55 protein-coding genes (2 of these 55 only partly in view) are annotated in these 56,665 nt (G+C 65.3%); 35 read left to right on the plus strand and 20 right to left on the minus strand.

Features of this window, described 5'->3' with window-relative positions:
- The 5 genes from C5O79_RS13790 to C5O79_RS13810 form a co-directional block, all read right to left on the minus strand.
- Nucleotides 1–632 carry the 5' end (the start) of an MFS transporter gene (locus C5O79_RS13790; RefSeq protein WP_122478488.1) on the minus strand. The gene continues 919 nt to the left of window position 1, outside the view, so the window shows 632 of its 1,551 coding nt (coding positions 1–632); its start codon is at nt 630–632; its stop codon lies beyond the left edge, outside the window.
- A 2-nt stretch (nt 633–634) separates the two neighbouring features.
- Nucleotides 635–1,144 (minus strand): MerR family transcriptional regulator, encoded by a 510-nt coding sequence (locus C5O79_RS13795; protein ID WP_046546405.1) that lies wholly within the window; start codon nt 1,142–1,144, stop codon nt 635–637.
- Between the two features lie 254 nt (nt 1,145–1,398).
- Nucleotides 1,399–2,859 carry an aldehyde dehydrogenase gene (locus C5O79_RS13800; protein ID WP_046546406.1) on the minus strand — a complete coding sequence of 487 codons (1,461 nt, stop codon included), beginning with the start codon at nt 2,857–2,859 and terminating at the stop codon, nt 1,399–1,401.
- Between the two features lie 65 nt (nt 2,860–2,924).
- Nucleotides 2,925–3,980: a zinc-binding dehydrogenase gene (locus C5O79_RS13805; RefSeq protein WP_131931406.1), complete on the minus strand. Its 1,056-nt coding sequence runs from the start codon at nt 3,978–3,980 to the stop codon at nt 2,925–2,927.
- A gap of 111 nt (nt 3,981–4,091) precedes the next feature.
- Complete coding sequence (locus C5O79_RS13810) at nt 4,092–4,892, minus strand: SDR family oxidoreductase (protein WP_174242177.1); 801 nt, start codon at nt 4,890–4,892, stop codon at nt 4,092–4,094.
- Nucleotides 4,893–5,429: 537 nt separating this feature from the next.
- On the opposite strand from C5O79_RS13810, the gene C5O79_RS13815 reads away from it, so the two are divergent.
- From C5O79_RS13815 to C5O79_RS13865, 11 genes are all read left to right on the plus strand, one after another.
- The gene (locus C5O79_RS13815; protein ID WP_046546408.1) at nt 5,430–6,590 is read left to right on the plus strand and encodes a CaiB/BaiF CoA-transferase family protein; all 1,161 of its coding nucleotides are present in this window, start codon (nt 5,430–5,432) and stop codon (nt 6,588–6,590) included.
- A 42-nt stretch (nt 6,591–6,632) separates the two neighbouring features.
- Nucleotides 6,633–7,886 (plus strand): CoA transferase, encoded by a 1,254-nt coding sequence (locus tag C5O79_RS13820; protein ID WP_122478492.1) that lies wholly within the window; start codon nt 6,633–6,635, stop codon nt 7,884–7,886.
- 225 nt (nt 7,887–8,111) lie between these two features.
- Entirely contained in the window at nt 8,112–9,026 is a 915-nt protein-coding gene (locus C5O79_RS13825) for a LysR family transcriptional regulator (RefSeq protein WP_122478494.1), read from the plus strand.
- Nucleotides 9,027–9,430: 404 nt separating this feature from the next.
- The gene (locus C5O79_RS13830) at nt 9,431–10,744 is read left to right on the plus strand and encodes an aromatic acid/H+ symport family MFS transporter (RefSeq protein ID WP_131931408.1); all 1,314 of its coding nucleotides are present in this window, start codon (nt 9,431–9,433) and stop codon (nt 10,742–10,744) included.
- Between the two features lie 370 nt (nt 10,745–11,114).
- Nucleotides 11,115–12,257, plus strand: a complete 1,143-nt coding sequence (locus C5O79_RS13835; RefSeq protein ID WP_039341340.1) for an acyl-CoA dehydrogenase family protein — start codon at nt 11,115–11,117, stop codon at nt 12,255–12,257.
- A 78-nt stretch (nt 12,258–12,335) separates the two neighbouring features.
- Nucleotides 12,336–12,833, plus strand: a complete 498-nt coding sequence (locus C5O79_RS13840) for a MaoC/PaaZ C-terminal domain-containing protein (RefSeq protein WP_039341337.1) — start codon at nt 12,336–12,338, stop codon at nt 12,831–12,833.
- A gap of 11 nt (nt 12,834–12,844) precedes the next feature.
- Entirely contained in the window at nt 12,845–14,056 is a 1,212-nt protein-coding gene (locus C5O79_RS13845) for a thiolase family protein (RefSeq protein WP_163009081.1), read from the plus strand.
- A 20-nt stretch (nt 14,057–14,076) separates the two neighbouring features.
- Nucleotides 14,077–14,496 carry an OB-fold domain-containing protein gene (locus C5O79_RS13850; RefSeq protein ID WP_046546414.1) on the plus strand — a complete coding sequence of 140 codons (420 nt, stop codon included), beginning with the start codon at nt 14,077–14,079 and terminating at the stop codon, nt 14,494–14,496.
- A gap of 111 nt (nt 14,497–14,607) precedes the next feature.
- Nucleotides 14,608–15,756, plus strand: coding sequence for a CoA transferase (locus C5O79_RS13855; protein WP_046546415.1), 1,149 nt, complete (start codon nt 14,608–14,610; stop codon nt 15,754–15,756).
- Nucleotides 15,757–16,045: 289 nt separating this feature from the next.
- Nucleotides 16,046–16,963: a LysR substrate-binding domain-containing protein gene (locus tag C5O79_RS13860; RefSeq protein WP_039341326.1), complete on the plus strand. Its 918-nt coding sequence runs from the start codon at nt 16,046–16,048 to the stop codon at nt 16,961–16,963.
- Nucleotides 16,964–17,041: 78 nt separating this feature from the next.
- Nucleotides 17,042–17,926, plus strand: coding sequence for an MBL fold metallo-hydrolase (locus C5O79_RS13865; protein ID WP_122478500.1), 885 nt, complete (start codon nt 17,042–17,044; stop codon nt 17,924–17,926).
- Between the two features lie 69 nt (nt 17,927–17,995).
- On the opposite strand, the gene C5O79_RS13870 is transcribed toward C5O79_RS13865, so the two are convergent.
- On the minus strand, nt 17,996–18,631 hold the full coding sequence (locus C5O79_RS13870; protein ID WP_039341318.1) for an SDR family oxidoreductase: 636 nt from the start codon (nt 18,629–18,631) through the stop codon (nt 17,996–17,998).
- A 191-nt stretch (nt 18,632–18,822) separates the two neighbouring features.
- Nucleotides 18,823–19,743, minus strand: a complete 921-nt coding sequence (locus C5O79_RS13875) for an alpha/beta hydrolase (protein ID WP_039341316.1) — start codon at nt 19,741–19,743, stop codon at nt 18,823–18,825.
- 149 nt (nt 19,744–19,892) lie between these two features.
- Between C5O79_RS13875 and C5O79_RS13880 the strand changes: the two genes are divergently transcribed.
- Both C5O79_RS13880 and C5O79_RS13885 read left to right on the plus strand, forming a co-directional pair.
- Nucleotides 19,893–20,819 (plus strand): LysR family transcriptional regulator, encoded by a 927-nt coding sequence (locus tag C5O79_RS13880; protein ID WP_039341312.1) that lies wholly within the window; start codon nt 19,893–19,895, stop codon nt 20,817–20,819.
- Nucleotides 20,820–21,243: 424 nt separating this feature from the next.
- Nucleotides 21,244–22,536, plus strand: coding sequence for a divalent metal cation transporter (locus C5O79_RS13885; protein ID WP_122479063.1), 1,293 nt, complete (start codon nt 21,244–21,246; stop codon nt 22,534–22,536).
- Nucleotides 22,537–22,741: 205 nt separating this feature from the next.
- Here C5O79_RS13885 and C5O79_RS13890 read toward each other — a convergent pair whose 3' ends face one another.
- From C5O79_RS13890 to C5O79_RS13910, 5 genes are all read right to left on the minus strand, one after another.
- Nucleotides 22,742–23,548: an NAD(P)-binding domain-containing protein gene (locus C5O79_RS13890; protein ID WP_226148664.1), complete on the minus strand. Its 807-nt coding sequence runs from the start codon at nt 23,546–23,548 to the stop codon at nt 22,742–22,744.
- Entirely contained in the window at nt 23,545–24,351 is an 807-nt protein-coding gene (locus tag C5O79_RS13895; RefSeq protein ID WP_122478504.1) for an oxidoreductase, read from the minus strand. Before C5O79_RS13895 ends, C5O79_RS13890 begins: the two co-directional genes overlap by 4 nt.
- 32 nt (nt 24,352–24,383) lie before the next feature.
- Nucleotides 24,384–27,524 carry an efflux RND transporter permease subunit gene (locus C5O79_RS13900; RefSeq protein WP_122478506.1) on the minus strand — a complete coding sequence of 1,047 codons (3,141 nt, stop codon included), beginning with the start codon at nt 27,522–27,524 and terminating at the stop codon, nt 24,384–24,386.
- Complete coding sequence (locus C5O79_RS13905; RefSeq protein ID WP_122478507.1) at nt 27,521–28,639, minus strand: efflux RND transporter periplasmic adaptor subunit; 1,119 nt, start codon at nt 28,637–28,639, stop codon at nt 27,521–27,523. The genes C5O79_RS13900 and C5O79_RS13905 overlap by 4 nt, the downstream gene beginning before the upstream one ends.
- Before the next feature lie 82 nt (nt 28,640–28,721).
- Nucleotides 28,722–29,339 carry a TetR/AcrR family transcriptional regulator gene (locus C5O79_RS13910; protein ID WP_047852996.1) on the minus strand — a complete coding sequence of 206 codons (618 nt, stop codon included), beginning with the start codon at nt 29,337–29,339 and terminating at the stop codon, nt 28,722–28,724.
- Nucleotides 29,340–29,416: 77 nt separating this feature from the next.
- On the opposite strand from C5O79_RS13910, the gene C5O79_RS13915 reads away from it, so the two are divergent.
- Nucleotides 29,417–30,877: an efflux transporter outer membrane subunit gene (locus tag C5O79_RS13915; RefSeq protein ID WP_047852995.1), complete on the plus strand. Its 1,461-nt coding sequence runs from the start codon at nt 29,417–29,419 to the stop codon at nt 30,875–30,877.
- Between the two features lie 110 nt (nt 30,878–30,987).
- Here C5O79_RS13915 and C5O79_RS13920 read toward each other — a convergent pair whose 3' ends face one another.
- The gene (locus C5O79_RS13920; protein ID WP_124472640.1) at nt 30,988–31,173 is read right to left on the minus strand and encodes a hypothetical protein; all 186 of its coding nucleotides are present in this window, start codon (nt 31,171–31,173) and stop codon (nt 30,988–30,990) included.
- 15 nt (nt 31,174–31,188) lie between these two features.
- On the opposite strand from C5O79_RS13920, the gene C5O79_RS38110 reads away from it, so the two are divergent.
- Nucleotides 31,189–31,566 (plus strand): hypothetical protein, encoded by a 378-nt coding sequence (locus tag C5O79_RS38110; RefSeq protein ID WP_160313571.1) that lies wholly within the window; start codon nt 31,189–31,191, stop codon nt 31,564–31,566.
- 82 nt (nt 31,567–31,648) lie between these two features.
- Here C5O79_RS38110 and C5O79_RS38550 read toward each other — a convergent pair whose 3' ends face one another.
- Entirely contained in the window at nt 31,649–32,038 is a 390-nt protein-coding gene (locus C5O79_RS38550; protein ID WP_162489654.1) for a hypothetical protein, read from the minus strand.
- Here C5O79_RS38550 and C5O79_RS38115 point away from each other — a divergent pair.
- From C5O79_RS38115 to C5O79_RS13945, 5 genes are all read left to right on the plus strand, one after another.
- On the plus strand, nt 31,923–32,453 hold the full coding sequence (locus tag C5O79_RS38115; protein ID WP_240687911.1) for a chorismate mutase: 531 nt from the start codon (nt 31,923–31,925) through the stop codon (nt 32,451–32,453). The two genes, C5O79_RS38550 and C5O79_RS38115, sit on opposite strands and share 116 nt — an antisense overlap.
- 265 nt (nt 32,454–32,718) lie before the next feature.
- A complete protein-coding gene (locus C5O79_RS13930; RefSeq protein ID WP_122478512.1) occupies nt 32,719–33,264 on the plus strand; it encodes a thioesterase family protein in 546 nt (181 codons plus the stop codon).
- Between the two features lie 374 nt (nt 33,265–33,638).
- Nucleotides 33,639–34,232: a cytochrome b/b6 domain-containing protein gene (locus tag C5O79_RS13935; protein WP_236862398.1), complete on the plus strand. Its 594-nt coding sequence runs from the start codon at nt 33,639–33,641 to the stop codon at nt 34,230–34,232.
- 2 nt (nt 34,233–34,234) lie between these two features.
- Nucleotides 34,235–35,026 (plus strand): molybdopterin-dependent oxidoreductase, encoded by a 792-nt coding sequence (locus C5O79_RS13940; RefSeq protein ID WP_046546428.1) that lies wholly within the window; start codon nt 34,235–34,237, stop codon nt 35,024–35,026.
- A 63-nt stretch (nt 35,027–35,089) separates the two neighbouring features.
- A complete protein-coding gene (locus C5O79_RS13945) occupies nt 35,090–35,704 on the plus strand; it encodes a hypothetical protein (RefSeq protein ID WP_122478516.1) in 615 nt (204 codons plus the stop codon).
- A gap of 134 nt (nt 35,705–35,838) precedes the next feature.
- On the opposite strand, the gene C5O79_RS13950 is transcribed toward C5O79_RS13945, so the two are convergent.
- Nucleotides 35,839–36,669: an oxidoreductase gene (locus tag C5O79_RS13950; protein WP_046546430.1), complete on the minus strand. Its 831-nt coding sequence runs from the start codon at nt 36,667–36,669 to the stop codon at nt 35,839–35,841.
- 103 nt (nt 36,670–36,772) lie between these two features.
- Nucleotides 36,773–37,507 carry an SDR family oxidoreductase gene (locus tag C5O79_RS13955; protein WP_122478518.1) on the minus strand — a complete coding sequence of 245 codons (735 nt, stop codon included), beginning with the start codon at nt 37,505–37,507 and terminating at the stop codon, nt 36,773–36,775.
- Between the two features lie 138 nt (nt 37,508–37,645).
- Here C5O79_RS13955 and C5O79_RS13960 point away from each other — a divergent pair, with 138 nt between their 5' ends.
- From C5O79_RS13960 to C5O79_RS13980, 4 genes are all read left to right on the plus strand, one after another.
- Nucleotides 37,646–38,515 carry a LysR family transcriptional regulator gene (locus tag C5O79_RS13960; RefSeq protein ID WP_046546432.1) on the plus strand — a complete coding sequence of 290 codons (870 nt, stop codon included), beginning with the start codon at nt 37,646–37,648 and terminating at the stop codon, nt 38,513–38,515.
- A gap of 120 nt (nt 38,516–38,635) precedes the next feature.
- On the plus strand, nt 38,636–39,028 hold the full coding sequence (locus C5O79_RS13965; RefSeq protein ID WP_226148372.1) for a RidA family protein: 393 nt from the start codon (nt 38,636–38,638) through the stop codon (nt 39,026–39,028).
- Between the two features lie 208 nt (nt 39,029–39,236).
- The gene (locus C5O79_RS13975; protein ID WP_047852989.1) at nt 39,237–40,442 is read left to right on the plus strand and encodes a zinc-dependent alcohol dehydrogenase; all 1,206 of its coding nucleotides are present in this window, start codon (nt 39,237–39,239) and stop codon (nt 40,440–40,442) included.
- Between the two features lie 29 nt (nt 40,443–40,471).
- Nucleotides 40,472–40,795, plus strand: coding sequence for a four-helix bundle copper-binding protein (locus C5O79_RS13980; protein WP_122478520.1), 324 nt, complete (start codon nt 40,472–40,474; stop codon nt 40,793–40,795).
- A gap of 9 nt (nt 40,796–40,804) precedes the next feature.
- Here C5O79_RS13980 and C5O79_RS13985 read toward each other — a convergent pair whose 3' ends face one another.
- Nucleotides 40,805–42,397: an ATP-binding protein gene (locus tag C5O79_RS13985; protein ID WP_122478522.1), complete on the minus strand. Its 1,593-nt coding sequence runs from the start codon at nt 42,395–42,397 to the stop codon at nt 40,805–40,807.
- A 285-nt stretch (nt 42,398–42,682) separates the two neighbouring features.
- Between C5O79_RS13985 and C5O79_RS13990 the strand changes: the two genes are divergently transcribed.
- The 10 genes from C5O79_RS13990 to C5O79_RS14035 all read left to right on the plus strand — a co-directional run bounded on the left by C5O79_RS13990 (nt 42,683) and on the right by C5O79_RS14035 (nt 52,473).
- Nucleotides 42,683–43,051: a hypothetical protein gene (locus C5O79_RS13990; RefSeq protein WP_046546435.1), complete on the plus strand. Its 369-nt coding sequence runs from the start codon at nt 42,683–42,685 to the stop codon at nt 43,049–43,051.
- Nucleotides 43,052–43,238: 187 nt separating this feature from the next.
- Complete coding sequence (locus tag C5O79_RS13995; protein ID WP_122478524.1) at nt 43,239–44,129, plus strand: BON domain-containing protein; 891 nt, start codon at nt 43,239–43,241, stop codon at nt 44,127–44,129.
- A gap of 320 nt (nt 44,130–44,449) precedes the next feature.
- Nucleotides 44,450–44,965, plus strand: a complete 516-nt coding sequence (locus C5O79_RS14000) for a hypothetical protein (RefSeq protein ID WP_122479066.1) — start codon at nt 44,450–44,452, stop codon at nt 44,963–44,965.
- Nucleotides 44,966–45,120: 155 nt separating this feature from the next.
- Nucleotides 45,121–45,903, plus strand: a complete 783-nt coding sequence (locus C5O79_RS14005) for an SDR family oxidoreductase (RefSeq protein ID WP_046546438.1) — start codon at nt 45,121–45,123, stop codon at nt 45,901–45,903.
- A complete protein-coding gene (locus C5O79_RS14010) occupies nt 45,894–46,505 on the plus strand; it encodes an HAD-IIIA family hydrolase (RefSeq protein ID WP_122478526.1) in 612 nt (203 codons plus the stop codon). Before C5O79_RS14005 ends, C5O79_RS14010 begins: the two co-directional genes overlap by 10 nt.
- Nucleotides 46,502–47,704 (plus strand): glycosyltransferase family 9 protein, encoded by a 1,203-nt coding sequence (locus C5O79_RS14015; RefSeq protein WP_122479068.1) that lies wholly within the window; start codon nt 46,502–46,504, stop codon nt 47,702–47,704. Before C5O79_RS14010 ends, C5O79_RS14015 begins: the two co-directional genes overlap by 4 nt.
- Nucleotides 47,705–47,707: 3 nt before the next feature.
- The gene (locus C5O79_RS14020; RefSeq protein ID WP_122478528.1) at nt 47,708–49,453 is read left to right on the plus strand and encodes a carbamoyltransferase C-terminal domain-containing protein; all 1,746 of its coding nucleotides are present in this window, start codon (nt 47,708–47,710) and stop codon (nt 49,451–49,453) included.
- Nucleotides 49,450–50,451, plus strand: a complete 1,002-nt coding sequence (locus tag C5O79_RS14025; protein ID WP_122478530.1) for a glycosyltransferase — start codon at nt 49,450–49,452, stop codon at nt 50,449–50,451. The genes C5O79_RS14020 and C5O79_RS14025 overlap by 4 nt, the downstream gene beginning before the upstream one ends.
- Nucleotides 50,448–51,533, plus strand: coding sequence for a glycosyltransferase family 9 protein (locus C5O79_RS14030; protein WP_047852983.1), 1,086 nt, complete (start codon nt 50,448–50,450; stop codon nt 51,531–51,533). Before C5O79_RS14025 ends, C5O79_RS14030 begins: the two co-directional genes overlap by 4 nt.
- A complete protein-coding gene (locus C5O79_RS14035) occupies nt 51,523–52,473 on the plus strand; it encodes a glycosyltransferase (protein ID WP_047852982.1) in 951 nt (316 codons plus the stop codon). Before C5O79_RS14030 ends, C5O79_RS14035 begins: the two co-directional genes overlap by 11 nt.
- 22 nt (nt 52,474–52,495) lie before the next feature.
- Here C5O79_RS14035 and C5O79_RS14040 read toward each other — a convergent pair whose 3' ends face one another.
- Nucleotides 52,496–53,518: a sigma-54 dependent transcriptional regulator gene (locus tag C5O79_RS14040; RefSeq protein WP_046546444.1), complete on the minus strand. Its 1,023-nt coding sequence runs from the start codon at nt 53,516–53,518 to the stop codon at nt 52,496–52,498.
- 345 nt (nt 53,519–53,863) lie between these two features.
- Here C5O79_RS14040 and C5O79_RS14045 point away from each other — a divergent pair, with 345 nt between their 5' ends.
- On the plus strand, nt 53,864–55,231 hold the full coding sequence (locus tag C5O79_RS14045; protein ID WP_047852980.1) for a sigma-54 dependent transcriptional regulator: 1,368 nt from the start codon (nt 53,864–53,866) through the stop codon (nt 55,229–55,231).
- A 14-nt stretch (nt 55,232–55,245) separates the two neighbouring features.
- Here C5O79_RS14045 and C5O79_RS14050 read toward each other — a convergent pair whose 3' ends face one another.
- Both C5O79_RS14050 and C5O79_RS14055 read right to left on the minus strand, forming a co-directional pair.
- A complete protein-coding gene (locus tag C5O79_RS14050) occupies nt 55,246–56,169 on the minus strand; it encodes a glycosyltransferase family 2 protein (protein ID WP_122478534.1) in 924 nt (307 codons plus the stop codon).
- Nucleotides 56,148–56,665, minus strand: partial view of a PIG-L family deacetylase gene (locus tag C5O79_RS14055; RefSeq protein ID WP_122478536.1) — the 3' portion only. 193 nt of this gene lie beyond the right edge of the window; 518 of the gene's 711 nt are visible here — the last part of the coding sequence; the start codon falls outside the window, past its right edge — the gene reads right to left on this strand; it ends in the stop codon at nt 56,148–56,150. The genes C5O79_RS14050 and C5O79_RS14055 overlap by 22 nt, the downstream gene beginning before the upstream one ends.

The following is a 56,665-nucleotide window of genomic DNA, read 5'->3' on the forward strand; positions in this document are numbered from 1 at the left end:
GGCCAGAGATGCGTGTCGCTGCGCAGTGCCGGCTGGCGCTTGCCGATATGCGGAACGACCAGGAACGCGAATACGGCCAGTGCGAGCCCGGCGACCGTCGTGCAGAGAAAGAGCGCATGCCAGCCAAAGTTTGCAATGAGCACGCCACCGACTAGCGGAGCAAGGGCGCTCGCCAACAGGATGATCGTCAGGAACAGGCGCGTCGCTGGCGGGCGATTCTTGGGCGAGAAACCGGTCTGCAGGAGAATCCGGCATGTACCCAGCATCGGCCCGATGAAATAGGCCTGAAAACCGCGTGCCATCGCCAGTTGAAATGATGTAACGCTGAGCGATGCCGCCAGTGAGCCGATCGCGAACATCAGCAGGCAGCCGCTGAGGTATCGGCGGAACCCGATTCGCTCGATCAACCATTGCTGTTGGAGAATGCCCAGTACCGACGCGACGGCATACGCAGACGACGACCACACCAGTTCGTCCGGCGGTACGTTTATCCCGCCGGCCACGTAGCTGCTGAAAAACGAGAAGGCGGTATTGTCGAAGTAGTCGAGTCCGACCGACAACGCGATGGCCCAGGGAAAAAGGTCATGACGAAGATGACGGTACGTCAGCGACCGTGCGCGGGAGAACGCCATGATCACGATTCTCCGTTGCCAGACCCGGACGCGGCGGAACGACGCTCGCGAGCGGCGAGACGTTCACCTTCGAGCACTTCCGCAGGGGTACCGGCGAGTCGTCGCCGCAAGTACTGGAGGTCATCGTTCAGCTCGTTGCGCAGTGTCTCCGCGTCTTTCAATTCACGTCGGACCTGCACGATCCGGGCGTTCAGGCGGGTGATCTGCTCGGCAAGACCTGACGAGATCTCGTGCAACGACTCGACGGAATACTGCCTGCGGCCGTCGGCCTCGATCGCCAGTGGCTGCTTGAGCATTTCGGTGATGCCGTGCAGCGAGAACCCGAGGGAGCGCAGTCGCAGGATCCGACCGAGCTTGTCCAGATCGGCGACGCTGTAGAGCCGGTACCTTCCGTTGCTCCTGGCTGGAATCACCAGGCCGAGTTCCTCGTAATACTTCAGGGTGCGGGGCGTCACGGCCAGCTGCCGGGCGGCCTCGCGTATCGCGACGAGTGGTGAATTCCTGGCTTGCATCGAATGAAAGAGGGGGAGGGCGGTTGCCCGCGCATGCGGATTCACGCGGCGCGTGTGGGCGCTGCATGGAACGTCAACGTATGCGTACAGGTTTGGCGAAAATGAAGCGCCGACATTCCGTCGGCGCTTCGCTGAGTCGAACTGGCGTGTCGAGAGGAGCGCGGTCGATCCGCCACGCGGAATCCGGGAGCCGCGCTACCAATCGAATCTGTTACCCGTGTCGATGTGCGATCCGAGCGGGAACAGCCGGTCCGTCAAGCCATGACGATGGTCTTCGATTCCATGAACGCGGTCAGCCCTTCGACACCGCCTTCACGCCCGATGCCGGACTGCTTGAATCCGCCGAAGCCGATCGAAAAATCGGTGCGCGGGCCATTGTGGCCGACCGTCCCCGAGCGGATCTGGCGTGCCACGTGCAGCGCACGGGCGCTATCGTTCGTGAACACCGCGGCATTCAGGCCAAATGGGGTGTCGTTCGCCATCCGGATCGCGCTGGCTTCGTCGTCGGCCGGAATGACGCTCAATACCGGGCCGAAGATCTCGTCCTGAGCGATCGTCGAACGGTTGTCCACGTTGCCGAATACCGTCGGCTCGAAGAAGAACCCGCGCTGCAATCCGGCCGGACGTTTGCCGCCGGCTGCCAACGTTGCGCCTTCCTCGATGCCCTTCGCGACGAACCGCTCGACGGTCTCTCGCTGCCGTGCGCTCGCGAGCGGGCCGGAGGTCGTCTCCGGCGCGAACGGATCGCCGACCACGATCTGTCGGGCGATGTTCGATAACGCTTCGACCATCGCGTCGTGTTTCGCACGCGGAACGATCACACGAGTCAGGCTGTGGCAGATCTGCCCGGTGTTGTAGCCGAAATAGGACGGCCCGAGGATGTTTGCCGCAGCTTCGACATCGAAATCATCGAGGATGACGGCGGGCGATTTGCCGCCGAGTTCGAGCGTGACGCGCGCGACGCGATCGCCGGCAATGGAAGCGATCCGGCGGCCGGCGCCTGTCGATCCCGTGAACGTGATCTTGTCGACGCCGGGATGGCGAACCAGCTCCTCGGATACGTCCCGATCGGCCGTCACGACATTGATCACACCGGGCGGCAAACCGATTTCTTCGCAGATCTCGGCGAACAGGTAGGCCGAGCAGGGCGCTTCGGGCGACGACTTGATCACCAGTGTGCAACCTGCGAGCAGCGCCGGCGCGGTCTTGTACGCCATCAACCCGGCAGGACCGTTCCACGGAATGATTTCCCCGACGACGCCGACCGGCTCGTAGACGCGATAGCCGAGATTGCCGGTAACCGACCGGTGCTCCTCGACGAACGGGAAGGTCGACGCCATTGCCGCGTACTGGCGAAATGCGCCGCTGATGAACAGCCCGATACGCGGCTGGGCAATCTTGTACACGATCCCGGTCTCGATCGACCAGATGCGCGCGAAATCGTCGTTCAGCGCTTCCAGCCGCTCCGCGAACTTCTCGAGATAGACCGCGCGTTCCTGCGGCGTCATCCGGGGCCACGGGCCGTTGTCGAATGCGTCACGCGCCGCGGTGATTGCACGCTGCATGTCGGCCGACGCGGCTTTTGCCACGGTCGCCACGACTTCTTCCGTCGCGCAGTCGAGCACATCGAACGTTTCGGCGGTGGACGGTGCCACCCATTGCCCGCCGATGTAGAACTCTCGGGGATGCTTGAGGTCGATCGTTCTCTTGGTCATCTAATTCTCCATGGCCGTCTTCGACGGCGCTTTCCAAATTCCGGACGGCACGGGTGTGCGTGCCGTCAAAATACGATGACGCCCTTGCCACTCGTTTGTTGGTTGAAGTGTGCGTAGGCTTCACCGGCTTGCTCGAGACGCCACTCTTCGGTAAAGAGCTTGTCTACCTCGACACCGTGATCGGCGATGAAGTGGGCACAGTCCTTCATGCCGACTTCGGAGAAGGTGAAGGAGCCGATCAGCGTTCTTTGCTTGCCGATCAGGTCTTTCATTGCATCGATGGTCAGGTTCCCGCCGACCGCGACGAGAACGACACGCCCCCATACTTTCGTGCTGCGAATCGCCTGCGCGCGCGGCAGTTCACCACCGGCACATTCGACTGCACAGGACACGCCTTTTCCGCCCGTCAGCTTGTGGATCTCCTCGACCGGGTCGACCTTGCTGGCTTCGATGCCGTGCGTGACGCCGAATGCCTTTGAGCGCTCGACGCGACTCGGGTTGATGTCGATGCCGATCACCTCGATACCCATTGCGGCGGCGAGTTGAGCGGTGGAGAGGCCGACAGGGCCGAGGCCATAGACGGCAAGCGTGTCACGCGCGCTGATATCCAGACGCAGCAGCGCGCCGTATGCCGTGCCGGTGCCGCACGAGATGGCCGCGCCGCCCTTGAACGACACTTCCTGCGGCAGATGGACCAGGGACGATACCGGTACCTTCATGTAGTTCGCATGCCCGCCGTGACTCAGCACGCCGTAGATGCGCGCGCCGCGATCGCACAGTTGGGTCCAGCCTGTCCGGCAGTGGTCGCAGCAGCTGCAACCCGCGTAATGAAAGACCATGACCCGGTCGCCGACCCGGAACGTTGCGGGATCGACGCCCGGGCCGACCGCGGCCACGACGCCGCAAGGTTCATGACCGCCGATGACCTGGTCGGATTCCATCCGGTCGCGCATGCCGAGCATGCTCAACGATTCCGCCATCCCGTGGCGGTAATAGTGAAGGTCGGTCCCGCACATGCCGGACGCCTTCATTTCGATGACTGCTTCGCCGTATCCCGGAACGGGATCGTCGAAGTTGAGGACGTCGACCTTGCAATTTCCCTGAAAGACCATGCCGCGCATGATAGTTCTCCAAATCTGGTGCGTAGGCTCGGTGCGAGCGGTGCAGCGCTTGCGCGAGGCGTCAATGTTCCGATGCCGGCGCTGTGAGCTCACGCACGACCCGTGGCGCGATCAATGAATGGTCAGGCCGCCCGTCGGGCTCAGCGTTGCACCTGTCAGGTAGGCTGATTCGTTCGATGCCAGGAACGCGACGACCTGGCCGATATCCGTCGGCGCAGCAACACCGAGCGGGCAACCGGCGACGACCTTTTCGTATTGTTTGCGGTGTTGTTCCGATACCTTGCTGTCGGCACCGAACACGGCGTCCCACGACGGGCTGTCGCGCACCACCGTCACGCAAACGCAGTTGACCCGGATCTTGTCGCGCGCCAGTTCCTTGGCGATGACTTTGCTGGCGCGAATCAGGCCGCCGGCAAATGTCGAAACGGCCGTTTGGCCCGGGGTGGGGACCCGGCCGCCTTCCGACGTCACGAAGATCACGCTGCCGCCGCCACGAGGGCGCATGTACGGCAACGCAGCCTGCACCGGAAAGAGCTTGGCGGCCGTATTCTCGGCAACCAGCGCCGCAACGCGTGCGAGATCGATATCGGCGAATGCGCCGCGAACCTTGGGAGACCGCGCCTCGTCGTCATTGCCGCCGGCATTGGCGACGACAATGTCGATGCCGCCGTGGCGACGGGCAGTCTCCGCGGCCAATGCGTCCATATCGTCTTTCGATCGCACGTCTCCCGACAGGAAATCTGCAATGCCGCCAGCCTGCCGGAGCTCGGCGAGGACCGACTCTGCCTTCGCTGCATTTCGCCCGCTGATCACGACTGTTGCGCCGCGCGCTGCGAGCTGCAACGCGATGCCTTTGCCGATCCCACCGGTGCCGCCGGTGACGATGGCTACTTTCCCTTCAAGACTGCTCATCGAAATTGCCTTCAAATCATGGAGAAGTTCGTTCGAGCTCGCCTGTCGGTCGGATACGCACGACATTGCGATTCGTGCGAATCCGGCTGGCGGATCGAGAAGTCTGGCGGCGAGAGGTCAATGACCTCCACGGCGCGCCGTATATCTGCCTGGGCAATAGTAGGTACGGAGCGGCGGTAATTCGAGTGACGTTTTTCGAATGCGGAGTTGCTTATTTTCGAATCCGGGCTTCGTCGAGCCCCGGCATGGCAGACGAATGGCTGTCTCACCCGTCGATCGACGCGTGAAACTCGAGTTGCTCTCAACTGGCAGTGCGGCACCGCGTTCGCGAAACCGCAACGCCGCTTTCGCGAATCTGCATTTGTACGAGGCGGTGGGCGCCCCTAGGATTGACCGAGCTGGCGGGCTTCGTTCGGCAACGAGTAGCCCCGGCAAATTGCCGACGCGCATGGTGCGTCGCTTTCCGAGGCAGGCAGTGGCTCGGATACAAGAGGCGGGGTAGCGATACTCGATCCCGCAAAAAAATCGGAGACAAATTTGCAACGCTGCAAAGGCCAAGGCCCGTTGGCGGGTCTCAAGGTGGTCGAGATCGGCGGCATCGGACCGTTGCCGTTCTGCGCCATGCTGCTAGCCGATCTCGGCGCCGACGTATTGCGAATCGACCGTATCGTGCCGTCGGACAGCGGTGTTTTGCTGGAAAGCCGGTTCGACCTGTTGCGTCGGAGCCGCCGCTCGATCGCGATGGATCTGAAGAATGGCGCGGCAGTCGAGGTGATCTTGCGCCTTGTCGAGGGCGCAGACGCTGTCATCGAGGGTTTTCGTCCCGGCGTTGCCGAACGGCTTGGCGTTGGCCCGGACGACTGTCTCGCGGTCAATCCGAAGGTCGTCTACGGCCGCATGACGGGCTGGGGGCAGGACGGCCCGCTCGCAGACGCGCCCGGCCACGATCTCAACTACATCGGGTTGACCGGAGCGCTCCATTCCATCGGCTCCGAAAACGGCCCGCCGGTGCCACCGCTCAATCTCGTCGGAGATTTTGGCGGCGGCTCGCTTTATCTTGCGCTGGGGGTCGTCAGTGCGATGCTCGAGGCCCGGAGCTCCGGACAGGGGCAGGTGGTCGACGCGGCCATGGTCGACGGCTCCGCGTCGCTGATGACCCTGATATACGGGATGCATGCCGGCAACGCATGGATCGACCGGCGAGGCTCGAATCGGCTGGATTCAGGCGCGCCCTGGTATCAGGTTTATGAAACGAGCGACGGCCGCTACGTATCGCTCGCATCCAACGAGCCGCGCTTTTATCGCGAGACGCTGACCCTGCTCGGCGTGGCCGACGAAGCGCTTCCGAAGCAGCACGACACGGACGGATGGCCGCTGCTGCGCGCACGCTTTGCCGAGATATTCAGGCAGAAGACCCGGGACGAGTGGTGCAACCTCGCAGCCGGAACCAACGTGTGCATTGCGCCGGTGCTCTCATTGACGGAAGCACCGAAGCATCCGCACAACGTCGCACGAGCAACGTTTCAGGAAGTGGCCGGCGTGGTACAGCCCGGCCCGGCACCGCGCTTCAGCCGCACGCCAGGTGCGATCCAGCGGCCCCCCGCCCGGATCGGCGAGCATACGGACGAAGCGTTGCTCGACTGGGGATTTGCTCAACATGAGATTGATGCGCTGCGCAATCGAGAGGTGATTCGGTGAGCGCGCGTGGACGATTCCAAAGATGAATGAAAAGGAGATGTGATGGAGGAGACAATTCATGATTCGCGTGTCGGAACGAAGATAGGTGCAGATCGGCCGTTGGCCGGCATTCGGGTACTCACCGTCGAAAACTTCATCGCGGCGCCGTTTGCTTCGATGTGGTTGGCGGATGCCGGCGCGGAAGTCGTCAAGATCGAGACGCGCGAGGGCGGCGATTTTTCCCGCAGCACGAATCCTGTCAAACAGGACGCGGACGGCAAGCCGAGCGGCCTCGCTTTTCTGCGGGCGAATCGAAACAAGAAGAGCGTCACGCTCGATCTCAAGCACCCGGAAGGCCGGCGCATCTTCACCGAACTCGCCGCGCAAGCCGATGTCGTGATCGAGAATCTGCGGCCGAACGTGATGGACCGGATGGGGCTCGGGTATGCGGACCTGAGCAAGATCAATCCACGCTTGATCTACGGCGCCATTTCCGGGTTCGGACACGACGACATACTGCCCAGTCCGTACGGTGACTTCCCGGCGTTCGATATCGTGGGGCAGGCGATGAGCGGGCTGATGTATCGTCCCGAGCGGAGCGACGACCGCCCGACCTATCTGGGCTTCTCGCTCGCCGATATCGAGTGCGGGATCCTGGCACTCTACGGCGTCGTGCTCGCGCTCCTGCATCGGCATACGACGGGCAAGGGCAAGAAAATCGATATCTCGATGGTCGATGCATCGTTGATCCTCAACGAAATTTCCGTCGCGATGTATTCGGCCACGAAGCGGACGTCGCCCCCCGGGGTACACGCAGTCACTGCGCCGTTCGGAACCTATCGTGCGAAGGACGGGTATATCGTCATTGCGGTACTGGGCGAACACATCTGGAAGCGCTTCGCGGAAGTCATCGGCCGGCCGAATCTGCCGGACGATCCGAGATTTACCGACGGCATGTTGCGCAAGCAGCATCTGGACGATCTGAATGTCGAGATCGACGCATGGCTCGCGGATCGGTCACGCGAAACGGCACTGGCCGAGCTGCGCGCGGGCGGCGTGCCTTGCGCCAACGTGAACGACGTGCCGGACCTGTTCGAATGTCCGCACGTTGCTGCACGGAAGATGCTCATGACGCTCGACGACCCGGTATGGGGCCCCATTCAGGTGGCCGGCAACCCGGTCAAGATGTCGGATGTTCCGGAACCGGAAGCCAAGACGCCGCCGCGTCTGGGCGAGCACAACGCGAATGTCCTGCACGAGTGGTTGGGCATGGACGACGGTGAAATCGGGAAATTGCGGGAAATGAACGTTATCTGAATCCGGTGAACCGATGGCGCGTGTGCGCTTCGCACGGATCGTCTCATGCGCCGCACAACGTCGGGGCGACCTCGGCTTCTCGACTCCCCTGGGGATATGACCGATATCGCCGAGGTTGTCCCGGTCGCCCCTTCTTCGACTCCCAATTGACGCCCGATCACCCCCGGCTTAGTCTCTATGGCTCAATTCAGCAATCCAGCCGAGCGAGAAGACCAAGGAGAGGACATGGCCGGGCTCAGTCTCCACAATCTGACGAGACGCGTCGACCTTTTCACGTTGCGGTTGTTTCTCACCGTCGTGGAGGAGCAGCAGATGCGTCGCGCGGCGGTGAGGGAGAACATCACGCCGTCAGCTGCGACGAGGCGGATCCAGGATCTCGAAGAGATTGCCGGCATCGACCTGTTCGAGCGGCTGCCAACCGGCATGGTCCCGAGCGCTGCCGGCGAGGTGCTGGCCCGTCACGTGCGTTTGCTGTTCGAGAATCTCGACGTGATGCGGCGCGAGGTGGCCGAGTTCACCGAAGGCGTACGCGGTCATATCCGCATCGGCTCCACCAGCACGATCATCGTCCAGTTTCTGGCGCGCGAGATCGCCGAGTTCACGCGGGACTTTCCCTTCGTCGACATCGAGTTGCAAGAGGACGCAAATACCAACGTGGTCGGTGCCGTCGTGGCCGGCAAGGCCGACGTGGCGATGTTCTATGCCACAGACGACATCGACCGGAATGCGCTCGAGATCATCGAGTATCGTACCGATCGTCTCGTTGCCGTCGTGCCGAAAGGGCATAGCCTCGGGGAGCGCGCCAGCGTCACGACGAAGGATCTCCTCGAGCAGAACGTGATCGGCATCTCGGCGACGACTTCGATGATGACCCAGCTGCGAAATGCAGCCGCCGCGCTGGGGCGCGAGCTGGATGTGAAGTATCGGGTCAGCACGATCGAGGCAGCTCGCAGTCTGGTCAAGGCAGGGCTGGGCGTGATGATCCAGCCCGAGAGCATGCTGCCGGTCGAGGACCTCAGCAAAGTGACGCTGGTGGCGCTGGACGAACCATGGGCATTGCGCCGACTTTGCATCGGGACGAGGCGTGGCGATTCACTGACGGCAGCAACGAGGGCGTTCGTTGCCCGGTTCGCTGACTGATAGCGGCGGTTCCAATGACACGCAGCGTCGACATTCGCGCGGTGCGGCGTGCTGTATCGATCGTCAGCATGCGCATGATGTGCGTTCGTGCGATGTCCCTTCACGATTTGCCCGGCAATATCCCCCACACCGCTGAATAAAGCATTCCCTTCAATAAGCCGTGTTGTCTGGACGGCATCGTCGCGACCGTCGACAAGATCGATGAATTCGTCCATCGGCACGTTGCCTTATACCTGCCGCGCCTCGCACGCATGGCGCTTTTGATCACACGAAAGTTGATTCGAATCCGCCGAATCGCCGCTTCGAAATCCGTCACTTGGTCGATAAATTTCGCATCCCTATAGTGGGCGAGAAGATAAAAACCCGGTCGTGAACGGGAATTCGTGAGTTAAAAAGGAGACAACGTGAACGCATCATCCATTCGGACTCGCAGCAGCCTGTTCGTAGTCGTCTTGTGCTTTCTAACGATCGCCGTCGACGGCTACGATCTCATCGTCTACGGCGCAACGGTGTCGTCCCTGTTCGCGGAGCCCGGATGGGGGTTGAGCGCATCGGGTGCGGGAATGATCGGGAGCTGGACACTGGCCGGGCTGATGCTGGGCCTGTTCGGCGCCGGCTCCCTGTCCGATCGCATCGGCCGCCGGAAACTGATCATGGCCGGCGTGCTCTGGTTTTCCATCGGATCGCTGCTATGCGCAGTGGCACATTCCCCGACGCAACTGGGTTTTGCCCGTTTCCTCACGGGTATCGGGTTGGGGAGTGTGGTGCCTTCGTCGGTGGCACTGAGCGTCGAGTATGCGCCTCGCAATCGTCGCCAGCTGTATAGCGCACTCGCGCTGACGGGCTATGCGATCGGCGGCGTCGTGTGTGCGTTGCTGGCGATCTCGCTGCTGCAGAGTCACGGCTGGCGAGTGCTCTATGCCGCCGGCGCGGTGTACGTCGTTATCCTGCCGGTCATGTATTTTTTCCTGCCGGAGTCGGTCAATTTTCTGGTCGACAGCAATCGAATGGACGAAGCACGAGAACTGGCGACCCGCTATTCGATCGACTTCGAACGTGTCCTGGCTGACAACGCCAGCCAACGTCAGCTTCAATCCGCATCCAGCGAATTGCGCGGCTTCAAGCTCGCGATGTCGTCGGACTGGCGGTCAGCGGTGCTGCTGTTCGCGGTCGTGTGTTTCTGTGGCCAGATCGTCGTCTATGGAATGAATGTCTGGCTTCCGACGCTGATGCGCAAGGCCGGGTATCCGCTCGGATCATCGCTGCAGTTTCTTCTGGTGATGCAATTCGGCGCCGCCGTGGGCAATCTGTGTGGCGCGTGGCTGGCCGATCGCTTCGGATCCCGCAAGATACTGATTTCCCTTTTTGCCATTTGCGCAATTTCGTTGCTGGTCATGAGCCAGAAGCCGGATTACATCTGGTTGATGCTCGCCGTGTTCGGTTCAGGTCTGGGGTCGATCGGATCGACAACGCTCGGCTACGGCTACATTGCCGCGTACTTCCCCGCATCCTGCCGCGGCTCGGCTATCGGCACAGCCCAAGGTCTGGGGCGGATCGGCTCGGTGCTGGGACCGATGATCGGTGGGTGGGTCGTCGGGTCGACCCTGGGACATCAGTGGAATTTCTACGTGTTCGCGATTCCGTCCGTGATTGCCGCCATCATGGTGACCCAAATACCGAATAAGACGCGTGTGGACGTGTCGTTGGCGAAGGCCTGATCCGACGTTGCCGTCTCGACGCGCGGCCGCGCACGGCGGCGTATGCGCGCCCCGTCGACTGCAGGCTCGGCGACAGGTGCATGCTCGGTAGCGTACCGCCGCCGGAATGATCGCGACCGTGCCCGACGATTCCAAAACAGGAACGTCGGGCACGTTTCATTTGGAGCGCGCGGCGGCCTCGCGCGATCGAACATGACCGTCCATCGAAGCAGATTGCCCGACGCGAAGGTGTCGCTAACCGTCTTCACCATTTTCGAATCGCCGCTTCGAAAATGACCAGTTGGATCGCTCCGGACGTGGCCCTAACCTGAAGGTCATGACGAACAAGGCCGATGCGCGAGCTGACGCCACACAACTGGAGCGAAGACAAATGGCAAATTTTCTCGACGAATCGCAAACGATGTGGCTCGATACCGTGAACAAGTTCATGGACAACGAGATCACCGTCGAATACGTGCGCAAGTGCGACATGAATCGCGACTACCCGTACGAGGCGTACGAAAAGATCGCGAAGCAAGGGTGGCTTGGCATCCTGATTCCGGAAGCCGAGGGCGGCTCGGGCGGCGACATTTTCGATTACTCTCTGATGGCCGAAGGCCTCGGCAAGTTCGGCTTCGACTTCGCGTGCTCGGTGCTCGTGCCGACGTTCACCGCGATGAACATCATCAAGTTCGGCACGCCCGAACAGAAGAAAAAATACGTGCAGCCGTTCATCGACGGGAAGATCCGCTTCTCCGTGTCGATTTCCGAGCCCGATGCCGGTTCCGATGCGGCGAACACGAAGACGCGCGCCCGCCGCGACACCAACGGCGACTGGATCGTCAGCGGCCAGAAGCTGTGGTGCAGCGGCGCGGCGGCGAAGGACACCGTGATCGCGATGCTGGTGCGCACGAGTACCGACGACAAGCACAAGGGCCTGTCGGTGCTGCTGATCCCGAACAACACGCCGGGGATGGTGATCAACAAGCTGCCGACGCTCTCGCGTCACGCGACCGGTACGACCGAGATCTTCCTCGACGAGGTGCGTGTGCCGGGCGACGCGCTGCTGGGCGAGGAAGGGCAGGGCTGGAAGATCATCACCGAACACCTCGAGCTCGAGCGCTGCGCGGTGGCCGCCGCTTATACGGGTAACGCCCAGCAGGCAGTGACGACGGCGACGCGCTACGCGCACGACCGTATCCAGTTCGACCATCAACTGTACGACTTCCAGGTGATTCGCCACCTGCTCGCCGACTGCCAGACGAAGGTCGACGCGGCGCGTCTGCTCTGCTATCGCGCGGCGCGGATGGCGGCGGACCATGTGCCGTGCAGCCGCGAGGTGTCGATGGCGAAGCTGTACGGGTCCGAGACGCTGAAGGAGTGCGCGCTCGCCGGCATGCAGATCCTGGGTGGCTACGCCAACCTGCCGGAAGCCGACATGGAGCGCTACCTGCGCGAAAGCATTCAATCGACGATCGGCGGCGGCACGTCGCAGATCCAGCGCACGATCATCGCGAAATCGATGCGCCAGTAACGTCGTATCGCTTCATCCGAACGGAGCGCGCGGGCAGCACCGCGCGCCGTTACCCCGAATTCAACAGGAGACACCGTAATGAGCGTTATCAACAACAGCATCAACATCCCGCTCGACGAGCTGGAGGTGGGCACCAAGTTTCGTTCGCCTGGCCGTACCGTGACCGAGAGCGATGTCGTGATGTTCTGCATGTTCACGGGCAACTGGATCGAGATCCACTCGAACAAGGAATACGCGGAGAGAACGCGCTGGGGCGAGCGCATCGTGCAGGGCATGCTGACGTTCTCGCTGATCTCCGGCCTGCTGCAGTTCGGCCCGGCGATCCAGGCGAACTACGGCGTCGACAAGATGCGCTTCCTGAATCCGGTAAAGATCGGCGACACGGTCTACGCGAGCGCCGAAGTCATCGCCAAGAAGGAAAAGGACGACAAGTTCGGCGTCGGCACGATGCTGATCCAGGCGTACAACCAGCGCGGCGAAGTCGTTCAGCGCAGCGAATGGAGCCTGCTGATGCTGCGCAAGCGCGCGGATCTCGAGGCGCTGATCGCTGAAGCGCAGCCCGAGTTCAAGGTCTGAGGAGCGCGGTCATGACTCCTCGTCCGGTTGCGGCGATCGTCGGCATGGGTGACGCCTATGCGTCACGTGCGAATCGCAAGGACCCGCTGCAGTTGGCCGCCGAGGCAACGCTCAATGCGCTTGCCGACGCGGGCATCCGCAAGGACCAGGTCGATGCGGTATTCACGGGACGCTCGCCGTGGGCCGACAAGCGTTCGCAGTGGAGCAACATCTTCATCTCGCACATGCAGATGCCGGTGACGCTCACGAGCGAGCTGACGATGCATGGCGCCGGCCTGACGTCGACGCTCGCGATCGCATCGCAGATGATCGCGGCCGGCCGCGCGGAATACGTGCTGTGCCTGCAAAGCGATGCGACCGAGCTGTTCGTCGACGCGGTGGCGATGGGCGCGGAAGCCGACGCGGACCCGCAGTTCGAAATTCCGTACGGCCCGACGATTCCGGCGTTGTATGCGCAGGCGGCGCAGCGATACTTTCACGAGTTCGGCATCACCGAGGACGATCTCGCAGACGTCGCGATCGCGAATCAGCGCTGGGGGCGCCATCATCCGCACGCCGCGAAGGCGAAGTTCGGCGAGATCGATCGCGCGGCCGTGCTGTCGTCGCCGTATGTGGCGACACCGCTGCGGCGCTGGATGTGTTCGACGTGGGGCGGCGGCACGGGTGGCGCGCTGGTCGTGACCTCGCCGGAAAACGCGCGCAATGCACGTGATCCGGTGTACCTGCTCGGCTACGGATCGGCCACGACGCATGAATACCTGACGGATCGCATGAACATGCGTCAATGCAGGTTCGACAGTCTCGGCGCGTTTCCGAACCTGACGACCACGGCAACGGCCGAGGCGGCGCGACAAGCGTATTCGATGTCGGGGCTGACGCCTGCCGACATCGACATGGCGCAGATCTCGGTGAACTTCGCGCACATGGGGCCGATCGTGATGGAGGATCTCGGTTTCGCGAAGAAGGGACGCGGCATCGATCTCTATCGGGAAGGCCGTACGAGTGTCGACGGCGATCTGCCGACCGATACGAACGGCGGCTGGCTGTCGTTTGGTCAGCCCGGCATTTCATGCAACATGGACAGCATCGTCGAAGCCGTTCGCCAGTTGCGCGGTGAGCCGCTTGGACTGGCGCCATCGCGCCGCCCGAAGACCGCGCTCGTGCAAGGCGCCGGAGGGATGCTCGCAGCGGGTGCGGTCCTGCTCCTGTCGTCCGAGACCTGACACCCGATCGAGAGGACCCCATGACGGAAACCCATTTGCCGAATAGCTGGCCGCAACCGTACCGGTTGCTCGATGCGCAGCCTTACTGGGACGCATTGGCCGACGAGAAACTGACGTACCAGCGCTGTACCGCATGCCGCGAATCGGTATGGCCGGCGCACTCGTTCTGCACGCACTGCGGTGCGAAGTCGCTGGACTGGACGCAGTCGTCCGGCCGCGGCGAGATCTATTCATTCAGCACGATCACGCGCGGGCCGACGCCGGTCTGGGCCGGCATCGTTCCGTACACCGTCGGCTTCATTCGCATGGACGAGGGCTATTTCCTGTTCTCGCAGATCGACGAAGCACCGGAGGCGATACGGATCGGTCAGCGTGTCGAGGTCCGGTTCGTGCAGCGTGGCGAACAGAAGTTGCCGGTTTTCGTGTTGTCGAAACAATAACGCTGACTGCGTGATCAGGCATCGCGCGTCTGCACGCGGCCGAGTCCGTATCGATGCAGTGCCGGCCGATGCTGCGATGACCTGATCGAGACATTGAAGTGGAGGAGCGACATGTTACGAGATCTACCGCTTTCGAACGTGGTGGTGGTTGAATTGAGCGACAGCGCGTCCGCGCCGTTCAGCGGGAAAATACTCGCGTCGCTCGGAGCAGAAGTATGGAAGGTCGAACGGGCGACGGGTGATTCCGCGCGCGGGTGGGGGCCAAGCATGTGGAAGGGCAGCGGCGCGGCCTATCATGCATTGAATCGCGGCAAGCGCAATATCTGCATCGACATCAAGGACAAGGAGCAGTTGGCGACGTTGCATCGGCTGATCGCCGAGCGTGCCGACGTATTCATTCACAACCTGCGGCCGGGGGCGGCCGCGGATTATGGGCTCGACGCAAACAGCCTGCGAATTACGAAGCCGGAGCTGATCTGTTGCGAGATCGGTGCATTCGGCCATGTCGGACCGATGAATACGCTTCCCGGTTACGACCCGCTGATGCAGGCGTTTTCCGGGATCATGAGCATCACGGGCGAAGAAGGTCAGGCACCGGTGCGAGCGGGGGTGTCGATCGTCGATTTCGGCGCGGGCATGTGGGCTGCCATGGGCATTCTGGCAGCGCTGTACCGGCGCCAGATGAAGCACTGCGGGGCGACCGTCAATGCCTCCCTGCTGGAGACCGCACTGGCGTGGATGTCCGTCGGCATCGCGAACTACAACGCCGACGGCGAACCGGGTGGCCGGCATGGGTCGGGCGTCGCGTTTATCGTGCCGCACCGTGCGTTCGCGACCGCGGATGGCTTCCTCATCGTGAGTTGCGCGAACGATCCGCTCTTCGCGCGGTTGTGTACCGCGCTCGACCATCCGGAATGGGCGACGGACGAGCGGTTCGCGACGAACGCGGGGCGCCTGAAGAACCGCGCCGAGATCGACCGCCTGATCGGCGACCGGTTGTCGACGGGAACGCGGGAGTTCTGGACGGAACGGTTGCAGGCCGCTGGCATTCCGGTTGCGCCGATTCAGACGACCGCGGAAGTGCTGGCGCACGAGCAGACGCAGGCGCTCGGCATCATCGAGAAGCCGTCGGACGACGAGATCGGTATCGTCGGCCTGCCGCTTTCGTTCGACGGCAAGCGTTCCCCGCCGCTGCATCTGGCGAAGGATACCGGCGCCGACAATTCTCTCCTCGACAGTCTTCTGAAGGTCAGTCATTAGCCGCTTTTTCCGAAGCAGACGACGATGCGGCATGGCGGATACGGTGCCGTTCGAGTCGTCAAGCGCCACTTGTTGATCCCGCCAGCCGCGCAATTTGGGTCGGTTGGCGGGTCCTTTATTGGCGTACCGGACAGATGACGTTGGTGTACGATCAGGGTCGACGTCAGTCGACGAGGAAGCACATTTCGCTGCCATCGATGCGTTATCGTGGTGAGGCGTTTGAGAGTGGAAGTGCACGCCGTGTGACATGACGCCTGACAACGTCATGAAGACGTGCACGTGAGGAGACATGAGTACATTCAACCGATTGCACCTGATTCGTCAGGTGGATTTGTTTACGCTGAAGTTGTTCGTGTCGGCGGTTGAGGAGCAGCAGATCGGCCTGGCCGCGATCAGGGAAAACATCGCCGCATCCACTGCAACCAAGCGTATTCAGGATCTCGAAGATATTGCCGGCGTAAAACTTCTCGAACGAGGCCCGAAAGGCGTCTCGCCCAGCCCGGCCGGTGCAGTACTCCTGCGCTATATCCGCAAGATTTTCGACGATCTGGACGATATGCGATCCGAGATCGCGTCGTTCACCGACGGCATGCAGGGCGAGCTGACGATCGCATCCGCACGGTCGATCATCGTTCCGTTTCTTTCGCGCGAAGTAGGCGAGTTCAGTCGGGAATACCCGCTTGTCGAACTCGTCATGCAGGAGCTCGAGAATGCCGAAATCGTGCAGGCCGTTGTTCGGGGCGAAGCCGATGTCGGGGTGTTCGCCGCGACACACGAGCTGGATCTCGGCGGTGTCGATGTCACGCCGTACCGGGAAGACAGGCTGATTGCCGTCGTCCCGAAGGGGCATCGCCTGAGCGAGCAGGCCAGCGTGACCTTCAAGGATCTCCTGCCCGAGAATGTCATCGCCGTCACGGCGATGCTGGGGGCGGTACGCGCGGCCACGCGGCGGCTGGGCGAAGAGTACAAGCCGCGCTACAGCGTCAGGAGCGCGGGTGTCGCAGTCAGCCTGGTGCAGGCCGGGTTGGGCGTCACCATTCAACCGGAATGCCTCGTCAGTCATGAACTGTTCAGCCGGGTTGCCGTGCTGGAATTGGCCGAACCATGGGCGTTGCGACGCATTCATATCGCCACGGCGCGCGGTCGAGACCAGAATCCGATTGTGCGTGCACTGATCAAGCAACTGCTGGACCGGCCTCGCGACTGAGTGGCCGCGTCGGCGCTGGATGGCCACGTTCCCGCACTTTCGACATCGAAATCACAACGACAGACAAGGAGAGGCCAGATGCAGCCCATTGTGCTTGGCAGGTTGGAGATTCAGAAGGTTGTCGAGATGGAAACGAGCCTTCCGATCGAAGTGCTGTTTCCGGGTGTCACTGCAGGCGACCTTTCCCGGCTGAAGGGCTGGTACTGGGACGATGTGCTTTCGCTCGATCCGGCTCAAGCGGGGTGCGGCCTGAGCATGCACAGTTACCTTGTGCGTTTCGGCGGAAAGACGATCCTGATCGACAGCTGCAACGGGAACGACAAGAATCGCTCGACCGAAGCCTTTCATCGGCTGAATACGCCATGGCTCGACAGGCTGCGGAAACTCGGCATTGCGCCGGAAGATGTCGACATGGTCATGTGCACGCACCTGCACGTGGATCATGTCGGCTGGAACACGCGCCTCGACAACGGGCGCTGGGTACCGACTTTCCCGAATGCGCGCTATGTCATGAACAGGCGCGATGTCGACCATATCAGTTCGCCGAGCACCCATGCGATGATTCGCGAGCCGTGGCTCGATTCCGTCTCGCCGGTGATCGATGCCGGGCAGGCCGATCTCGTCGACGGAGACGAGGTCATTCTCGGCAAGGTGGGTGACGGCATGTGGCTGCGGCCGGCGTATGGCCACTCGCCCGGAAGCTGCATGATCCACGCTTGCTGCGGCGGTTCGCCTGCGGTGTTCTCCGGCGACGTCGTGCATCATCCGGTTCAACTGATCCGTCCGGATCTTCATTTCGCGTACGACTGGAACGGCGATCTGGCGGAGCGGGTGCGCATCGCGCTGCTCGAGGAAATCGCGGGAACCGATACGATGCTTTTTCCGGCCCATTTCAGGTATGGATCGGGCGGGCACGTCGAGCGGGATGGCGACAAGTATCGCTTCCGCTTCACCCAGGTCTGACGAGTCGGTCCCGTACGCCGATTCATCGAGTGGTGCCGATGCCCCCTCGATTCGTATCGGTATACCGCGTCAGACGAACGCGGGTTTGACGCCGTCGGTTCCCGGTTTGTTGACCCCCACGTTGCCGCGCATCAGCTTGTCGGGATGTTCGACGAGCTCGGTGACCAATGCAGCGACGCTTTTGCGCGAAACCTCGGTTCCCTTGAACGGTTCGTTCCGTGCCGTGACCTCATAGGCCACTTCATCGTTGTCCTGAAGCCAGGCCGCGCGGAGGATCGTGTATTCCGAGTCGGACGCTTCGATCAGATCGGCAGACTTGCGATAGGGCGGCAGATACTGCCCGATCTCCCGACGGTTCCACTCGCCGAATTCGCCCGGTACTTCATCGTAGATGCCGAGCGAGTTGATGAAGATCAGCCGTTTGACGTTCTTGGCCTTCATGGCGGCCAGGATATGTTCGGTCTGGGTGTCCACGTCGCCGGCCAGGTTGGCATAGACGATATCTTGCCCTTCCATGATCCGTGGCAGGAGTTTCTTGTCCAGTACGTCGCCGATTACGACGCTCGCGTTGGCGGGCTCGTTGCCGGCCAGTTTTTTGGGATCGCGGATGAGGAGAGTCTGTTTGACGTCCTTTTTCTCGCCCAGCATCCGTACGACCCAGCGCGCGATCTGTCCGCTGGCGCCGAGGATCAATACCTTGGTCATGGTGTTTATTCCGGATTTGGAAAGTAGGCTTCGCGCAAGAGCGCAGGAGCATGGTCGATGAGCGTGGCGAGACCTGCGCAAGAGCGGCCACCAGGCCGCAGGTGCATCCCCGCATGGAGCGTTGAGCAACGACGCCAGGAAGACTCGTGTCGGCTCCCTGGCGTGAGACGCGGCGATCGCGGCGATGGGTATTACAGGTTTTCCTTGTAGAAGGGAATCAGCTTGGCCAGCGCCTGGCCGACCGGCTCAGGCTTGTCGTAGAGGTCGTAATGCGACCAGCCTTCGACGACCACCAGTTCCTTCTTCTTCGAGGCGGCACGGCCGATGATTTCGCAGCCGTCGCGGTAGGCTCCGAACGCACCGACCTGATCGCCAACCACCACCATCAGCGGCTGCGTCAGCAAGGTTTCGCAGAGGTGGAAGGCATCCCAGCCGATGGCGACGGCCTGATGCGAGAACAGCGCGCGGTTGAGGCCGTTGGGTGCGCGGCCGCGGTCGCTGCGGTAGTACTCGGTGGCGCCCAGCACGTCGATTTCCTTGATCCCGGCTTCCTTGGCCGCCTCGGGCGAAGGCGGCAGCAAGTCGTCCACGCGCAGCGCGGCACCGCGGGCCTCTGCCGTGCGCTGCTTGGCCATGGCCTCCAGCGCACCGATCGGATCAAAGCCGCTGAAGCCTTCGCGCATCAGGCGGCCGTAGTTGGCGCCAGTGACCGTACCAACCGCCTTGATGCGGCGCTCGGTCATCGCTGCATTGATCGAGTAGCCGCCGCCGCCGCAGATGCCCAGCACGCCAATGCGTTCTTCATCCACATAGGGGAGCGTTACGAGGTAGTCGCAGACCACGCGGAAATCCTCGACGCGCAGTGTCGGGTCTTCGGTGAAACGTGGTTCGCCGCCGCTGGCACCCTGGAAGCTGGCGTCGAAGGCGATGACGACGAAACCTTCCTTGGCCAGCGCCTCTCCATACACGTTCCCCGATGTTTGCTCCTTGCAGCTGCCGATCGGATGCGCGCTGATGATGGCGGGATATTTCTTGCCTTCGTCGAAGTTCGGCGGGAAGTGGATGTCGGCTGCGATATCCCAATACACATTCTTGATCTTGACGCTTTTCATGACAGCTCCGTTCAGGGGAGGGGGTAAGTTCGCCAGGCCGAATCGTTGGTAGCCAAGCGGCAACGACTCGAATATAGAGAGCCGATTGGAATTCCGTAAGATCGCAATCTGGACTACAGTGGTATCTTCAAATTGACAATGGCGCCTACATGGATCCCTCACTGCTTCCGTCTCTCGCGTGGTTCGCCCATGTCGCACATCATCGTAGCTTCACGAAAGCGGCTGCGGAAATGGGTGTTTCTCGAGCGAACCTGTCGCAGAACGTGAAGGCGCTCGAACGCCGGTTGAACGTCAAGCTGCTGTATCGAACGACTCGCGACATGTCGCTGACCGAGGAGGGGCAGCGGCTCTACGAGGTGTGGTATCCCGCACTGGTCGCGGTCGAGCGGACGGTCGACGCGCTGCACGAGGAGCGCGACGAGCCGTCGGGGTTGATTCGTATGAATACTTCGCGTGTCGCGGCGAAGACGCTGATCGAGCCACACTTCGAGGAGTTCAGCACCCGCTTTCCGAGACTGGGTCTCGAGTTGGTGATGGATGACGGTCTTGCCAACATCGTCGCCGACGGGTGTGACGTTGGTATCCGGATCGGCGAGAGCCTCGCTCAACACATGGTTGCCGTGCCGATAACGCCGAATCTGGAGATGGCAGTGGTCGGCACGCCGGCCTACTTCAAGCGCTACGGCAAGCCGGTGACGCCGACCGACCTGGCGCAGCACAATTGCTTGCGCTTCCGGCAAGTGAGTGGGGCAATTCATCCCTGGGAATTTACGTCGCCGGAAGAGTCGGGCCACAGTTTCATGGTGGAGCCGCGGGGCAGCATCACGACCAACGATGACGACGGCATGATCCGTGCAGCGTTACAGGGCGTCGGGCTCATCCAGCACATCGACATTGCCGTGCAGCAGCATTTGGACTCGGGGGCGCTCGTGCGTGTGTTGCACTCGTGGTGCAAGCCTTTTGCGGGCTTCTATGTGTACGCACCGACCCGCGCACAGATGCCCGCCAAGGTAAGGGCGCTCATCGATTTCCTGGTGGAGAAGCGCGAGGCGATTGTTGCCTCCCTCGCCAGATAGGCTGAGCGGCGTTCGATGCCGACGATCTTTCATGTTTGACGTATTGCATCCATGGGCCTCACCCGCCCGTTGACGCACGGGGTATACGGCAGCTATTTTTCGGCCCTGCACCTGTCGACCTGTTCCGTGGCATGACCAAGGCAAGCGTTTCTGCGCTGCAGTGCATACACGCTGTAGTGGCTTTTGCCTGCCAATCGGTTCGGCTGCGCCGGTGCTCTCCCATCTTCCGCGCAAATCCTCCACGAGCCGCAATTTTCGGGTGCGTTTTCATCGTTTGCGACGTGCGTGCCGGCCTGGTTCGAGCGAACAGGGCAGCCCGAGGCGCCAGCCGCATCCAGCGTTTCAGCCGGCCGCGACGCAATCGCCGGTATCGCCTCCAGCGGGAATGCGGCTTGCGACAGCGCACCCCGGGAGGCCGATGACCATGGGCGAGAAACAGGTGTTGGAACAACAGGACGCGGACGATGCGCAGCCGGGTAAAAACTGGCTACGCCGCCTCGGTCCAGGGTTGACGACCGGGGCGGCTGATGACGATCCATCCGGCATCGGAACCTATTCGCAGGCGGGTGCCCAGTTCGGCTTCAATCTGCTCTGGACCCTGCTGCTGACCTACCCGCTCATGACGGCGATCCAGCTGGTGAGTGCACGTATCGGGCGCGTCACCGGGAAGGGGCTGGCGTCGAACATTCGCGCCTGCTACCCGATCTGGCTGCTTTATGGCGCCGTCGCGCTCCTTGCGATTGCCAACGTGATCAATATCGCGGCGGACCTTTCGGCGATGGGGGCGGCGGTCGACCTGCTCTTGCCCGGACCACAACAACTCTATGTGGTGGTACTCGGCGTCTTTTCGGTCGTGCTGCAGGTGCTGGTTCCGTACGAACGATACGCCCGGCTGCTCAAATGGACCGCGATGGTCCTGTTCGCTTATGTGGCAGTGGCGCTGATTCTCCCTATCCCCTGGTCCGAAGTCGCTCGCGCGACGATTCGGCCGCGCATCCAGTTGAGCTCGACCTACCTGACCACCGTGGTCGCCGTGCTCGGCACGACTATCAGCCCGTATCTGTTTTTCTGGCAGGCCTCCCAGGAAGTCGAGGAGTTGCGCGCGGCGCCCCGTGATCATCCATTGCGCCGTGCCCCCTTTCAGGCGCCAGTTCAACTACGCCGGATCAGTTTCGATACCTGGTTCGGCATGGGCGTATCGAACGTAATCGCGTTCTTCATCGTGCTGACCGCTGCCGCGACCCTCCATGCGCATCACATCGTCGTCAAGACATCGGCCGACGCGGCGCGTGCACTCGAACCCTTGGCGGGCCACTTCGCCTACGTCCTGTTCGCGCTCGGCATCATCGGCACCGGCTTGCTGGCGCTTCCGGTGCTGGCCGGCTCGACCGCCTATGCGATGGCGGGGACCTTCAAATGGAGAAACAGTCTTGCGTTACGCGCGACGGTAGCGGGACAGTTCTATGCCGTCATCGCTGCCGCGGTCGCGATTGGGCTGGTCATGACGTTCGTTCATTTCGACCCGATTCGCGCGCTCTACTGGAGCGCCGTCATCAATGGGATCACGGCAGTGCCCATCATGATGGTGATGATGCTGATGGCGCAGAGCCGGCGCGTGATGGGCGAGTTCGCAATCAGAGGACCGCTTGCGTGGGGAGGTTGGCTCGCGACGCTCGCCATGGCGCTCGCGGCGGCGGGAATGCTGCTGCCGGGATGAGCCGGCGATCCGGATGGACGATGTGTACACCTGACGCCGACGTCGCCCACTTGCTTCGATCCTCCGAGTGCGCGAATTTCCCAAGGCCCGCGAGATCCAGGATGTGCACCGCTCCGTATTCGGCGGCGATCAGGCCTGCATCGGACAACGTGCGAAGCGCGCGATGTAAGGGTTTGGCGGAAAACGTGCGTACCGCTCGTACGGCTTAGCAAGGATCGAAACCGTCGATCGCATTCGCCCCGCGATTCATCCTGACGATATCCTCATGGCGCGGATCCGCGCCGAGCTTCGCGAACTGCTCGGGCATCCGGTCGCGTTTGGCGGCGGCGTCGCCACGAATCGCCGCGGCAAGCGCGGCGCGCGTCGTCGGTGCGTCCCAGTCGCAACAATAGGCGGGCGTCGACGGCTGCTGCCGCCACGATTCCTCCAGTGACCCGGCATCCACCGGGTCGAAGCCGACCGCATCGACGAGCGCCATCGCGACTTGCTTGGCATCGCCTTCGTCCCCGGCGACCGCCACTGCCAGACGTCCGGGCGTGCCTTCCGGCATGGCGTGCTCGGCGAGCGAATAAGCGAGGATGTTGTTGAACGCCTTGATCACGCGACGGCCGAGTCGATGCGAGACCCACACGCTTTCGGGCATGCCGCCGTCGATGTCGGCGATGCGCGGATCGCGCAGGCCGGGGTAATAGTTGCTGGTGTCGATGATGGGCACGTTCGCGAGCACCGCGTCGAACAGATGCGGCGGCAGCTTCGCCATCGCCGGCAGCGGAATCGCGAGAATGATCGCATCGGCGCCGCGAACAGCGCCCGCCACGTCGACGGCGAGCGCACCGATTTCATTCGCGAAGGACTGCACGTCCTCCGGTCCCTTGGAATTCGCGATTCGCAGGTTGTGTCCGGCTGCCTTCAGCCGGCGCGCCAGCGTCCCGCCGATATTGCCGGTTCCGATGATGCCGATTTCCATGGGGGATACCTCGTTCAAGACTGTTTCGTCGGCCCGCCGTGTCACGCGAGATGAAATTTCTTCCGCAGGCTCGCATCGACCGGGCCGGCCGGCATGAAGCGCCGCAACTTGCGCAGCAGCGACGCCTCGCCGCTAGGTGTATGCCGCATCCGCCATGCGCCGAGCGCCGCGTCGACGACGGTGGCGGCCACGCCCTCGGGGGGCGGCGCCGTTTTCACGCTGTGGACGACGGCGCGCGACGCAAGCGTGCGCTCGCGGTCGTAAGCTGCAATCGGTGCGCTTGCCTGCGGCGCGTTGACGTCCAGGTTGGTCCGCGTAAACGACGGCTCGACCAGCGTCGCGCGAATGCCGAACTGGCGCAGTTCGTGATCCAGCGATTCGGTCAAACCTTCCACCGCATGTTTGGACGCCGAATAGAGCCCCATGTACGGCGCCGGCAGGAAGCCGAGCACCGAGCTGACATTGACGATCCGTCCGCGCCCCTGTGCCCGCATGTGCGGAAGCACGGCGCGGGCCGTACGCATGATGCTGAATACGTTGGTGTCGAACAACGCTGTCGCTTCGGTCACGGAGGTTTCCTCTACCGCGCCGATCAGGCTCGTGCCCGCATTGTTCACGAGCACGTCGATGCGGGCGGCGCGATCGATGATCGTTTGAATACCCGATTGAACGGATGCGTCGTCACGCACGTCCATCTCGACCAGCTCGACGCCGGCGACGGGCGCCGTTTGCGCGATGCTGCGCACGGTGCCGAACACGCGGCACCCGCGTTTGGCGAATTGTTCTGCGGCGACGCGCCCGATGCCCGACGAAACGCCGGTGACGACGACAACGGTGGAATTCGACATGACTGCTTCCTTCGATAGGGTGAATAGCGTCATCAATCGCGCGCATCCAGCACGGGCTGAAGCGCGGGCTCGGCCGGCGCTGCCGGCTCATGGCCGCCGTGGCGCGCGGCGGTGGAATGGCCGGGCCGGATCCTGAACCAGATCGCATACATCGCGGGCAGGAACACGAGCGTGAGGACCGTCCCGGCGAACGTGCCGCCGATCAGCGTGTACGCGAGCGTGCCCCAGAACACCGAATGCGTGAGCGGAATGAACGCGAGCACGGCCGCCATCGCGGTAAGAATCACCGGGCGCGCCCGCTGCACGGTCGCTTCGACGACCGCATGGAACGGATCGAGCCCCGCGTGTTCGTTCTGGTGGATCTGGCCGATCAGGATCAGCGTGTTGCGCATCAGGATCCCCGACAGCGCGATGAGGCCGACCAGCGCATTGATGCCGAACGGCTGCCCGAACAGGATCAGCGTCGGCACCACGCCGATCAAGCCGAGCGGGCTCGTCATGAACACCATCACCATCGCGGAGATCGAGCGCACCTGGAAGATGATGATCACGAGCGTGACCGCCAGCATGATCGGGAAGAGCGGCAGCATCGCCTTCGTGGCCTTGCCGGATTCCTCGATGGAGCCGGCTTCCTCGATTCGATAGCCGCTCGGCAGCGCGGCGACGATCGGCTGAAGCTGCTTCGTGATCGCGGCCGACACGTCCGGCGGCTGCAGGCCTTCGGCGATGTCGCCGCGCACCGTGAGCGTCGGCACGCGATCGCGCCAGCGCATGATCGGCTCTTCCATCCGCACGTCGACCTTGCCGACCTGCGACAGCGGGATGCGCTGCCCGTTCGCGCCGGCGAGCGTGAAGTCGTCGAGCCGCGCCGGGTCGAGCCGCGCATCGCCGCCCGAGCGCGCGATCACCTGTACGGTCCGGATATCCTCGCGCACCGCCGTGATGGGCACCCCGGTCAGCAGGAACTGCAACTGCTGCGCGACCGCGCTGGACGTCAGCCCGACGGCCTGCAGGCGGTCCTGCTGCAACGTGAAATGCAGCGTCGGCGCGCGCGTGCCCCAGTCGGCATTGACCGTGCGCATCATCGGGCTGCCGTGCATCACACGCTCGACGTCGGTCGCGATGCCGCGCAGCTTGTCCGGATCGGGGCCCGTGATCCGGTAGGCCACCGGGAACGGCGAATACGGGCCGAACACGAGCTGCGTCACGCGCACTTGCGCTTCGGGCGCGAGGCCGTCGGCGATGGCGCGCCGCAGCCGCGCCTTCAGCGCTTCGCGCTCGTCCTGGCTGTCCGTGCGGATCACGATCTTCGCGAACGACGGATCGGGCAGCTCCGGCCCCATCGCGAGATAGAAGCGCGGCGCGCCCTGGCCGACGTACGCGGTGACGATCCGCGCTTCCTTCTGCTTCGCGAGCCACGCCTCGACCTTCGACGTGGCGGCGCTCGTTTGCGAAATCGACGTGCCGTACGGCATCTGCACCTCGACCAGCACCTCGGGGCGATCGGAGATCGGGAAAAACTGTTTCTTCACGATCGCCATGCCGAGAATCGCGAGCACGAAGAGGGCGACGACCGAACCGGCGACGAGCCACTTGCGGGCGATCACGCGCGTCAGCAGTTGCCGGAAGCGGTTGTAGCGGGGCGTGTCGTAGATCGCATCGTGGCCGCCTTCGAATTTCCTGAGGTTCGGCAGCATCTTCACGCCGAGGTACGGTGTGAACGCGACGGCGACGACCCACGATGCGATCAGCGCGATCCCGACGATCCAGAACATGTTGCTCGTGTATTCGCCCGCGGTGGAGCGCGCGAAGCCGTTCGGCATGAAGCCGACCGCGGTGACCAGCGTGCCGGCCAGCATCGGCGCGGCCGTATGGCTCCAAGCGTAGGCTGAAGCAGCCACGCGGTCGTAGCCTTCCTCCATCTTCACGACCATCATCTCGATCGCGATGATCGCGTCGTCGACCAGCAGCCCGAGCGCGAGGATCAGCGAGCCGAGCGTGATGCGGTCGAAGTTCTTGCCGGTCGCGGCCATCACGACGAACACGATCGCCAGCGTCAGCGGCACGGCCGCGGCGACGACGAGCCCCACGCGCCAGCCCATGCTGACGAAGCTCACGAGCATCACGACGAGCAGCGCGGCGAAGAACTTCACCATGAACTCGTCGACGGCCGAGCTGATGTTCACGGACTGGTCGGTGACCTTGGTCAGGCTCATGCCGAGCGGCAGCGCCGCGTTGATCGCGCCGACTTCGCGGTCCAGCGCGCGGCCGAGCTCGAGCCCGTTCCAGCCGTCGCGCATCACGACGCCGAGCAGCAGCGCGGGTTCGCCGTTGTTGCGGATCAGGAACGTGGACGGATCTTCGTAGCCGCGCTCGACGGTCGCGATGTCGGACAGTTTCAGCGTGCGGCCTTGCGCGACGATCGGCGTGTCGCGAATCTTCTGCAGCGTGTCGAACGCGCCGTCCACGCGAATGAAGATCTCCGGCCCGCGCGTCTCGACGGAGCCGGCCGGCGTCAGCAGGTTCTGGCCGTTGAGCGCGGCGAACACGTCCTGCGGGCTCACGCCGAGCGTCGCGAGCCGGTCGTGCGACAGCTGCACGTAGATGCGCTCCGCCTGTTCGCCGATGATGTCGACCTTCTTCACGCCCGGCACATGCAGCAGCCGCTGGCGCTGCGCTTCCGCATCGCGCACCAGCAGGCGCTGCGGTTCGCCCTTGGCCTTCAGCGCGAACAGCGCGAACGTGACGTCCGCGTATTCGTCGTTGACCAGCGGGCCGATCACGCCGGCCGGCAGATCGCTCGATACGTCGCCGATCTTCTTGCGCGCCTGATAGAACTGCTCCTGCACTTCGGACGGCGGCGTGCTGTCGAGCAGCGTCAGCGTCGTGAACGCGAGGCCGGGGCGCGTGTAGGTTTCGCTGCGGTCGTACCAGCGCAGCTCCTGCATGCGCTTTTCGATCTTTTCGGTGACCTGATCGTGCATTTCCTGCGCGGTCGCGCCCGGCCATGCGGTGACGATGGTCATCACCTTGACGGTGAATGCCGGATCTTCCGCGCGGCCGAGCTTGAAGAACGACACGAGCCCCGCGAGCGAAATCAGGCAGATCAGGAACAGCGTGATCGCACGCTCGCGCACCGCGAGCGCCGACAGGTTGAAGCGGCGTTCGCTCACGGCCGACCTCCTTCGCTCGCGAGCGTGGCGGCCGGTGCCGACACGCGGACCGCTTCGCCGTCATGCAGCAACTGCGCGCCGAGCGCGACGACCCGGTCGCCCTGCTTGAGCGCGCCGGACACGCGTGCACTGTCGTCGTCCAGATGCTCGACCGTGACCGGCCGCCATCCCACTTTGGCGGGCTCGCCCGCGACGACCCATACGCCGGGCCCTTTGCCACCGTCCAGCAGCGCACCGATCGGCACCTGCAGGCCGGCTTGCGGCGCCGCGCGTGCGTCGTCCGGTATGCGGATCGTGACGGTCGCGCCCAGCGGTGCGGCGCTCAGCGTGCCTTGCAGCACGTAGCGCGCTTCGAACGTGCGCGTTCGCGCATCGGCCGTATCGGAGAGCTGGCGCAGCGTGGCGGGGACACTCGAGCCCGGCTTGCCGAACAGTTCGGCCTGCGCGACGGACCCGACCGCCGGGCGCAGCGTTTCCGGCAGCTGGATCACGGCTTCCCGGCTGCCGGCGTGTGCGAGCCGCACCACCGGCTGGCCGGCGCTGACGACCTGACCGGGCTCGGCGAGCGTTTCCATCACGACGCCGTCGCCGTCCGCGACGAGTTCCGCATAGCCGGTCGCATTGCGCGCAACGCCGGCGTCGGCCTCGGCCGCGCTCAGCTGGGCTTTCGCGGCGTCGGCCGCCGCCTTGACCTGGTCATAGGCCGATGCCGATATCGCGCCGGTGCCGCGCAGGTCGCGGTAGCGCGCCTCGTCCTCCGCGGTCTGCCGCGCGCGGGCCTGTGCCGCGGCCACGGCTTCGTCGCGTGCGCGCGCCGCGAGCTTCAGGTCGACGGGATCGATCCGCATCAGCGGCTGGCCGCGCCGGACGGTTTGCCCGGTATCGACGAGCCGCGCGAGCACCTTGCCGGACACGCGGAAGCCGAGGTCGCTCTGCACGCGGGCGGCGACGGTGCCGGTAAACGAACGAGACGCGGGCGCGGCTGCCTGGACGATGGCGGTACGCACGAGCGGCGCCTCCGTGCGCGGATCGGAAGGCGCTTTTCCGCTGCAGGCGGCTAGCGCGAGGGGCAGTGCGGAAGCGACTGCGAGAAGAGCGAGGCGACGCCGGACCATGAAAGACCCACTGACGAAGTGAACGGGGCTTTCATTCTGTATCTAGTGACTAAAATAGTCAATGGTCACAAATGGTGTCGGGTCACGGGGCGAGGCTGCGGAGCACCAGGCTGGACAACTGCGCGGGCGCGGCGTCGGTCGTGTCGAGGTTGTACTGCAGCAGCAGCGGATTCAGGTACGGCCGCATCACGAGGTAGATCGCCGACGCGGTTTCGTCCAGCGGCGTCTTGCGCTCGAACTCGCCGCTTTGCCGGCCCGCCTGCAGCACGTCCTGCAGCAACTTCTGCACGCGCGCCTCGTAGGCCTGCACCGACTGCCAGTTGCCGGTGGCGGCCGACGCGGCGATGTCGTACAGCTTGCGATCGCGGAAGAACAGCCGCAGGCTCGCCTCGGTAAAGACCTTGAACATGCGCCGCAGCTTTTCGGTGGGCAGTTCCGCTTCGGCGACGGCGGCGCGTACGTCGGTTTCGATTTCGCGCAGGCAGTTCGCGCAGATCATCTCGCCGATCGCCTGTTTCGACTCGAAGAACTTGTAGATATAGGCCTTCGAGAAGCCGATGGACTTCGCGAGGTCGGACACGGTCGTCTTCTCGTAGCCATACCGGCTGAAGTGCTCGGTGGCGGCGGCCACGATCTGATCGCGTACGTCATGATCGGCCGGGCCGCGGGCGGGCGGGGGGGAAGCGGAGGTTTCTTTCATGGATTGCGGCTGGCAGGGATGGACAGCGAGTGACTATTTGGTATTATAGTCACTACCTGATCTTTGCTGAAACCGCCATGCTACCGAAACCCATCGTTGTCGCGGTGCTCGCCGCGCTCCTGTCGGCGGGATGCGCCGTCGGTCCCGACTACGTGCGGCCGGATGTCGCGATGCCGCAGCGCTTCCTGGGCCAGCGCGCCGTGGAGCAGCGCCGCGCGGCGGCTGACGCCGAGCTCGCGACGTGGTGGACGGGCTTCGGCGATCCGCAGTTGACCCGGTTCGTCACGCTCGCGCTCGCGCAGAACCTCGATCTCGCGCAGGCCGCGGCACGCGTGACGCAAGCGCGTGCCGGGCTCGGTGCGGCCAATGCGGCGCTGCTGCCGTCGGGCAATGTGACGGGTCAGGCCGCGCGCGTCTACCAGTCGGTCGAAACGCCGTTGGGGCGCGTGCTGAATTCGACGCCCGGTTTCGACCGTCACGGCAACGACTACGAGGCCGATTTCAACGCGAGCTGGGAGGTGGATGTGTTCGGCGGCTTGCGTCGCGGGCGGGAAGCCGCGCTCGCCGACTATCAGGCATCCGAAGCGGCGGCGGTCGCCACGCGCCTGGCTGTCGCCGCGCAAACGGCGGACATCTACATCACGATTCGCGGGCTGCAGGGCCGGCTGGAGGTCGCGCGGCATCAGGTGCAGACCGAGCAGGACCTGTTGTCGACCATCAACCTGCTGTATGGAAAGGGGCTTGCGGCGGAGCTTCAGGTCCGGCAGGCCGAAGGCGCGCTCGCCCAGGTTCGCGCAACGGTGCCGGTGCTCGAAGCGGCGCTGGACGCGGCGATGAATGCGCTCGACGTGATGCTCGGCTCGCAACCCGGTACGTATCGTGCCGAATTGCTCGATGGCGGCGACGTGCCGGTTGCGCCGCGGCTCGCGGCGACGGGCACGCCTGGCGAACTGCTCAGGCGGCGGCCCGACCTGATCGTCGCCGAGCGGCGCCTGGCGGCGTCGAACGCGCGCATCGGCGTGGCCATTGCCGAGTATTACCCGAAGTTCTCGCTGAGCGGGTTGATCGGTAGCGCGACGACGATGGGCGCGGGCAACCTGTTTGCCGGCGGCGCGAACCAGGCTGCCGGCGTGCTCGGCCTGCGCTGGCGTTTGTTCGACTTCGGGCGGATCAATGCGCAGATCGCCGACGCCAAAGGGAAGGATGCCGAAATGCTGGCCGCGTATCGGCTCGCGGCGCTGCATGCCACCGAGGACGTCGAGAACGCGTTCTCGGCACTCGTCAAACGCGACGAACAGGCGGCCGTTCTCGCCGGCGGCGTGGATTCGCTCGGCCGCGCGAGGGCCGCGTCGTTCGCGGCTTACCAGAAGGGCGTCGTCAGCCTGATCGAGGTGTTGCAGGCCGATGAAAGCCTGCTGCGCGCTTCGGACGAGCGCGTGCAGGCGAAAACCGAAGCGGCTCGGGCGTCGGTGGCTGCGTTCAAGGCGCTTGGCGGAGGATGGGAAGGGGCGGCACCTGAGGCTGTCGCCGGTCGGTAACGGCCGTATGTACCGACGCCGTGGCAGGGGTGACGTCGTCGTCGCTGTTCTTTGTGCGATGAGTGCTCTGGAACATGCGGCCCAAGCGAATGACACGCGCAGAATGCCGCTCACTCACCCGTCGGGATCTGCTCGATGCTGCCGCGCCGTGCATCGCCGAGAAGGGGCGGGCGGCATAGAGCGTCGAGGACATTGCGGCGCGCGCCGGGTACACGCGCGGCGCGTTCTATTAGAACTTCAGGAGTGCGAGCGAGTTTTTCGTCGAACTGCTTCGCGTCAAGCATCGCGACATTCAAGACAATCCGGAGACCTTGCTGCGGGATGTCGCGGTATCGTCAGAAACGGTTCAACAGCAGTTCGCTTTGCTGTATGCACGCTGCCATTCGAGCAACGTCGACGACGTCGTTTGGGCCGAGGCCCGCCTGCAGGCAGAGCGCGATGTGCGCTTGCGCGAGCATGTGGAGGCCATGTGTGTCGAACGACGCGACATGATTGCGCGCCTCTTGGGGCAGAGCGGGCTGACCAAGCACTCCGTGAATGTTGTGAAACTGAATCCAGGCGCTCGATTTCCGAAAAGACGCTGCTATCGATGCTGGTCTACGAGCAATGTCGCGCAATCGAACTCCCTGGTTTCCTCGGCTCAGAACCTTATGCTGCCGGGGTCGCTCAACAAATTAGCGCGCCCGTAAACACGGCTGGCGCTAGTTGTGACCGCCTACAGCATCGAACGGCGGCCATCACGAATCGGAAATCCCTTTCACGTTGGGTCGGTCATTTGACCGATGTGCACCGGTCAAATGTTTTGCGATTCTTCAGTGACGGAGAAGATGGCGTAGACACCATGACTTGCAGCGTGCCGGAAGGGAAAAGCGGCGTGGCCGCGACTGCCACCCAGGAATGGGCGCCAAGGGCGCCGCGACCTGACGAAACGAGGGCATATAAATCCAAGGTAGAGCGTTCGACTCCTGCACCAGATGGAATTGCCCGCAGAATGAAGTTTGGATCCTGGAGATTATGTCTTTTGATAAGCTCACTCGCCACTGTCATGTTATCTACATCGCCGTCGGCAGCGGTACCTCCAGGCAATGCGCCGACGTTAAGCGCGCTGTTGGATCTGACGGCGGCACGGCTACGAATTGCGAGGCAGGTCGCACTGAGCAAGTGGGACTCCGGAAAGCCCGTGGAGGATCTTTCGAGAGAGTCTGCTGTGATAGCTGACGCGGTAAAGGAAGCGCGAGCCAACGGAGTCTCGGCCAAGTTGGCAGTACATTTTTTCACGGACCAAATTGAAGCCAACAAGCTTGTCCAGTATGCCCTGCTGGCTGAATGGCGGCGTTCTGATCACGCTCCGGATGATGCGCGTGCGGATCTCGAGAAAGAAATACGTCCGGAACTTGACCGTCTCAAAGGCGGGTTCATCCATGTACTCACACAATCCGGTGAATTTCGGAACCGTACTGACTGCAGCGAGCGCATTTCTCGCGCAACTCGCGAGTACATCGCGACGCATTCTTTGAATTCGCTCTATGCACTCGCCATGGATCGTGCGCTTGCTCGGATTTGCGAGCGTGATTAGCAACGTCCATAACAAGCACACCACGAATCGCGTATCTGTTTCGTTTTGTGTCGTCACCGACTATCGAGGAGGCGTTCAGTGGGCAAATGTTGCCCGGTAACACGGACGTCGCAGACGGCCGCAGCGTGCATATGTGCGAATTTCCGCCTTGCGTTCTGGCCGCATGGAAGGATTAATTTCGGTTTGCTAACGCAAGCTGCTTCCCGTCCGGTATGGATGCCGTGACGCGCGCGCTCTGCGACGGCACCGTCAAAACCCGCGATTCATGAATCTACTGCTACGTTTGTGTCTTACGTTCCTGCTGAGCCTGCGTCGTCAGCGACTGCACATTCTCGACACGTGTGTCACGCCGTTCCGCGTGTGGCCCAACGACCTTGATGTGCTGCGCCACATGACCAATGGCCGCTACTTTGGCATTCTGGATCTGGGGCGGGTCGATCTGCTGCTGCGCTCGCACGTCTGGCAACGCGTCAATGCGCAAAGGTGGTATCCCGTCGTCACGCTCGAGACGATACGATTTCATCGATCGCTGCATCTGTGGGAGCGCTACGACGTCACGACGCGTGTGATCGGTTGGGACGAAAAACATGTGTTCCTGGAGCAGGGGTTCAACCGTGGCGGGACGCAGGTCGCGATCGGTGTCGTGCGAACCCGGTTCCTGAACCGCGGCGGAGGTACCGTGCCGACCGACGAACTGCTGGCGTGGATCGGCGTGACGCAGCCATCGCCCGAGCTGCCCGAATGGGTCGTGCAATGGAGCCGAGCCGAGGGTGGGATGGCGGTACATGCGGAATCTGTTCCGCAGACTTGACGCACCGCGATGGCAGCCGCTCACGCACATGCTGTCAGCGGTCGCCATGGTCTTCGTCGGCGCCGGAAGTTTTCCGGCGCGGTGACGGCATGTGGCGGGATGAATCCGCCACCTTCAACGCGCGCGAGCGGCGGGACGTGGTCGACGTCGAAGCGGACCTTCGACTGGCCGGCCCGCGCTGACGCGTCGCGTCGCGTCGCGGACTACCGCCATCGTTCCGGCCCGCCGCCTGACCATCGGCTCGACAGGAGTCCGACCGGGGTCGGTCGTTCGACCGATACCGCTGCGTCGCGGCAATTGCGATCCTTCTCGTCACGCCCATGTCACCACGGCATTACGCGTGCACCATCCGCAAGGTTACGAGGAAGTTCGCTTTGAAACGTTCGACGATTCGTCCGCTCTGGGTCCGCCTTCTCCACTGGCTCAATGCCGCCGCAGTCATCGCCTTGTGCCTGAGCGGCTGGCAGGTCTACAACGCGTCGCCGATTTTCAGGGCGGTCACGTTTCCGCCTTCCATCACGCTTGGAGGCTGGCTGGGTGGTGCGCTCCTCTGGCACTTCGCGGCGATGTGGATCCTGGTCGGCACCCTGTTCGCCTATCTCGTGCTCGGCATGGCAACAGGGCGGCTGCGCAGGAAGCTGTTGCCGCCCGGCATGCGTGCGCTCCTTTCCGACCTCGCCTCCGCGCTGCGCGGCAAGCTGGTCCACGATGATCCCGCGCAGTACAACGCCGTGCAGAAGTTCGCGTATCTCGGCGCGCTCGCCGATATCGTGCTGCTCGTTCTGTCGGGGCTCGCCATCTGGAAACCGGTGCAGTTTGCGGTCCTGAGGACATTGATGGGCGGATTCGACAACGCGCGCATCGTTCATTTCGTCGCGATGAGCGTGCTCGTCGGTTTCCTTGCCGTTCACGTCGTGATGGTCGCGCTCGTTCCGCGCGCATTGCTCACGATGATTCGAGGGCGCTGATCATGAGTGAACCCAAACGTTCCTCGCGGGCCGACCGTGTCTCGCAGCTCGATTCGCATGCGATCGTCAAGGATGCGCGCAACGCACTCCAGTCGACGCAACGCCGCCTGTTCGGCAAGCGGATCCTCACGCTCGGCGGCCTGATGCTGCTTTCCGGCTGCGACCTGACCGACGACCAATCGGTCAACACGATGCTGCGCCGCGTGTCGTCGTTCAACGACGACGTGCAGGCGTCGCTCTTCGATCCGCGCAAGCTTGCGCCGACGTATCCGGAGTCGATGATCGCGCGGCCCTTTCCATTCAACGCGTACTACGACATCGACCAGGTGCCGGACGTGGATGCGGAGAAATATCGGCTCCAGCTCGGCGGGCTGGTCAAGGGCAAGCGTACGTGGACGCTCGACGAGCTCCATGCGCTGCCGCAGGAAAGCCAGGTTACGCGGCATATCTGCATCGAAGGGTGGAGCGCGATCGGGAAGTGGGGCGGCGTGCGATTTTCCGATTTCCTGTTGCGCGCCGGCGCCGACACCACCGCGAAGTACGTCGCGCTGCATTGCGCCGACAACTACTGGACGAGCATCGACATGCCGACCGCGCTCCATCCGCAAACGCTGCTGACGCTCACCTATGACGGTCGCGTCTTGCCGGCGAAATACGGCTTCCCGATGAAGTTGCGCATGCCGACCAAGCTCGGATACAAGAATCCCAAACACATCGTCGCCATCACGGTGACCAATGCATTCCCGGGCGGTTATTGGGAAAACCAGGGATACAACTGGTTTGGCGGCTCCTGAGCCCTTGGCCCTGGACACCTCGCCGGTCACGTTCTCGATCGCAACCTCATCAAAGGAGCATTCATGTCCATTCGACTCAAACTCGCCGCCTCCGTCGTCGCGGCCATGCTGGCCGGCACCGCGTTCGCGCAATCCGCCGCGGGCAAGCCCGAGCGCATTCGTGGGGACATCGTCTCGTTTTCCGGAGACAGCCTGAAAGTCCATCGTCGCAGCGGCGATACCGTGCTCATCAATGTCGCGGCGTCGACCAACGTGAACGCGGTGGAAGCGATTCAGCTTTCCGATATCAAACCGGGTTCCTATGTCGGCGCAGCGGCCACGCCGGGCGAGAACGGCAAGTTGATCGCGAAGGAAGTGCTCGTATTCCCCGAAGCCGCGCGCGGCATGGGTGAAGGCCACTACGCCTGGGATCTCGCCGCGAACAGTTCGATGACGAACGCGAACGTGGATACCATCGTTCAAGGCACGAGCGGGCGCGATCTCAAGCTTTCGTACAAGGGCGGCAGCAACACGATCAACGTGCCGCCCGACGCGCCGGTCGTGACGCTCATTCAGGCGACGCGCGCCGATTTGTCGGCGGGCAAGAAGATTTTCGTCGTGGCTACGCCGGGCAAGGCCGGGGGATACGACGGACGCCAGATCGTGGTCGAGAAGGACGGGGTAGTGCCTCCGATGTAAACCGGCCGCCGGCGGGCGACTTGTCGTTCGCCGGCGTGCCACCGGACGGTGGTCGACAAACCGATGTTCAACGACCGGCGGCGTGTCCGCGATTCATTTTCGTTCGGGCCGAACGTTGCGTCGGCCCGTGACCGTCAATCGAAGTCGGTCGCGATGGAGCGCGCGCGCCATGCGTCGATGTCCTGGCGGAACGCCTTCAGCTTGCGCTCCGCAATGGCGTGGGCACTCGGTCCGATCGGCAGGTGCAACGGTGGATCGTCCGAGTCGATCGCCTGGATGATCACCGCGGCGGCTTTGGCGGGATCGCCCGCCTGATGTCCGTCGTTGCTGTCGCGGTAGTTGCGCGCGGAGCCGGCGGTTGCCGAATAGTCGCCGATTTGCTGCTTGGCGACCGCGATCGAGCGCCCCAGGAATTCGGTTCGAAACGGACCGGGCTCCACGATGACCACGCGAATGCCCATCGGTTCGACTTCCTGCGCGAGGGCCTCAGACAGGCCTTCGACGGCAAACTTCGTCGCGTTGTAATAGCCGCGGCCCCCCGAGCCGGCGATACCGGCACCGGACGACAGGTTCACGATCCTGCCGCCTCCGGTGCGCCGCATCAGCGGCAACGCCGCACGCGTCGTCTCGATGAGCCCGAAGACGTTCACGTCGAATAACGGCCGGTATTCGTCCGGCGTGCCTTCTTCGATTGCGCCCATGAATCCATGCCCGGCGTTGTTGACCAGCACGTCCAACCTGCCGAACGTTTCGGTCGTCAACGCAATGGCCGCGTGTATCGTCTCCGGCTTCGTCACGTCCAGCGCTGCAACACGCAGCGTGTCCGGATAACGCCGTGCCAGATCGCGCAGCGTTTCCGGCGCACGCGCCGTTGCCACCACGTGGTCGCCGCGCTCAGCCGCCGCGCGTGCGAGATGCAGGCCGAAGCCGCCGGAGCAGCCGGTGATCAACCAGGTCTTGTTCATGCATTTCTCCTTTCGCTTGATTCCGCGTTTCGATACGCTCGACGGGGCACGTCAACATGCGCGCCGATGCGGGATCGGCGCGCGTACCCGCGAGCATGGCGCGTCAGCGCATGCCGCCCGACGCGAGAATGATTTCGCCCGTCATCCATCCCGAGTCGTCCGACGCGAGAAACGAAACGATCGGCGCGATGTCCCGCACCTGGCCGATGCGGCCGAGCGGTGTCTGGTCCGCGTTCCAGGTCTCGAAGTCCGAGCCGATGACTCCGGCGGCATGGGTGCCTTCGGTTTCCACCAAGCCGGGGTTCACGGCATTGACCCGGATGCCGCGCGGGCCGAGTTCCCGCGCGAGCACCCCGGTGATGGCGTCGATTGCGCCTTTCGTGCCGCTATAGATGGCACTCTCGGCCGGAAGGACACGCGTGACGTTGGAGCCGATGTTGACGATGCTGCTGCCGTTGCCGAGATGCGGCGCGGCGGCGCCGGCGACCAGCAGCGGGCCGAGCACGTTGATGTCGAATTGCTCGCGGTAGCGCGCCTCGGTCGTCTCCTCGATCCTGGCGAACTGGTAGACGCCGGAGTTGTTCACCACGATGTCCAACCGCCCGAAACGGTCGATGGCCGCGTTGACGAGTGCCTCGACCTCCGCCTTGTTCGTCACGTCGGCCCGCACCGCCAATGCCTTCCCGCCGGCGGCCTGAATGTCCCCGACGACCCTTTCGGCACCGGTCGCGCTGGATGCGTAGTTGACGACGACCTGTGCGCCGTCGGCCGCAAGCTGGCGCGCGATGCCTTTCGATGCTCCCGTCACGATCGCGACCTTGCCCTTCAACTTGTCCATGTCTTCACACTCCCGCAGAGGTTGGCCCCGAGCGGGGCGGTTCGGTAGATGAAGGCCACCATCGTGAGGCCCACACAATTGTTTGTGAATGGCCGTTCTTGTATATTCAATGTACATTTTTGAACGAGGTGTCATCGCATGGAATGGAGTGATGTCCGGGTCTTTCTGGCGGTCAAGCGGGGCGGATCTTTCGGTGCGGCAGCCCGAAGCCTGGGCGTGAGCCATCCGACGATCGGCCGCCGGATCAAGGCGCTGGAGGATGAATCCGGGCAGGCGCTGTTCCGCAGGACCGCGGATGGGCTGGTGCTCACCGACGCAGGCGACACCGTGCTGAGCCTCGCAGAAGCCATGGAAAACGCCGCGCTGGCCATGGAGCGGCGTCTGGCCGGTAATCACGATCGCCTCGAAGGCATCTTGCGGATATCGTGCGCGGAGTGGTTCGCCGGCTACGTTCTCGCGCCCGTTCTGGCGGAACTGGTGCGCCGTCATCCGGCCGTGGTGCCGGAAGTGATCGCGAGCTACCGATTGCTGAGCCTGTCGCGTCGCGAGGCCGACCTGGCCTTCCGGATCGTTCCTTTCACCGAACCGGACATTGTCCAGCGCCGCATGATGCGCGTTCCGTACGGTCTTTACGGCACGGCGGAAACCGCGCGTGCGTTGCGGCGCGATCCTGCTTCGGTGGGATTGATCGTGATGAATACGGCGCAGTCCCACTTCCCCGACGTCGCCTGGCTGCTCGACAGGTTCCCGCGGTCGCGGCGCGTGTTCACCAGCACGAGCCGAGCCGTTCAGGGCCGGATGTGCGCGGCAGGCATGGGCGTGGCGGTGCTGCCGCGACCGCTGGGCGACGCGATACCGGCAGTGCAGCGCATCGAAACGCCGGAACCGCCTCCCTCCCGAGACATTTGGGTGGGTTACCACCATGACCTTCGGCATATGGATCGCTTGCGCGCGATGCTCGATATCGCCGATACGATGCTGACCGAATCACCGATTGCCGCTCGCTGAATTGAATTTCGTGGGTGCTCCCGGCCAGATACGGTCATCATCCGGGCCGCGGTGAATGAGCGCTTCAATCCTTAATGGGTAACACACATGACCGTCCGTGAATTGATCATCCCGCCGACGATGCAACGTATCGTGGAGCGCGCCGGTTACGTACCGGCCGTGAAGGCTGGGTCCATTGTTTTTTGTGCCGGACAGGTCGGGCGTACCGTTGACCTCGAAGTCATCGCCGATCCCGAAGCGCAATTCCTGGCGTGCTGGGAAAATTTGCGCGTGGTTCTGGCAGCGGCTGGGTGCACTTTTGAAGATGTTGTCGACATGACGACATACCACGTGCAGATGGGCACGCATATGCCCGTATTTCGCGAGGTGAAGAATCGGGTCTTTCCACGCGGCACATGCGCGTGGACTTCGATAGGCGTGACCGAGCTCGCGCATCCCGGCTTGCTGGTCGAGATCAAGTGCGTGGCAGTGAAGCGAGATGACGCTGCGACGGGCCAGTCTGCCAACAGCTGAACGGCGGCCGTTTTCCGCGAATTCCCAGCGGTAAGGCGTCAGCGCCGGCGACAGGCGCCAGCCGATACAGCGGTGCCGGCCGAGCTCGTCGGGGTGGCCGGGCGCAGCCGCACAGCGGAGCGCATTCAGGTGATGCGCATCAGGGCTCATTCCTTGCTCGATCGCTTTCTCGGTAGTTCCGAGAACGTTCGAACAAGGAGGGCCTGACATGAAAGCAGTCGTATTTCACGGTATCGGCGACATTCGCATCGACACGGTGCCCGATCCCGAAATCACCGACGCGACCGACGCGATCGTGCGCCTGACGGCCAGCGCGATCTGCGGCACCGACCTGCACATGGTGCGCGGCACCCTCGGCGGGATGAAGCCGGGCACGATCCTCGGCCATGAGGGCGTCGGCATCGTCGAGACGGTCGGGCGCGACGTGCGCAACCTGCGGCGCGGCGATCGTGTGCTGATTCCATCGACGATCGCATGCGGCAGTTGCGCGTACTGCCGCGCGGGCTACACGGCGCAATGCGATGTCGCGAACCCGGGCGGCCCGCGTGCGGGCACCGCATTCTTCGGCGGCCCGGCCGACAGCGGCGCGTTCGACGGGCTGCAGGCCGAATACGCGCGCACGCCGCTTGCGCACGCGAGCCTGATCCGGCTGCCGGATGCCATCGACGACGATCGCGCGATCCTGATGTCGGACATCTTTCCGACCGGCTATTTCGGCGCGCAACTCGCGGAAGTGCGCGCGGGCGATACGGTCGCCGTGTTCGGCGCGGGGCCGGTCGGCCAATTCGCGATCGCGAGCGCGAAGCTGATGGGCGCCGGGCGCGTGATCGCGGTCGACCGCGTTGCGTCGCGTCTCGAGATGGCGTGCGCGCAAGGCGCGGAGATCGTCGATTTTGCGGAGGACGATCCGGTCGAGACGGTGCTGCGGCTGACGGGCGGGATCGGCGTCGATCGCGTGATCGACGCGGTGGGCGTCGACGCGATGCGCGCGACGCACGGGCCGGCCGCGGCCGATCGCGACGCGGCGCATGCATTCGATGCGGAAGTCGATGCGATCGCGCCGCACCGCAAGCCGGACGGCCGCAACTGGGTGCCGGGCGACGGGCCGTCGCAGGTGCTGCAATGGGCGGTGCGCGCGGTCGCGAAAGCCGGCACGGTCGCGGTGATCGGCGTGTATCCGCCGGCGTCGCGCGTGTTTCCGATCGGCGATGCGATGAACCGCAACCTGACGATCAAGATGGGCAACTGCAATCACCGAACGGTGACGCCGCCGCTCGTCGAGCTCGTGCGCAGCGGCGCATTCGACCCGCTGTCGGTGCTCACGCGCTGCGAGCCGCTGACGAATGCGATCGATGCGTATCGCGCGTTCGACACGCGCGAGCCGGGCTGGATGAAGGTGAAGCTGACGCCATGACGATGCCAACCGAAACAGTGAGGACTGCAATGAACGATCTGTACGACAACTGCATGGCCGCTTGCGACGCGTGCGCACACGCATGCGATACGTGTGCGGCCGCATGCCTCGCCGAACGCGACACGCAGGCGCTGGCCGACTGCATAGCGCTCGACATCGAATGCGCGCAGCTGTGCCGCTTCGCGTCGGGTGCGATGGCGCGCCGCAGCGTGCTCACACCCGGTGTCTGCGCGCTGTGCGCACACGCATGCGATCTGTGTGCGGCCGAATGCCTGCGGCATGCGCACGATCATTGCCGCCGTTGCGCGCTCGCGTGTGAAGCATGCGCGGCGATGTGTCGCGCGGTGGCTTGAGCACGGCGGTCACGGGGTGTCGCGAACGCCGCGCGCGACGCGCTGCAGCAGCGCGTCGAGCACGGTTATTTCGACGGGCTTCACGAGGTGCTCGTCGAAGCCTGCGCGTTCGGTGCGCTCGAGGTCCGCCGCGCTGGCGTGTCCCGACAGCGCAACGCAGGTCGCATCGCGCAGTGCGTCGATCGCGCGCAGTTCGTGCAGCAGCGTGAAGCCGTCGACGTCGGGCATCGTGAGGTCGAGGATCATCAGCTGCGGGGCGTAGTCGCGGGCGAGCGCCAGTGCGTCGCGCGCGTTGTAGGCGACGCGCGGCGCGTGTCCTTTCACTTGCAGCAGCACGGCGAGCGTGTCGGCCGAATCGCGATTGTCGTCGACGATGAGGATACGGAGCGGCGTAGTGCCCGCCCGCACGGGCTTGACAGGCCCGCGCACATCGCCGCGTGTCGCGCGCGCCACGCGGTCGATCGGCAACCGCACCGTAAACGTCGCACCGTGGCCGGGGCCGTCGCTTTCTGCCGAGATGCGCCCGCCGTGCAGCTCGACGAACGTCCGGCAGATCGCGAGACCCAGCCCGAAGCCGTCGGTCGGCCGCCGGCCCGCCCCGCTTTCCTGCTCGAACAGGTCGAAGATGGTTTCGAGCGCGTCGCGCGCGATGCCGACGCCACGATCGGTCACGCGGATCGCGACGACCGGCCCCTCGATCCGGGCGCCGACGTCGATGCGGCCGCCGAGCGGCGAGAACTTCGACGCATTGTCGAGCAGGTTGTGCAGCACCTGGACGAGCCGCGCATCGTCGCCGTGCAGCGGCACGGCATCGGAGGGCAGATCGACGTGGATGTGCTGCCCGCGCGCGGCCAGCTTCGGCTGGATGCTTTCGACGCCGCGGCACACGATGTCGCGCACGGTGATGGGGCGATCGTCCAGCTCGAGCTTGCCGGCGGTGATGCGCCCGACGTCGAGCAGGTCGTCGACGAGCCGCGTCAGTTGCGTGACCTGACGATGCACGGCGTCGCGGCACTGCGCGAGCGCGGGTGCCGGGTTGGCCAGGCTCTGCAGTACGCCGACCGAATGGCGCAAGGGCGCGAGATGGTTGCGCAGCTCGTGCGCGAGCATCGCGATGAACACGCTGAGCCGGTGCGTCGACGCTTCGAGCTCCTCGAGCCGCTTGCGCTCGGTCATGTCGCGGGTGATCTTGATGAAGCCGCATAGCTGGTTCGAGTGATCGTGCACGGGCGCGATCGTGACGGTCGCCCAGAATTGCGAGCCGTCCTTGCGCACGCGCCAGCCTTCGTCCTCGAAGTGGCCGTTGGCGGCCGCTTCGGCGAGCCCGAGCGACGGCCGGCCGGCCGCGATCGCGTCGGGCGGATAGAAGCGCGAGAAGTGGTGGCCGACGATCTCCGCGGCGCGATAGCCCTTGATGCGCGCGGCCCCGGCGTTCCAGGTCGCGACGTTGCCGTGCGGATCGAGCATGAACACCGCGTAGTCGGTGATCGACTCGACTACCGTCTGGAACCGGAATTCGGCGAAGCGGTGCAACAGGTCGCGCGCGTCGGATTGCCCGAGCGGCGGGGGAAGCGAGCGAGGATCGATGTCGTCTTTCATCATCGGAGCAGCTTGGCGAAGATGGGCCGGCAAGCGCCACCCAGCCGCCGTCGAGCGGGCCGGCGGCGGCAGTACGAATCGGATTGGCACCCCGAAAGCATAAGGGAACTCAATTCGGCTGATCAATGGGTGCGCATCGGCTGTGCCGATCGTCGTGCGGGCCGCGCGCAATCGGTTCCGGCGATGCCGGTGCGCGGTGCGGCATGCCGATTGCGCGCGCTTCCGGTTCGCAAGCCGTGCCGCGGCTGCCCGGCTGCACGCGGCCGCGAGCCTCGCAAGGAGAACGACATGAACAGCACGCTGAACCCCGACAACGAACCGTCCGGCCCGGACGACGACAATGCCAGCCGCGGCCGCGACGGCCGCGCACTGGGGCCGAGCGACTCGTCCGACAGCGGCAGCGACACGGCGGGCGCGCGGCGTTACCCGTTCGACGTCGATTCGCCGCTCGACGATCACGCGCTCGAACGCGGCGATGCATCGCTCGACAGCGATACGGACCGTGCGGGCACCGGTGAGCGCGCGTCGGCGGACGGCGATTCGACGCTCGACGAAGGCATGGACATCAAGCCGGACCGCACCGAGCGCCTGAGCGAGCCCGGTCGCACGACGGAATCGAATGACCGGGACGAAGCGGGCGATGACGGCACGCCGTGACGCCCGGCACGCAAAAACTGCAATCGCATTGCAGAATCTCGCGTCCGGCAGCGGATCGACGTCGCGATGTGCGTTCGTCATCCATCGGCCACGACATCGGCACGCGACTTGCATTCGACCTGACCGACGCGCGCCGTGACACGGCATGGGGCCGTGCGCGGCGCAGGCGCGATCAAGGAGGGACACGATGCAACGACGATATCCCGGACGGCACGGCGAACGCGGTGGCCCGCCCGACTGGCAGGAGCGCAACGAACGCGCATACCGAGGCGCCGGCGAGCGCGGCATCCCCGACGATCCGGCGCGATGGCCCGAAGCGGGTGACGAGTCGGCGTACCGGCGCTTCGCGAGCGAGGACGTCGGTCCGGAAGACTGGGGCAGCGAATGGACCGAACGCGCGGCCCGGCCGGTCGGCCAGCGGCGCGGCGGGGCCGATGCGGGCTGGCAGGGCGACTTCCAGCGCGAGCCGGCGCGCGAGCCCGAACCCGGCTACGGCGAACGCGACCGCCGCGCGCAGGGCCGCGACTGGCGGGAAAGCCCGTACGGGGAAAGCCAGTACCGCGGCGTTCCCCCGGAATTTCGCGGGCAGCACCGGATGGGCGGGTACGACAGCGGCCGCGCCCGGGGTGATTCGCGCGACTATCCACGCTACGGCGGCGATGCCCCTGACCCGTCGCGGTTCGGCAGCGATGCCGAACGCGACGCGCTGCGCAATCGTCGCGGGCCGAAAGGCTATACGCGATCGGACGAACGGATCCGCGAAGATGTTTGCGAGCGGCTCGCGCATGCATTCGACATCGACGTGAGCGACGTCACGGTGCAGGTGCAGGACGGCCGCGTCGAACTGGACGGCACGGTGCCGGCGCGATGGATGAAGCACGGCATCGAGGATCTGGCCGACGGCTGCATGTGCGTGCGCGACGTCGAGAACCGCGTGCGGGTTCGCCGTGAGGGCGAGCACGAGCCGGGCATGGTGCTGCATCCCGACCAGCGGACCGTAACGCCGACGCAGCCGGCCGTGCTCGATCCCGAGCCGGGCACCGTCGGTCACGACCGCGAGCGCAAACCGCACCACTGAGCGGCCGTGCACGAAACGGTGCGCGCTGAACCGCCTCCCGCGCGTATGACGATGGGGACCGACGATACGCCGCGCGGGCGGTGCTCGTCATCGTCATCGGCAAGTACGCCGGCGGCTTCGTCACGTTCGCTATCGATGCGTCATGCACGGCCGTGTTCACGCGCCGGCGGATGCGTGACCGGCGGCGCGTGAACGCGGTGGAGGCCGAGTCGACCGCATGTGCCGTCGCGGCCGGCCTCCATGCTTGCCTGATCCAGCCCGCGGCAATGGCCGACCTGATCGCGGCGTTGCGCGACGTGCGCTTTCCTCTGGAGAAACCCATGCCGAACCCGACATCCGAAGCGCTGACCGGCCGCCGCGGCGGCAGCGCGTTCGTGGACCGCGCCGTCGCCGTCGCCGCGGTCGAACTGCTCCTGCCGAGCCTGTCGGCCGCGCTGCAGAGCGACTTCGTCGGCGACAGCGGCTGCCTGCACATCGTGATCATGGATCCCGCGCTCGGGCCTCACGACGCGGCGTTCGACGACGCGATCCTGTACGAGTTCTCGTTGCCCGACCCGAAGGACTGGGACGCCGACTATCGTGCCTATGCGCGCGCGAAGGCGCGGCTGTCGTGGGAAACGGGCCGAGACGGCCACGTCGTGCAGGCGCTGGAGCCGTACCGGCTGCGCGCGGGCGACACGAACCTGTGGGGCGGGGTCGCGCTCGGCGGGATCGTGGTCGGCGTGTCGGGCGCGCAACCGTGGTTCGACGAGGCATTCGCGGGCTGTATCGCGCATTGCCTGCGTGCGCTCGCGAAGCGCCGCGCGCAGGCGACGCCGGACGCGCTGGCGATCTGAGCGCGGCCGCCCTGGGCGGTTTTTACAGCAGCTTATAAAAAAGCCGGCGCGCGCGTGCCGGCGCGCGAGGCGGCACGGGCGCAGGCAAGCCGGCACGGTTCTCGCTGTATCTCCTGCATCGACGCTTGTCGCGACAAGCGTCACAGCCAGTCCGGATGCGTCCGGACGTTCGCAAGGAGGTGCAGGTGAACGACGTCAAACACGATTCCGCCGGAGCGCCGCTCGCCGGCCGCGTTGCGCTGGTGACCGGCGGCGGCCGTGGGCTCGGGGAAGCCATTTGCGAAGACCTTGCGCGGCACGGTGCGCACGTGATCGTCGCCGATCTCGACGGCGACCGTGCGGCCGCCGTCGCGCAGCGGCTCGAACGGCACGGCGGGCAGGCGGTCGGCCGGCCGCTCGACGTGCGCGACGAGGCGTCCGTGCTGCAGGTCGTGCACGACGCACGGGAAGCGCTCGGCGACCTCGACGTGATCGTCAACAACGCGGCGATCGACGTGACCGCGCCGATCGACGACGTGAGCGTCGACGCGTGGCGGCAGGTGCTGATGACGAACCTGCTCGGCCCCTACCTGATGTGCCACGCCGCCGTGCCGATGATGAAGGCGCGCGGCACCGGGCATATCGTCAACATCGCGTCGACCGCGTCGAAGCGCGCATGGCCGAATGCGTCCGCCTATCACGCGACGAAGTGGGGGCTGCTCGGCCTGTCGCATGCGCTGCATGCCGAACTGCGGCCGGCCGGCGTGAGCGTGTCGGCGATCGTCGCGGGCGGGATGCGCACGCCGTTCCTGCTCGACCGCTTCCCGGACATCGACGCGGACACGCTGCAGCCGGCCGAGAACGTCGCGGCCGCCGTGCGCTTCGTGCTGACGCAGCCCCCGGGCACCGTGGTGCCGGAAGTGATGGTGCTGCCGATGAAGGAGACGTCATGGCCGTGAAGCGCGAACGGCGGCTGCCGGGAGCCGTGCTGATCGACAAGGACGGCACGTTGCTCGACGACGTGCCCTACAACGTCGATCCGGCGCGGATGCGGCTTGCGCCGGGCGCGGCGCGCGCACTGCGCACGCTCGGTGCCACCGGCATGCCGATCGTGGTCGTTTCGAACCAGCCGGGCGTCGCGCTCGGCCGCTTTACCGAAAACGAGCTTGGCGCGGTCCGCCGGCGTCTCGCCGAACTGTTCGAAGCGAACGGCGCGACGCTGGCGGATTTTTTTTACTGCCCGCATCATCCGCGGGGCAGCGTGCCGGCTTATACGGTTGACTGCGTCTGCCGCAAGCCGCGCCCCGGCATGTTGCGTCGTGCGCTGGCCATGCTGGGCGCCGTGCCCGAATGGAGCTGGATGATCGGCGACATCCTCGACGACGTCGCGGCCGGGCGCGCCGCGCATTGCCGCACGATCCTCGTCGACTGCGGGCACGAGACCGAATGGCGCACCGACGCCGCGCGCACGCCGCACCATGTCGTCGATCGCGTCGACCTCGCCGCGGACATCGTCGTGCGCGAAGCCGTGCGGCGGCACGGCACGTGGGTGCGGCGATGAACACCGCGTGGCGTCGCGCGCGACGCATCCTGTGCGTGCGGCTCGACAGCGTCGGCGACGTGCTGATGACGACGCCCGCGTTGCGCGCGCTGAAGGAAAGCGGCGAGGGTCGCCGGCTCACGCTGCTGACGTCGCGCACGGGCGCCGCGCTGGCGGCGCACCTGCCGATGGTCGACGACGTATGGACCTACGATGCGCCGTGGGTCAAGCACCCCGACGTGCGCGGCGATCCGGTAGCCGATCTCGACATGATCGATCGGCTGCTGGCCGGCCGTTTCGACGCGGCCGTGATCTTCACCGTCTATAGCCAGAACCCGCTGCCCGCCGCCATGATGTGCTGGCTGGCGGGCATTCCGCTGCGGCTCGCGCATTGCCGCGAGAAGCCGTATGAACTCCTCACCGACCGCGTGCCGGAAAGCGAACCGGAATCGCACGTGCGGCACGAAGTGGCGCGGCAACTTGCGCTCGTGCGTGCGATCGGCGCCACGACGTCGAACTGGCGGATGGCGTTCGAGCCGGGCGATGCGGCGCGGCATGCGGTCAGTGCGCGGTTGGGGGCCACGTTGCAGCGCATCGGCGGCCTGCGTCGGCCGGGCGCGCCATCGGCGCGCTGGCTCGTCGTTCATCCGGGCGCGAGCGCGGCGTCGCGCCGCTGGCCGGCCGAGCGCTTCGGCGAGGTGGCCGCGAGCGTCGCGCCGCTGTTCGATGGCATCGCGGTGACGGGTAGCGAGAGCGAGCGCGCGCTGGTCGACACGGTATGCGCCCGCGCGGGCCCGCGCGCGGTGCCGTTGGCAGGCATGCTGTCGCTCGGCGAACTCGGCGCGCTGATCGAGACGGCCGACCTGCTGCTGTCGAACAATTCCGGCCCGGTGCATCTCGCGGCCGCGCTCGGCACGCCGGTGGTCGATCTCTATGCGCTGACCAATCCGCAGCACACGCCCTGGCGGGTGCCGCACCGGGTGCTGAACGTCGACGTGCCATGCCGCAACTGCTACCGCAGCGTGTGCGATCAACCCGGCCATCCGTGCCTGCGCGCGGTGAGCGTCGACGATGCCGTCGCAGCCGTGCACGCGCTGCTGCGCGGCCGCATGCGCCATGCGCGGCGGGTAGCGGTGCGGGCCGCCATGCAGGGCGACGGACTGGTCGACGCGAGCCCATCGAACGTGATTCCGTTCGCGCCCGCCATCACGAGGAGCTGACGCATGCCCGAACCGATCCATACGCTCGGCATCAACGCCGCCTTTCACGACAGTGCCGCGTGCCTCGTGCGCGACGGCGTCGTGATCGCGGCCGCCGAGGACGAACGCTTCACGCACGTGAAGCACGCGAAGCGCCCGGTACCGTTCTCGACCTGGGAGCTGCCCTACCATGCGATCGACTACTGTCTCGCGGAGGCCGGCATCGTGCTCGCGGACGTCGACCACGTCGCGTACTCATACGATCCGTGGTTCGAGCTCGACCGCGAAGCGGCCGAGCCGTCGCTGACCTTGCCGCTTGCGCCGTCGGCCCACGCGCCGCGCAACGGCGGCGCGTCGCCATGGCATCCGCTGTTCCTGTCGTCGATCGTGAACGCGCCGCGCCAGCTTGCGGGCGGTGTGCCGCATCATCTGCAGCGGCGTTTTCGCGGCGTCACGTACGACGGGCCGTTCCGCTGGCATTTCGTCGAGCATCATCTGGCGCACGAGGCGAGCGCATTTCTGGCGGCGCCTTTCGAGCGCTGCGCGGTGATGACGATGGACGGGCGCGGCGAGCGTGCGACGACCAGCTACGGCGCGTTCGACGGCCGCACGTACCGGCGGCTCGGCCAGGTGAACCTGCCGCATTCGCTCGGGTTGCTGTACGAACGCGTGACGCGCTACCTCGGCTTCCTGAACTCGTCCGACGAGTACAAGGTGATGGCGCTCGCGTCGTACGGCAAGCCGGTGTTCGCCGACGCGATGCGCGATCTGGTGCGCTACGACGGCGACGGGCGCTACGCGATCCTCGACGGCGACCTCGTCGCGCTGTTCGGCCCGCCGCGCGAACGCGGCGGCCCGATCGAGCCGCATCACTGCGACATCGCGCATGCGTTGCAGCTCGTTCTGGAGGAAACGACGTTGCAGGCAGTCGACTGGCTGGCCGCCGCGACCGGCGAGCGGCAGCTCGCGATGGCGGGCGGCGTCGCGCTGAACTGCGTGATGAACGCGAAGATCCGCGATCGCGGCCCGTTCGACGACGTGTGGGTGCAGCCCGCCGCCGGCGACGCCGGCACCGCGCTCGGCGCGGCGCTGTGGACCGACTTCCGGATGCGCGGCGAGCGCGGCGCATGGCGGATGGACCATGCGTATCTCGGGCCGTCATACGGCGACGACGCGATCGAGGCGTTCCTGAAGGACGCCCAGCTGCCGTACCGGCGGCTGGCCGACGTCGCCGCGCAAACGGCCGCGCTGCTCGCGGCGAACCGAGTGATCGGCTGGTTCCAGGGGCGCATGGAGTTCGGCCCGCGCGCGCTCGGCGCACGCTCGATCCTCGCGTCGCCGACCGACCCGGACATGCAGCGCAAGCTCAACAAGATCAAGGATCGCGAGGACTTTCGCCCGGTCGCGCCGGTCGTGCTCGAAAGCAAGGCGCATCACTGGTTCCGCGGCGGACGGCGCACGCCGCTGCGCGCGCCGTTCATGCTGTTCGTGTACGACGTCGCGCCCGGCGCCGAAGCGACGATTCCGGCCGTGCGCCATATCGACGGCACCGCGCGCGTGCAGACCGTCGACGAAGCACAGCATCCGCTGCTGCACGCGTTGCTGACGGAGTTCGACGCGCTCACCGGCGTACCGGTGCTCGTCAACACGTCGTTCAATACCCGCGGCGAACCGATCGTCTGCACGCCGCGCGACGCGCTCGAATGCTTCTGGACCTCGCCGCTCGACGCGCTCGTGATCGGCTCGTTCCTGCTGGAGAAACCGAGATGAACGCGCGCGACACGCAACGGCCGCCGGTCGTGTCGGTCGTCGTGCCGACCTACCGGCGGCCCGACCTGCTCGAGCGCTGCCTCGACGCGCTGTGCGCGCAGGTGTTCGACGCCACCGCCTACGAGATCGTCGTGGTCGACGACGATTCCGCCGGCAGCGCGCGGCCCGTCGTCGAGCGGTGCCGTGCGCGCGTGACCGACGTGCCGGCGATCCGCTACATGACCGCGCCCGCCACGCAGGGGCCGGCCGGTGCGCGCAACGTCGGCTGGCGCAGCGCGTGCGGCGCGCTGATCGCGTTCACCGACGACGACACGATTCCCGATCCGGCGTGGCTGCGCCACGGCACGGCCGCGTTGCTGGCCGAACCGTCCGCGTCCGCCGCAGCGGGCCGCATCGACGTGCCGTTGCGGCCGCACCCGACCGATTACGAACGCGATGCGGCCGGCCTCGCGCATGCGGAATTCGCGACCGCGAACTGCTTCGTGCGGCGCGCGGCGCTCGAACGTGTCGGCGGCTTCGACGAACGCTTCACGCGCGCATGGCGCGAGGACGCGGACCTGATGTTCGCGCTGCGCGAACACGCCGGGCCGATCGTCGACGCCGACGTGGCGTGCATCGTGCATCCGGTACGCCCCGCGCGCTGGGGCGCGAGCATCGGCCAGCAGTCGAAGGTCTACTTCGACGCGCTGCTGTACAAGAAGCACCGCGCGACCTACCGCCGCCATATCCGGCCGGCGCCGCCGTGGCACTACTACGCGGTGGTGCTCGCCGCGCTCGGCGCGATCGCGTGCTTCGCGGCCGGGTGGCCGGCGCCGGGCACGGCATGCGCGGCGGCCTGGGCCGTGATTACCGCCGCGTTCTGCGTGAAGCGCTTGCGCGGCACGCAACTCACGCCGTCGCACGTTGCCGAGATGATCGTCACGTCCATCGCGATTCCGCCCGTGTCGCTGTACTGGCGCATGCGCGGCGCGCTTCATTTCCGGGTCCTGTTCCTATGACGACCGAACCTGCCGATTTCGAGCGCGTGCCGCGCCCGGCGCGCATCGCGGTGTTCCGTGCGCTGCAGCTCGGCGACATGCTGTGCGCGGTGCCCGCGTTGCGCGCGCTGCGGCGCGGCGAACCCGACGCGCGGATCACGCTGATCGGGCTGCCGTGGGCGCGTGAGTTTGCTTCGCGCTTCTCGGGCTACATCGACGGTTTCATCGCGTTTCCCGGTGCGCCGGGACTCGGCGAACAACCGGTGCCCGACGCAGCCGCCCGTGAAGCGTTCGTCGCCGAGTGCCGTGCGAGGGATTTCGACCTTGCAATCCAGCTGCACGGCAGCGGCACGTGCACCAACGCGATCGTCGCGTCGCTCGGGGCAACGCGCACGGCCGGTTTCGTGCCGGCCGACGGTGGCGCGACCCGGCTCGACCACACGCTCGCATGGCGGGACGACGAGCCTGAAGTCACGCGTTACCTGGCGCTGATGCGCGCGCTCGGCTATGCAGAGTGCGGCGACTACCTCGAATTTCCGCTCGGCGGCCTGGATCATGCGCTGTGGCACGTGCTGTGCGACGAGCATGCGCTCGATCCGGAGCGCTACGTGATCGTGCATCCCGGTGCGCGGATGGCGTCGCGACGCTGGCCGGTCGAGCGCTTCGCGCTCGCCGCACGACAGCTCGCCGACGACGGCTGGCAGATCGTGTTGACCGGCACGCGCGCGGAACTGGCGCTGGCCGATGCGTTCGCCGAGCATCTCGCGCGGCCCTGCGTGAACCTGTGCGGCCGTACGCCGCTCGGCGCGCTTGCCGCGCTGATCGGACGCGCACGGCTGCTGCTGTGCAACGACACGGGCGTGTCGCACGTCGCGGCGGCGCTCGGCACGCCGAGCGTGGTCGTCGCGTGCGGCAGCGACACGGCCCGCTGGGCGCCGCTCGACGGCGCGCGCCATCGCGTGCTCGCGAACTATCCGGCGTGCCGGCCGTGCATGTTCGACACGTGCCCGTACGGGCACGAATGCGCGATGGCGATCGGCGTCGGCGACGTGATCGAGCGGGCAGGCGAACTGCTTGCGGAGGAGAGACGTCATGTCACGTAAGCGGCTGCGCGTGCTGACCTGGCACGTGCATGGCAACTACCTGTATTACCTGTCGCAGGCGCCGCACGATTTTTTCATCGTGACGAAGCCGCACCATCCGCCCGGCTATGCTGGCCGCGTCGGGCACCTGCCTTGGGGCGACAACGTGCACGAGGTGCCGGCGGAGTGCGTGCGCGACACCGCATTCGACTGCGTGCTGTACCAGCATCAGCGCCATTACGAGCACGACCGCATGCTGCTGCTGAGCGATGACCAGCGTGCGTTGCCGACCCTGTTCGTCGAGCACGATCCGCCGCGCGAGCATCCGACCGATACGCTGCATCCGGTGCAGGATCCGAACGTCCTGCTGGTGCACGTGACGCCGTTCAACGCGTTGATGTGGGACAACGGCGTGACGCCGACGCGTGTGATCGAGCATGGCGTGCTGATGCCCGACAACGTCGAATATCGCGGGACGTTGCCGAAAGGCGTGACGGTCGTGAACAACCTGGCGCGCCGGGGCCGTCGCCTGGGCGCCGACCTGTTCGAGGCGGTGCGTCACAGCGTGCCGCTCGAACTGGTCGGGATGGGCTCGACCGAGCTGGGCGGCATCGGCGAGGTGCCGAACCCGGCACTGCCGCACTTCCTGTCGCACTACCGGTTCTTCTTCAATCCGATCCGCTATACGAGCCTCGGGCTCGCGGTGATCGAGGCGATGATGATCGGGATGCCGATCGTCGCGCTCGCGACGACCGAGATGGCGCTGCTCGTCCGGAGCGGCCGCAACGGCATGGCCGATACGCGGCCGGCCGTGCTGGTCGATGCGATGCGCATGCTGATCCGCGATCCCGAGCTCGCACGCGAGTGGGGCGCCGCCGCGCGGCGCGACGCGTGCGAGCGCTTCGGCATCGAGCGGTTCGTGCGCGACTGGGACGCCGCGTTGCACGACGTCGCGACGTGAGTCGCACGCGTGGCGCGCGGGCTCAGGGAGCCGGTGCGTCGGGTGGGTTCGGCACGTTCGGCACGTTCGACGAGCCGGTTCCGCGAAACGCATCCCGTTCGTGCTCGGGCAGCAGCGCGAGCCGGTTGTAGAGCGTCTTCAGGCTGATACCGAGCGCTTTTGCGGTGCGCGGCTTGTCGCCGTTGAAATGCCGCAGCGATGCGACGATGAAGCGCTGCTGCGTGTGCGCGAGCGTCGTGCCGATGTGCAGCGTGATCGCGTTGTGACGATATTCGTCGCGCGGTGGCGCACGGCGCGGCAACTGCAGTTCGATCTGCTCGTCGGCGAGGATGAACGCGCGCTCGAGCGTATTGCGCAGCTCACGCACGTTGCCGGGCCACGTATAGGCGCGCAGTGCCTTCATCGCCTGCGTGGACAGCCGTTTTCTCGTGCGGTGCCGCGCATTCAGCCGTTCGACGATCTGCAGCGCGATATCGTCGACGTCGTCCTCGCGCTGCCGGAGCGCGGGCACGTGCAGCGCGACCGTCGCGATCCGGTAGAACAGGTCTTCGCGCAACCGGCCGCTACGCACGGCCTCGACCGGGTCGTGATGGGTCGCGGCGACGATACGCACGTCGAGCGGGATCGACTCGTGGCCGCCGACCCGCACGATCGTGTTCGACTCGAGCGTGCGCAGCAGCTTGACCTGCAGCTCGGCCGGCATCTCGGCGATCTCGTCGAGAAACAGCGTGCCGCCGCGCGCGGCCTCGAACATGCCGACATGCTGGGCAACCGCGCCGGTGAAACTGCCTTTCTCGTGACCGAACAGATGCGATTCCGCAATGTCGTGAGGAATCGCGCCGCAATTGACGGGAACGAACGGCCCGCGGCGGCGTGGGCTCATGTCGTGCAGGAGCCGTGCGACGATGTCCTTGCCCGCGCCGCTTTCGCCGACGATCAGCACGCCGACGCGCGTCGCGGCCACGCGCGACACCTTCAACAACAGGGTCTGGATCGTACGCGAGCGGCCGAAGAGCCGCGCGCCGTCATCGACTGATTTCGACATGGTGTGTTATCGAACGGGAAGATTTGACCGGATGCGTCGAGACCAGGTGAAAAAATGACGTGGCATGCGTCACGTTTTCGGTATCGAGAATACCTTTTATACCGACGGTGAGACATTGAATCTGGCAATGCGGGCCGCGCGGCCGGATAGATTTATTCGATCGACGGGAAATGAGCAACACCATTCTTCTATACTGCTAAGCGTTGCATCCCGGGCAGGAACGCTTGTCCATCCGATCATGCGCAGCGCGGCGCGTGCCGCCACGAAACGAGGCGAGTACATTGCGCTGCGCGTCCGTCGCGGTTCCGGCCATGCATGTGTCGGGCCGCATCACGAGGAGCTTCGATGCCCTACGTCCTGATCGTCGAAGACGATGCCGATACACGCACCATGCTTGCGACGCTCGCACGCACTCAGCAACTGGCCTGCGATACGGCTGCGACGCTCGAAGAAGCGCGCACGCTCGTGTCGACGCATACCCCCGATCTCGTGCTGTGCGATCTCGTGCTGCCGGACGGCAACGGGATGGATCTCTTCGATGCGTTGCCGAAGCGCGCGCACTGCGAAATGGTGCTGACCACCGGCCACGCGAGCCTCGAAACCGCGATCGACGCGTTGCGGCGTGGCGCGACCGACTACCTGGTGAAGCCGCTGAACATGCAGCGGCTGAACAGCATCTTCGCGCGCGTGCCGCGCACCACCGCGCTGCATGAAGAGATTGCCGAGCTGCGCTCGGAACTGCAGCGCCTCGGGCGCTTCGGCCGCATGCTCGGCAGCTCGCCCGCGATGCAGACCGTCTACGACGCGATCGGCCGGGTCGCACGCACCGAAGCATCGGTGCTGCTGACGGGCGAATCGGGCACCGGGAAGGAGCTGGCCGCGCAGACCGTGCACGACCTGAGCCTGCGCCGGCGCGGCCCGTTCCTCGCGGTGAACTGCGGCGCGATCGCCGCGAACCTGGTCGAAAGCGAGATGTTCGGCCACGACCGCGGCAGCTTCACGGGCGCGGAGCGCCAGCACAAGGGCTTTTTCGAACGCGCGGACGGCGGCACGCTGTTTCTCGACGAGATCACCGAGATGCCGCTCGAGTCACAGGTCAAGCTGCTGCGCGTGCTCGAAACGGGGCGCCTCACGCGGCTCGGCTCGACGCGCGAGATCGACGTCGACGTGCGCATCGTCGCGGCGACCAACCGCGATCCGGAAGCCGCGATGGCCGACGGCAAGCTGCGGCCCGACCTGTTCCACCGGATCAACGTGTTCCCGATTCCGCTGCCGTCGCTGCGCGAGCGCGGCGACGACATCCCGATGCTCGCCGAGGCGTTCCTGCAGCGCTACAACGAGGAAAGCGGCCGCACATTGCGTTTCTCGGCGGCCGCGCGCGACGCGCTGAAGACTTATGCGTGGCCCGGCAACGTGCGCGAGCTGCGCAACTTCGTGCAACGCGCGAGCATCTTCAGCGACGCGGACGTGATCGACACGCTGCCGCCGCCGATCATGGACGAATTGTCGAGCATGGTCGATTCGCATGAAGATCGCGTCACGGTGCCGTTCGGCACACCGCTCGACGAAGTCGACCGCAAGCTGATCCTCGGCACGATCGCGCAATGCGGCGGCGTGAAGGCGCAGGCGGCCGAGGTGCTCGACGTCAGCCTGAAGACGATCTACAACCGGCTCGCGCAACTGGATGACGATGCGGGAAAACCGGATTCCTGATGGTGCCGCCGCGCTCATGCTCCGTCGCACGCATCCCGACGCGCATCGCGCTCGAGCCGGCGGCGCATCCGTTCCACGTGCGGCGGGATCGCACGGCGCTCCCGCAGGATCCACGCCAGGCCCGCGAACGTGCGCGCCAGCGTGCGCTCGCGCCACAGGCGCGGCAGCAGCCGCACGGTCTGCCGCAGCGCGGCCGGGGCCGGCCACCTGAGCCAGGCCGTCCATACCGCGTTGCGGGCGGTGACGCGGCTGCGCGTGAGCGAGTCGCGCTGCGTCGACGGGTGATGATGGACCGTCAGGCGCGGCGCATAGACGAGCCACTCACCGGCGCGGTACAGGTCGAGCGCGAGCAGCGCTTCCTCGCCACCGAGAAAGTAGCGCGGATGGTAGCCGCCTGCCTTCACGAACGCGTCGCGCCGGAACGCCGTCGCGCCGGCCAGCAAGCCGAGGATCGGGCGGCCGGGCAGTGTCACGGGCGCATCGAGCGGGCTGTCGGCCATCAGGCGGCACGTCGGGTCTTCACGCTGGTCGGCGCCGACGAGCACGCGTGCGGTGACGGCCGCGACGTGCGGATGCGCGTCGAGCAGGTTCGCCGCTTGCTCGATGGAACCGGGTGCCCACCACGTGTCGTCGTCGCAGAACGCGACGTGGCGCGTGCGGGCGACGGCGACGCCGAGGTTGCGGCCGGCCGCGCCGAGATTGGCGGGCGCATGCACGAGTATGACGTGCGGGAAGCGGTGGCGGATCAGGGCGGCGGTGTCGGCTTGCGCCGCATTGTCGACGACGACGATGGCGGGCCGGTCGGGCAGCGACGAGAGCCGCGCCAGCGTGTGCGCGAGACCGGTCGGCCGTCTGAACGTCAGCACGATGGCGGTCACGCGCGGTTCGGCCGGCGGCAGAACGTTGTGCGCGGGTGTTACGCGAACGTGACGTCGCATTCGAGCCGCCAGTATGTTTCGGGTTCACGGAGGTCGGCGCGCATATGAGGCTCGAGCAACGCAACCTGACTCGCGTAGGTGTCGACCGCGGCGGTTTTGGCGGCGATGTCTTGCGCGTGGTCGCCGGCCGGCGCGCCGTCCGGATGGGCGATCCAGCCGCGCTCGCGCCAGCCGATCACCCGAGCGGCCATCAGCCCCGCGATCCGGCGGTACGGTACGTCCTCGTAGAAGCGCCACCGGCGCGCCGCGTCGTGCGACGCGCGTGCGCGATCCAGCAGCGACAGCGCGGCTTGCTGCACCTGCAGATGGTCGCGGTGGAACAGGCCCGCCGGCGCGAGGACGCCGAACCTGGCATGGGCGTCGATCTCCGTCGCCACGCGCGCGGCAATCTCGGGCGATGCGGCGGGCATGCCGTATTGATCGTCGAGAAAGTCGAGCCAGACCGGCCGCGCGTCGAGGTGGGCGAGTGCGCGACGGTCCTCGTCGCGGCGCGCGT

The organism is Burkholderia sp. SRS-25, from assembly GCF_004343765.1.
Classification (GTDB): domain Bacteria; phylum Pseudomonadota; class Gammaproteobacteria; order Burkholderiales; family Burkholderiaceae; genus Burkholderia; species Burkholderia contaminans.

What these genes read in the sequence shown, in the direction of transcription:
- C5O79_RS14025 (WP_122478530.1), top strand. Translation starts at nt 49,450, where the DNA reads ATGAACGCGCGCGACACGCAACGGCCGCCGGTCGTGTCGGTCGTCGTG.
- C5O79_RS13855 (WP_046546415.1), top strand. Translation starts at nt 14,608, where the DNA reads ATGTTACGAGATCTACCGCTTTCGAACGTGGTGGTGGTTGAATTGAGC.
- C5O79_RS13845 (WP_163009081.1), top strand. Translation starts at nt 12,845, where the DNA reads ATGACTCCTCGTCCGGTTGCGGCGATCGTCGGCATGGGTGACGCCTAT.
- C5O79_RS13835 (WP_039341340.1), top strand. Translation starts at nt 11,115, where the DNA reads ATGGCAAATTTTCTCGACGAATCGCAAACGATGTGGCTCGATACCGTG.
- C5O79_RS14000 (WP_122479066.1), top strand. Translation starts at nt 44,450, where the DNA reads ATGCCGAACCCGACATCCGAAGCGCTGACCGGCCGCCGCGGCGGCAGC.
- C5O79_RS13825 (WP_122478494.1), top strand. Translation starts at nt 8,112, where the DNA reads ATGGCCGGGCTCAGTCTCCACAATCTGACGAGACGCGTCGACCTTTTC.
- C5O79_RS13910 (WP_047852996.1), bottom strand. Translation starts at nt 29,339, where the DNA reads ATGAAAGAAACCTCCGCTTCCCCCCCGCCCGCCCGCGGCCCGGCCGAT.
- C5O79_RS14050 (WP_122478534.1), bottom strand. Translation starts at nt 56,169, where the DNA reads ATGCGACGTCACGTTCGCGTAACACCCGCGCACAACGTTCTGCCGCCG.
- C5O79_RS14030 (WP_047852983.1), top strand. Translation starts at nt 50,448, where the DNA reads ATGACGACCGAACCTGCCGATTTCGAGCGCGTGCCGCGCCCGGCGCGC.
- C5O79_RS13820 (WP_122478492.1), top strand. Translation starts at nt 6,633, where the DNA reads ATGGAGGAGACAATTCATGATTCGCGTGTCGGAACGAAGATAGGTGCA.
- C5O79_RS14045 (WP_047852980.1), top strand. Translation starts at nt 53,864, where the DNA reads ATGCCCTACGTCCTGATCGTCGAAGACGATGCCGATACACGCACCATG.
- C5O79_RS13905 (WP_122478507.1), bottom strand. Translation starts at nt 28,639, where the DNA reads ATGGTCCGGCGTCGCCTCGCTCTTCTCGCAGTCGCTTCCGCACTGCCC.
- C5O79_RS13895 (WP_122478504.1), bottom strand. Translation starts at nt 24,351, where the DNA reads ATGTCGAATTCCACCGTTGTCGTCGTCACCGGCGTTTCGTCGGGCATC.
- C5O79_RS13850 (WP_046546414.1), top strand. Translation starts at nt 14,077, where the DNA reads ATGACGGAAACCCATTTGCCGAATAGCTGGCCGCAACCGTACCGGTTG.
- C5O79_RS13875 (WP_039341316.1), bottom strand. Translation starts at nt 19,743, where the DNA reads ATGAAAAGCGTCAAGATCAAGAATGTGTATTGGGATATCGCAGCCGAC.
- C5O79_RS13915 (WP_047852995.1), top strand. Translation starts at nt 29,417, where the DNA reads ATGCTACCGAAACCCATCGTTGTCGCGGTGCTCGCCGCGCTCCTGTCG.
- C5O79_RS14040 (WP_046546444.1), bottom strand. Translation starts at nt 53,518, where the DNA reads ATGTCGAAATCAGTCGATGACGGCGCGCGGCTCTTCGGCCGCTCGCGT.
- C5O79_RS13885 (WP_122479063.1), top strand. Translation starts at nt 21,244, where the DNA reads ATGGGCGAGAAACAGGTGTTGGAACAACAGGACGCGGACGATGCGCAG.
- C5O79_RS13995 (WP_122478524.1), top strand. Translation starts at nt 43,239, where the DNA reads ATGCAACGACGATATCCCGGACGGCACGGCGAACGCGGTGGCCCGCCC.
- C5O79_RS14015 (WP_122479068.1), top strand. Translation starts at nt 46,502, where the DNA reads ATGAACACCGCGTGGCGTCGCGCGCGACGCATCCTGTGCGTGCGGCTC.
- C5O79_RS13810 (WP_174242177.1), bottom strand. Translation starts at nt 4,892, where the DNA reads ATGAGCAGTCTTGAAGGGAAAGTAGCCATCGTCACCGGCGGCACCGGT.
- C5O79_RS13880 (WP_039341312.1), top strand. Translation starts at nt 19,893, where the DNA reads ATGGATCCCTCACTGCTTCCGTCTCTCGCGTGGTTCGCCCATGTCGCA.
- C5O79_RS13930 (WP_122478512.1), top strand. Translation starts at nt 32,719, where the DNA reads ATGAATCTACTGCTACGTTTGTGTCTTACGTTCCTGCTGAGCCTGCGT.
- C5O79_RS13870 (WP_039341318.1), bottom strand. Translation starts at nt 18,631, where the DNA reads ATGACCAAGGTATTGATCCTCGGCGCCAGCGGACAGATCGCGCGCTGG.
- C5O79_RS14005 (WP_046546438.1), top strand. Translation starts at nt 45,121, where the DNA reads ATGCGTCCGGACGTTCGCAAGGAGGTGCAGGTGAACGACGTCAAACAC.
- C5O79_RS14035 (WP_047852982.1), top strand. Translation starts at nt 51,523, where the DNA reads ATGTCACGTAAGCGGCTGCGCGTGCTGACCTGGCACGTGCATGGCAAC.
- C5O79_RS13805 (WP_131931406.1), bottom strand. Translation starts at nt 3,980, where the DNA reads ATGCGCGGCATGGTCTTTCAGGGAAATTGCAAGGTCGACGTCCTCAAC.
- C5O79_RS13945 (WP_122478516.1), top strand. Translation starts at nt 35,090, where the DNA reads ATGTCCATTCGACTCAAACTCGCCGCCTCCGTCGTCGCGGCCATGCTG.
- C5O79_RS13955 (WP_122478518.1), bottom strand. Translation starts at nt 37,507, where the DNA reads ATGGACAAGTTGAAGGGCAAGGTCGCGATCGTGACGGGAGCATCGAAA.
- C5O79_RS13940 (WP_046546428.1), top strand. Translation starts at nt 34,235, where the DNA reads ATGAGTGAACCCAAACGTTCCTCGCGGGCCGACCGTGTCTCGCAGCTC.
- C5O79_RS13840 (WP_039341337.1), top strand. Translation starts at nt 12,336, where the DNA reads ATGAGCGTTATCAACAACAGCATCAACATCCCGCTCGACGAGCTGGAG.
- C5O79_RS13975 (WP_047852989.1), top strand. Translation starts at nt 39,237, where the DNA reads ATGAAAGCAGTCGTATTTCACGGTATCGGCGACATTCGCATCGACACG.
- C5O79_RS13980 (WP_122478520.1), top strand. Translation starts at nt 40,472, where the DNA reads ATGAACGATCTGTACGACAACTGCATGGCCGCTTGCGACGCGTGCGCA.
- C5O79_RS14020 (WP_122478528.1), top strand. Translation starts at nt 47,708, where the DNA reads ATGCCCGAACCGATCCATACGCTCGGCATCAACGCCGCCTTTCACGAC.
- C5O79_RS13985 (WP_122478522.1), bottom strand. Translation starts at nt 42,397, where the DNA reads ATGATGAAAGACGACATCGATCCTCGCTCGCTTCCCCCGCCGCTCGGG.
- C5O79_RS13800 (WP_046546406.1), bottom strand. Translation starts at nt 2,859, where the DNA reads ATGACCAAGAGAACGATCGACCTCAAGCATCCCCGAGAGTTCTACATC.
- C5O79_RS13860 (WP_039341326.1), top strand. Translation starts at nt 16,046, where the DNA reads ATGAGTACATTCAACCGATTGCACCTGATTCGTCAGGTGGATTTGTTT.
- C5O79_RS13795 (WP_046546405.1), bottom strand. Translation starts at nt 1,144, where the DNA reads ATGCAAGCCAGGAATTCACCACTCGTCGCGATACGCGAGGCCGCCCGG.
- C5O79_RS14010 (WP_122478526.1), top strand. Translation starts at nt 45,894, where the DNA reads ATGGCCGTGAAGCGCGAACGGCGGCTGCCGGGAGCCGTGCTGATCGAC.
- C5O79_RS13990 (WP_046546435.1), top strand. Translation starts at nt 42,683, where the DNA reads ATGAACAGCACGCTGAACCCCGACAACGAACCGTCCGGCCCGGACGAC.
- C5O79_RS13965 (WP_226148372.1), top strand. Translation starts at nt 38,636, where the DNA reads ATGCAACGTATCGTGGAGCGCGCCGGTTACGTACCGGCCGTGAAGGCT.
- C5O79_RS13950 (WP_046546430.1), bottom strand. Translation starts at nt 36,669, where the DNA reads ATGAACAAGACCTGGTTGATCACCGGCTGCTCCGGCGGCTTCGGCCTG.
- C5O79_RS13960 (WP_046546432.1), top strand. Translation starts at nt 37,646, where the DNA reads ATGGAATGGAGTGATGTCCGGGTCTTTCTGGCGGTCAAGCGGGGCGGA.
- C5O79_RS38115 (WP_240687911.1), top strand. Translation starts at nt 31,923, where the DNA reads ATGTTATCTACATCGCCGTCGGCAGCGGTACCTCCAGGCAATGCGCCG.
- C5O79_RS13865 (WP_122478500.1), top strand. Translation starts at nt 17,042, where the DNA reads ATGCAGCCCATTGTGCTTGGCAGGTTGGAGATTCAGAAGGTTGTCGAG.